At 65.2% G+C, this 56964-nt stretch carries 52 protein-coding genes and 2 pseudogenes (2 of these 54 only partly in view); 17 read left to right on the top strand and 37 right to left on the bottom strand.

The window, feature by feature from the left end:
* The 4 genes from Q5H91_RS06890 to Q5H91_RS06875 all read right to left on the bottom strand — a co-directional run.
* Window positions 1-134 carry the 5' portion of an ABC transporter ATP-binding protein gene (locus Q5H91_RS06890; RefSeq protein WP_305172562.1) on the bottom strand. 964 nt of this gene lie to the left of the window's left edge, so only the first 134 of its 1098 coding nucleotides appear in the window; its start codon is at window positions 132-134; its stop codon lies beyond the left edge, outside the window.
* Window positions 135-251: 117 nt separating this feature from the next.
* Window positions 252-518, bottom strand: coding sequence for a hypothetical protein (locus Q5H91_RS06885; protein ID WP_305172561.1), 267 nt, complete (start codon window positions 516-518; stop codon window positions 252-254).
* 50 nt (window positions 519-568) lie between these two features.
* Complete coding sequence (locus Q5H91_RS06880; protein WP_305172560.1) at window positions 569-1981, bottom strand: DEAD/DEAH box helicase; 1413 nt, start codon at window positions 1979-1981, stop codon at window positions 569-571.
* Window positions 1982-2768: 787 nt separating this feature from the next.
* Window positions 2769-3014 carry a hypothetical protein gene (locus tag Q5H91_RS06875; RefSeq protein ID WP_305172559.1) on the bottom strand — a complete coding sequence of 82 codons (246 nt, stop codon included), beginning with the start codon at window positions 3012-3014 and terminating at the stop codon, window positions 2769-2771.
* A 229-nt stretch (window positions 3015-3243) separates the two neighbouring features.
* Here Q5H91_RS06875 and Q5H91_RS06870 point away from each other — a divergent pair, with 229 nt between their 5' ends.
* The 5 genes from Q5H91_RS06870 to Q5H91_RS06850 all read left to right on the top strand — a co-directional run bounded on the left by Q5H91_RS06870 (window position 3244) and on the right by Q5H91_RS06850 (window position 8614).
* Entirely contained in the window at window positions 3244-4503 is a 1260-nt protein-coding gene (locus Q5H91_RS06870) for a 3-methyl-2-oxobutanoate dehydrogenase (2-methylpropanoyl-transferring) subunit alpha (RefSeq protein WP_305172843.1), read from the top strand.
* A 187-nt stretch (window positions 4504-4690) separates the two neighbouring features.
* Window positions 4691-5698 carry an alpha-ketoacid dehydrogenase subunit beta gene (locus Q5H91_RS06865; protein ID WP_305172842.1) on the top strand — a complete coding sequence of 336 codons (1008 nt, stop codon included), beginning with the start codon at window positions 4691-4693 and terminating at the stop codon, window positions 5696-5698.
* A gap of 2 nt (window positions 5699-5700) precedes the next feature.
* Window positions 5701-7017: a dihydrolipoamide acetyltransferase family protein gene (locus Q5H91_RS06860; protein ID WP_305172557.1), complete on the top strand. Its 1317-nt coding sequence runs from the start codon at window positions 5701-5703 to the stop codon at window positions 7015-7017.
* A 344-nt stretch (window positions 7018-7361) separates the two neighbouring features.
* On the top strand, window positions 7362-8261 hold the full coding sequence (rarD, locus tag Q5H91_RS06855; RefSeq protein ID WP_305172556.1) for an EamA family transporter RarD: 900 nt from the start codon (window positions 7362-7364) through the stop codon (window positions 8259-8261).
* Between the two features lie 32 nt (window positions 8262-8293).
* On the top strand, window positions 8294-8614 hold the full coding sequence (locus Q5H91_RS06850) for a hypothetical protein (RefSeq protein WP_305172555.1): 321 nt from the start codon (window positions 8294-8296) through the stop codon (window positions 8612-8614).
* A gap of 245 nt (window positions 8615-8859) precedes the next feature.
* Here the strand turns inward: Q5H91_RS06850 and Q5H91_RS06845 are convergent, their stop codons facing one another.
* Entirely contained in the window at window positions 8860-9591 is a 732-nt protein-coding gene (locus tag Q5H91_RS06845) for a carboxylesterase family protein (RefSeq protein WP_305172554.1), read from the bottom strand.
* A gap of 43 nt (window positions 9592-9634) precedes the next feature.
* Between Q5H91_RS06845 and Q5H91_RS06840 the strand changes: the two genes are divergently transcribed.
* On the top strand, window positions 9635-10402 hold the full coding sequence (locus Q5H91_RS06840) for an enoyl-CoA hydratase/isomerase family protein (protein WP_305172553.1): 768 nt from the start codon (window positions 9635-9637) through the stop codon (window positions 10400-10402).
* Window positions 10403-10772: 370 nt separating this feature from the next.
* On the opposite strand, the gene gorA is transcribed toward Q5H91_RS06840, so the two are convergent.
* From gorA to pgi, 4 genes are read right to left on the bottom strand one after another with little or no spacing between them, the layout of a single operon-like run.
* Window positions 10773-12122: a glutathione-disulfide reductase gene (gorA, locus tag Q5H91_RS06835; RefSeq protein ID WP_305172552.1), complete on the bottom strand. Its 1350-nt coding sequence runs from the start codon at window positions 12120-12122 to the stop codon at window positions 10773-10775.
* The gene (gene vapC, locus Q5H91_RS06830; protein ID WP_305172551.1) at window positions 12122-12532 is read right to left on the bottom strand and encodes a type II toxin-antitoxin system VapC family toxin; all 411 of its coding nucleotides are present in this window, start codon (window positions 12530-12532) and stop codon (window positions 12122-12124) included. The genes gorA and vapC overlap by 1 nt, the downstream gene beginning before the upstream one ends.
* Entirely contained in the window at window positions 12529-12738 is a 210-nt protein-coding gene (locus tag Q5H91_RS06825; RefSeq protein WP_305172550.1) for a type II toxin-antitoxin system VapB family antitoxin, read from the bottom strand. The genes vapC and Q5H91_RS06825 overlap by 4 nt, the downstream gene beginning before the upstream one ends.
* Window positions 12739-12778: 40 nt before the next feature.
* Window positions 12779-14272 (bottom strand): glucose-6-phosphate isomerase, encoded by a 1494-nt coding sequence (pgi, locus tag Q5H91_RS06820; protein ID WP_305172549.1) that lies wholly within the window; start codon window positions 14270-14272, stop codon window positions 12779-12781.
* Between the two features lie 117 nt (window positions 14273-14389).
* Between pgi and lepB the strand changes: the two genes are divergently transcribed.
* Genes lepB through era form a run of 3 tightly spaced genes read left to right on the top strand, consistent with a single transcriptional unit; the run spans window position 14390 to window position 16790 of the window.
* Window positions 14390-15229: a signal peptidase I gene (gene lepB / locus Q5H91_RS06815; RefSeq protein ID WP_305172548.1), complete on the top strand. Its 840-nt coding sequence runs from the start codon at window positions 14390-14392 to the stop codon at window positions 15227-15229.
* A complete protein-coding gene (rnc, locus tag Q5H91_RS06810) occupies window positions 15226-15897 on the top strand; it encodes a ribonuclease III (protein WP_305172841.1) in 672 nt (223 codons plus the stop codon). The genes lepB and rnc overlap by 4 nt, the downstream gene beginning before the upstream one ends.
* Window positions 15894-16790 carry a GTPase Era gene (gene era, locus Q5H91_RS06805; protein WP_305172547.1) on the top strand — a complete coding sequence of 299 codons (897 nt, stop codon included), beginning with the start codon at window positions 15894-15896 and terminating at the stop codon, window positions 16788-16790. The genes rnc and era overlap by 4 nt, the downstream gene beginning before the upstream one ends.
* Window positions 16791-16827: 37 nt before the next feature.
* Here era and Q5H91_RS06800 read toward each other — a convergent pair whose 3' ends face one another.
* On the bottom strand, window positions 16828-17205 hold the full coding sequence (locus Q5H91_RS06800; RefSeq protein WP_305172546.1) for a glycine zipper 2TM domain-containing protein: 378 nt from the start codon (window positions 17203-17205) through the stop codon (window positions 16828-16830).
* Window positions 17206-17254: 49 nt separating this feature from the next.
* Entirely contained in the window at window positions 17255-17950 is a 696-nt protein-coding gene (locus Q5H91_RS06795; RefSeq protein WP_305172545.1) for an NAD-dependent deacylase, read from the bottom strand.
* Window positions 17951-18120: 170 nt separating this feature from the next.
* On the opposite strand from Q5H91_RS06795, the gene Q5H91_RS06790 reads away from it, so the two are divergent.
* Together Q5H91_RS06790 and Q5H91_RS06785 are read left to right on the top strand one after the other, a co-directional pair.
* The gene (locus tag Q5H91_RS06790) at window positions 18121-19026 is read left to right on the top strand and encodes a tyrosine-type recombinase/integrase (protein WP_305172544.1); all 906 of its coding nucleotides are present in this window, start codon (window positions 18121-18123) and stop codon (window positions 19024-19026) included.
* Between the two features lie 6 nt (window positions 19027-19032).
* Window positions 19033-20226, top strand: coding sequence for an IS91 family transposase (locus tag Q5H91_RS06785; RefSeq protein WP_305172543.1), 1194 nt, complete (start codon window positions 19033-19035; stop codon window positions 20224-20226).
* Window positions 20227-20878: 652 nt separating this feature from the next.
* On the opposite strand, the pseudogene Q5H91_RS16540 reads toward Q5H91_RS06785, so the two are convergent.
* From Q5H91_RS16540 to Q5H91_RS06720, 14 genes and pseudogenes are all read right to left on the bottom strand, one after another.
* Window positions 20879-21130, bottom strand: a pseudogene (locus Q5H91_RS16540) (transposase); the annotation flags it as partial.
* Window positions 21131-21175: 45 nt separating this feature from the next.
* Window positions 21176-21649: a hypothetical protein gene (locus Q5H91_RS06780; RefSeq protein WP_305172542.1), complete on the bottom strand. Its 474-nt coding sequence runs from the start codon at window positions 21647-21649 to the stop codon at window positions 21176-21178.
* A gap of 182 nt (window positions 21650-21831) precedes the next feature.
* Window positions 21832-22239, bottom strand: coding sequence for a T6SS phospholipase effector Tle1-like catalytic domain-containing protein (locus Q5H91_RS06775; RefSeq protein ID WP_305172541.1), 408 nt, complete (start codon window positions 22237-22239; stop codon window positions 21832-21834).
* A gap of 624 nt (window positions 22240-22863) precedes the next feature.
* Window positions 22864-24642, bottom strand: a complete 1779-nt coding sequence (locus tag Q5H91_RS06770; RefSeq protein ID WP_305172540.1) for an SLC13 family permease — start codon at window positions 24640-24642, stop codon at window positions 22864-22866.
* Between the two features lie 251 nt (window positions 24643-24893).
* Window positions 24894-25229 (bottom strand): TfoX/Sxy family protein, encoded by a 336-nt coding sequence (locus tag Q5H91_RS06765; RefSeq protein WP_305172539.1) that lies wholly within the window; start codon window positions 25227-25229, stop codon window positions 24894-24896.
* Between the two features lie 130 nt (window positions 25230-25359).
* Window positions 25360-25990: pseudogene (locus tag Q5H91_RS06760) on the bottom strand (tyrosine-type recombinase/integrase).
* 151 nt (window positions 25991-26141) lie between these two features.
* Complete coding sequence (locus Q5H91_RS06755) at window positions 26142-28013, bottom strand: thiamine pyrophosphate-requiring protein (protein WP_305172538.1); 1872 nt, start codon at window positions 28011-28013, stop codon at window positions 26142-26144.
* Between the two features lie 51 nt (window positions 28014-28064).
* Window positions 28065-28703 (bottom strand): glutathione S-transferase family protein, encoded by a 639-nt coding sequence (locus Q5H91_RS06750; protein WP_305172537.1) that lies wholly within the window; start codon window positions 28701-28703, stop codon window positions 28065-28067.
* A 128-nt stretch (window positions 28704-28831) separates the two neighbouring features.
* Window positions 28832-31096, bottom strand: a complete 2265-nt coding sequence (locus Q5H91_RS06745) for a xanthine dehydrogenase family protein molybdopterin-binding subunit (RefSeq protein WP_305172535.1) — start codon at window positions 31094-31096, stop codon at window positions 28832-28834.
* A gap of 11 nt (window positions 31097-31107) precedes the next feature.
* Complete coding sequence (locus tag Q5H91_RS06740) at window positions 31108-32121, bottom strand: FAD binding domain-containing protein (protein ID WP_305172533.1); 1014 nt, start codon at window positions 32119-32121, stop codon at window positions 31108-31110.
* Window positions 32118-32645 carry a (2Fe-2S)-binding protein gene (locus Q5H91_RS06735; RefSeq protein WP_305172532.1) on the bottom strand — a complete coding sequence of 176 codons (528 nt, stop codon included), beginning with the start codon at window positions 32643-32645 and terminating at the stop codon, window positions 32118-32120. The genes Q5H91_RS06740 and Q5H91_RS06735 overlap by 4 nt, the downstream gene beginning before the upstream one ends.
* Complete coding sequence (locus Q5H91_RS06730) at window positions 32642-33727, bottom strand: catalase family protein (RefSeq protein ID WP_305172531.1); 1086 nt, start codon at window positions 33725-33727, stop codon at window positions 32642-32644. Before Q5H91_RS06730 ends, Q5H91_RS06735 begins: the two co-directional genes overlap by 4 nt.
* A gap of 8 nt (window positions 33728-33735) precedes the next feature.
* Window positions 33736-34722 carry an L-dopachrome tautomerase-related protein gene (locus tag Q5H91_RS06725; protein ID WP_305172530.1) on the bottom strand — a complete coding sequence of 329 codons (987 nt, stop codon included), beginning with the start codon at window positions 34720-34722 and terminating at the stop codon, window positions 33736-33738.
* A gap of 651 nt (window positions 34723-35373) precedes the next feature.
* On the bottom strand, window positions 35374-36249 hold the full coding sequence (locus Q5H91_RS06720; protein WP_305172529.1) for an SDR family oxidoreductase: 876 nt from the start codon (window positions 36247-36249) through the stop codon (window positions 35374-35376).
* 464 nt (window positions 36250-36713) lie between these two features.
* On the opposite strand from Q5H91_RS06720, the gene Q5H91_RS16535 reads away from it, so the two are divergent.
* Both Q5H91_RS16535 and Q5H91_RS06715 read left to right on the top strand, forming a co-directional pair.
* Window positions 36714-36992, top strand: coding sequence for a DUF6440 family protein (locus Q5H91_RS16535; protein ID WP_370655243.1), 279 nt, complete (start codon window positions 36714-36716; stop codon window positions 36990-36992).
* Between the two features lie 431 nt (window positions 36993-37423).
* Entirely contained in the window at window positions 37424-38203 is a 780-nt protein-coding gene (locus tag Q5H91_RS06715) for an EAL domain-containing protein (protein ID WP_441347523.1), read from the top strand.
* Between the two features lie 61 nt (window positions 38204-38264).
* On the opposite strand, the gene Q5H91_RS06710 is transcribed toward Q5H91_RS06715, so the two are convergent.
* Window positions 38265-38498, bottom strand: coding sequence for a DUF6894 family protein (locus Q5H91_RS06710; RefSeq protein ID WP_305172528.1), 234 nt, complete (start codon window positions 38496-38498; stop codon window positions 38265-38267).
* A 971-nt stretch (window positions 38499-39469) separates the two neighbouring features.
* On the opposite strand from Q5H91_RS06710, the gene Q5H91_RS06705 reads away from it, so the two are divergent.
* Together Q5H91_RS06705 and Q5H91_RS06700 are read left to right on the top strand one after the other, a co-directional pair.
* Entirely contained in the window at window positions 39470-40051 is a 582-nt protein-coding gene (locus Q5H91_RS06705; RefSeq protein ID WP_305172527.1) for a hypothetical protein, read from the top strand.
* Window positions 40048-41616 carry a methyl-accepting chemotaxis protein gene (locus Q5H91_RS06700; protein ID WP_305172526.1) on the top strand — a complete coding sequence of 523 codons (1569 nt, stop codon included), beginning with the start codon at window positions 40048-40050 and terminating at the stop codon, window positions 41614-41616. The genes Q5H91_RS06705 and Q5H91_RS06700 overlap by 4 nt, the downstream gene beginning before the upstream one ends.
* A 541-nt stretch (window positions 41617-42157) precedes the next feature.
* Here Q5H91_RS06700 and Q5H91_RS06695 read toward each other — a convergent pair.
* The 4 genes from Q5H91_RS06695 to Q5H91_RS06680 form a co-directional block, all read right to left on the bottom strand.
* The gene (locus Q5H91_RS06695) at window positions 42158-42937 is read right to left on the bottom strand and encodes an SDR family oxidoreductase (protein WP_305172525.1); all 780 of its coding nucleotides are present in this window, start codon (window positions 42935-42937) and stop codon (window positions 42158-42160) included.
* Window positions 42938-43126: 189 nt separating this feature from the next.
* Window positions 43127-43327, bottom strand: a complete 201-nt coding sequence (locus Q5H91_RS06690; RefSeq protein ID WP_305172524.1) for a ComEA family DNA-binding protein — start codon at window positions 43325-43327, stop codon at window positions 43127-43129.
* Window positions 43324-43830: a nucleoside deaminase gene (locus Q5H91_RS06685; RefSeq protein WP_305172523.1), complete on the bottom strand. Its 507-nt coding sequence runs from the start codon at window positions 43828-43830 to the stop codon at window positions 43324-43326. Before Q5H91_RS06685 ends, Q5H91_RS06690 begins: the two co-directional genes overlap by 4 nt.
* Window position 43831: 1 nt before the next feature.
* Window positions 43832-44140, bottom strand: coding sequence for a hypothetical protein (locus Q5H91_RS06680; RefSeq protein ID WP_305172522.1), 309 nt, complete (start codon window positions 44138-44140; stop codon window positions 43832-43834).
* A gap of 90 nt (window positions 44141-44230) precedes the next feature.
* On the opposite strand from Q5H91_RS06680, the gene Q5H91_RS06675 reads away from it, so the two are divergent.
* Window positions 44231-45061 (top strand): aldo/keto reductase, encoded by an 831-nt coding sequence (locus tag Q5H91_RS06675; RefSeq protein ID WP_305172521.1) that lies wholly within the window; start codon window positions 44231-44233, stop codon window positions 45059-45061.
* Window positions 45062-45285: 224 nt separating this feature from the next.
* Here the strand turns inward: Q5H91_RS06675 and Q5H91_RS06670 are convergent, their stop codons facing one another.
* Window positions 45286-46452 (bottom strand): cation:proton antiporter, encoded by a 1167-nt coding sequence (locus Q5H91_RS06670; RefSeq protein WP_305172520.1) that lies wholly within the window; start codon window positions 46450-46452, stop codon window positions 45286-45288.
* A 123-nt stretch (window positions 46453-46575) separates the two neighbouring features.
* On the opposite strand from Q5H91_RS06670, the gene Q5H91_RS06665 reads away from it, so the two are divergent.
* Window positions 46576-47655, top strand: a complete 1080-nt coding sequence (locus Q5H91_RS06665) for a sodium:calcium antiporter (RefSeq protein ID WP_305172519.1) — start codon at window positions 46576-46578, stop codon at window positions 47653-47655.
* A 209-nt stretch (window positions 47656-47864) separates the two neighbouring features.
* On the opposite strand, the gene Q5H91_RS06660 is transcribed toward Q5H91_RS06665, so the two are convergent.
* The 6 genes from Q5H91_RS06660 to Q5H91_RS06635 all read right to left on the bottom strand — a co-directional run.
* Window positions 47865-51107 carry a PAS domain S-box protein gene (locus Q5H91_RS06660; protein ID WP_305172518.1) on the bottom strand — a complete coding sequence of 1081 codons (3243 nt, stop codon included), beginning with the start codon at window positions 51105-51107 and terminating at the stop codon, window positions 47865-47867.
* A 124-nt stretch (window positions 51108-51231) separates the two neighbouring features.
* On the bottom strand, window positions 51232-53316 hold the full coding sequence (locus tag Q5H91_RS06655) for a hybrid sensor histidine kinase/response regulator (RefSeq protein WP_305172517.1): 2085 nt from the start codon (window positions 53314-53316) through the stop codon (window positions 51232-51234).
* 333 nt (window positions 53317-53649) lie between these two features.
* Window positions 53650-54243 (bottom strand): serine hydrolase domain-containing protein, encoded by a 594-nt coding sequence (locus tag Q5H91_RS06650; RefSeq protein ID WP_305172516.1) that lies wholly within the window; start codon window positions 54241-54243, stop codon window positions 53650-53652.
* A 50-nt stretch (window positions 54244-54293) separates the two neighbouring features.
* Entirely contained in the window at window positions 54294-54605 is a 312-nt protein-coding gene (locus Q5H91_RS06645; protein WP_305172515.1) for a hypothetical protein, read from the bottom strand.
* A 92-nt stretch (window positions 54606-54697) separates the two neighbouring features.
* Window positions 54698-55714, bottom strand: a complete 1017-nt coding sequence (locus tag Q5H91_RS06640; protein WP_305172514.1) for an alpha/beta fold hydrolase — start codon at window positions 55712-55714, stop codon at window positions 54698-54700.
* Window positions 55715-55917: 203 nt separating this feature from the next.
* Window positions 55918-56964, bottom strand: the 3' portion of a protein-coding gene (locus Q5H91_RS06635) for an aldehyde dehydrogenase family protein (protein WP_305172513.1). The gene runs 369 nt beyond the window's last position; only the last 1047 of its 1416 coding nucleotides appear in the window; its start codon lies beyond the right edge, outside the window; the stop codon is at window positions 55918-55920.

Below are 56964 nucleotides of genomic sequence, written 5' to 3'. Positions count from 1 at the left end.
GGGCCGACGATCACGACGAATTCGCCGTCCTCTACCGAAAGATCGGTGGGCGCCAGCACCTCGTCCGGGCCGAAACGCTTGGCCAGTCCTGTTATCTCGACACTCGCCACGTCGTTCCCCCGTCCCAGGGTCATCGCCCGCGGCGCAGCAATACGCAAGCCGGTCAATGGCTTGTCGGATGGAGGAGGTAGGCTGGCGCACCCGGCGGCCAGCGCATCTTCATCAGATCCCTGGCACCATCCGGCGGCGCCTCACATCACCACCTTCGGCGGCAGCGAAGCCTCGATCGCCGCACGCACCATCCGCTCCCACACCGCGACGTCACCCACCGCGGCCATCCGCTCGTCCGGCTCACGCAGGGTGCGTAGCACGGCGATCGCCTCTGGCAGGTGGTCCTTCCAGGCGCCATCGACCTGGGCAGAGGCCGATTCCGCATCCCCGCCGCCATTGGCGCTGATCCGTTCGGCGGCGAGCACGCGGGCGATGCGCTCAGCGATCGGGGTGCGCGATATGTCCATGGCTGCTCTCCTTCGCGGCAGGTAACCCGCGAGGGAGAGCATGGTATCCGTCAGCGCGAAGCGGACGAGCCCGCGCCGCGGCCCTGACCACCACCGGAGCCGCCGCGACCCCGGCCGCCGCCGCCGCCACTGCGGCCCTGACCCTGACCACCGCCGCGCCCGCCGCGGCTGGCATTCGCATAGTTGCGGCCACCGCCGGTGCCGGTCGGCGTCGGCGCGTGGGTCGCGCGCGGGCGGGCGGGCGGACGGGCGCCACGCGGGCGATCCTCGCGCGGGGCGGGATCGTTGCCGATCGCCTTCACCCGCTGCGACTTGATCTGGTTCGCCTTGTTGGCGAAATCCTCGGGCAGCGGCTGGACCGGGATCTTCTGGCGCGTGGTGCGCTCGATATCCTTGAGGTACGGCCGCTCGTCATCGGCGCAGAACGACACCGCGATACCGCTCGCCCCCGCGCGCGCCGTCCGCCCGATGCGGTGGACGTACTGCTCGGGCACGTTGGGCAGCTCGAAGTTGACGACATGGCTGACGCCCGACACGTCGATCCCGCGCGCGGCGATGTCGGTCGCCACCAGGATGCGGACGCTCCCCGACTTGAACTCGCCCAGCGCCCGCTCGCGCTGGCCTTGGCTCTTGTTGCCGTGGATCGCGTTCGACGCGATGCCGTTGCCCGCCAGCAGCTTCACGACGCGGTCGGCACCGTGCTTGGTGCGGGTGAAGACCAGCGCGCGATCGATCGTCTCGTCCTGCAGCACCAGCGTGAGGAGCGCCTGCTTCTCGGTCTGGTTGACGAAGGTGACGAGCTGGTCGACCCGCTCGGCGGTGGTGGCGGCAGGCTTGACCGACACGGTGGCCGGCTCGTGCAGGAACTGATTGGCCAGCTCGCGGATCGAGGCGGGCATCGTCGCCGAGAAGAACAGCGTCTGGCGCTTCCTCGGCACCATCCGCACGATCTTCTTCAGCGCGTGAATGAAGCCCAGGTCGAGCATCTGGTCCGCCTCGTCGAGAACGAGGATCTCGATCATCGACAGGTTGACGAAACCCTGCTCGACCAGGTCGATCAGCCTGCCCGGCGTGGCGACGAGGATGTCGACCCCGCGGCTCATGTCCTGGCGGTTCTTGTTGATGCTGGTGCCGCCGAACACGGTGGTCACCGACATCTTCGAGAACTTGCCGTACTCGCGCGCCGAATCGGCGATCTGGCTGGCCAGCTCGCGGGTCGGGGCCAGCACCAGCATGCGGCAATGGGTCGGCAGCACGCGCTTCTGCGCCGCGACCATGCGCTGGATCGACGGCAGCACGAATGCCGCGGTCTTGCCGGTGCCGGTCTGCGCGATGCCGAGCAGGTCGCCGCCTTCCAGCACGGTCGGGATCGCCTGCGCCTGGATCGGGGTGGGGTTGGTATAGCCCTTCGCCTCGAGCGCGCGGACGAGCGGCTCGGACAAGCCGAGAGTTTGGAAAGTCATGGGAGTCCTATAAGATAACAGGCCCTGGCCGCGCAGCCATGATGGATGCACGGAAGGCGGGGGGAAGATGACACCCCGCGTGAATAGGGAAGCCTGACGATTATGGCCGAGGCGGAGCTTCGAACCTTGCGGGTCCGATCACGCTGCATGACGCCTCGATGGTGGTGCACTTAGCCGCAGTGCAGCGAAAAGTCAATGTGGGTCCTTGGCTGTCTTGCCAATCCCGAATGGCGCCGACAGACTTCCGTCGGCGCGGTTTTTGACATGAGACGGAGGTTTTATGAAGGTGGTCGTTGCTATTGCCGTCATTGCGGCATGCACTTCTCAGGTTAGCCTGAGCAAGGAGACTGACACGACTTGGAGTAAGTCTGGCGTAAATTACGAGCAGTACCGAGCCGATTCGGTAGATTGCGCTTACGTCGGATACTATAGGGACGTCTCGAAAGATGAGCCTGCCGTAAAATTTCTGACCGGGTGGCGAGCGGCGGATACTGCTCTGAATATGCCTGGAGGTAACGGCGATGGATGGGGAGCGGCCATCGCCAGAACGCAGCCCGACCGCAGGCGAGCCGAACTTCACGCCATACAGACCTCGGACGTGGAGAATTGCCTTATCCGCAGAGGATATCGGGAAATCCACCTGACCCGGTCAGAGGTAAAAAGACTGGCAAAATACAAGAGGGGGTCTGAAACCAGGCGCCATTACCTGTATTCCATAGCAGCGCGATAACGTCGCGTGCTGACGAGCGCTCGCTAGGCGACTCGAACGGCGGAACGGCTCAGGCGCTTACCGCCCCAGCACGACCGTACCGGCATAGTCGATCGCCTGCACGACCGCCTTCGGTGCCGCAGCGATGCCCCGCGCGCCCAGCACCACGCCGGCGACTGCGGCGTTCAGCGCCATCCACGGCAGCATCGCCGCCGCGGCGACCAGCAACACGGGGACACCCACCGCGCGGCGGACGAGCGGCGACGACGGCCGGCTGACGACGACGTCGAGTTCCAGCGGTGCGGCGGCGGTGATCGGGCCCATGTACATCGTCTCGAACCTCTTCGATGATCTGCCCCGCACTCTGCCGCCGATGCGGTTAACAGTGCGTTACGGCGCACGGATGGTGCCGCCGGGCATATCGTGACGCTTGAAATTTAATTACAACCGCGCGACAGAGTTGTTGACCCAAAGGCGGAGTGCGACTCCGCGCGAACGAGGTGGAGAGACAGTGGCCGAGCCCGATGGCGCCGACGCGCGCCTGCGCCCCAATATGCCGCAGCTGTCGCTGCACGTGCCGGAGCCGCGCTTCCGGCCGGGCGACCCGGTCGACTTCGCCGAGGTCGACATCCCGGCTGCGGGCGCCGCGCGCCGCCCCGACACCGCCGACGCGCCCGGCGGCTTTACCGAGCTGGCCTATACGCTGGTCCGCGTCCTCGACGATGCGGGCAACGCGGTCGGCCCGTGGGACCCGAAGCTGTCGCCCGACCGGCTGCGCGCGATCCTGCGCCACATGGTGCTGCTGCGCGCCTTCGACGAGCGGATGTTCCGCGCCCAGCGCCAGGGCAAGACCAGCTTCTACATGAAGGCGCTGGGCGAGGAGGCGGTGGCGGTCGCTGCGGCCCACGCGCTCGACTATGAGGATATGTGCTTCCCCTCGTACCGGCAGCAGGGGCTGCTGATCGCGCGCGACTGGTCGCTGGTCGACATGATGAACCAGATCTACTCCAACACTGCCGACCGGCTGCAGGGCAAGCAGCTGCCGATCATGTATTCGGCGAAGGCGGCGGGGTTCTTCTCGATCTCCGGCAACCTCACCACGCAATATCCGCAGGCGGTCGGCTGGGCGATGGCCTCGGCGGCGCGGGGCGACACCCGGATCGCGGCGGTATGGTGTGGCGAGGGATCGACCGCGGAAGGCGATTTCCACTCCGCCTGTACCTTTGCCGCTGTCTATCGTGCGCCGGTCATCATGAACATCGTCAACAACCAGTGGGCGATATCGAGCTTTTCCGGGTTCGCCGGCGCCGAGTCGACCACCTTCGCCGCGCGCGGCGTCGGCTATGGCATCGCGGCCCTGCGCGTCGATGGCAACGACGCGCTCGCCGTCTATGCCGCGACCGAGTGGGCGGCGGAGCGGGCGCGGACCAATGCCGGCCCAACGCTGATCGAGCACTTCACCTACCGCGCCGAGGGGCACTCGACCTCCGACGACCCCGGCCAGTACCGCTCGGCGGGCGAGCCGACCGCGTGGCCGCTGGGCGATCCGGTCGCGCGGCTGAAGCAGCACCTGATCGCGATCGGCGAGTGGGACCAGGAGCGCCACGCCGCGCAGGACCGCGAACTGGCCGAGCAGGTCAAGGCCGCGCAGAAGGAAGCGGAGAAGAACGGCATCCTCGGCCACGGCCTCCACCAGCCGCTCGACTCGCTGTTCGACGGGGTGTTCGAGGAGATGCCCTGGCACCTGCGCGAACAACAGGCCCAGATGATGGCCGAGGAAGAGGCGAGTGGCCGGCCATGGGCGCGCAAGTGAGCACGGTTGAAATCCTCCCCGGCACGGGGCGGGGGACGAGCCGCAGGCTGGTGGAGGGGGTTCTCCACCAGCGGCAACCTTCGTGGAGAGCCCCCTCCACCACTCGCTGCGCGAGCGGTCCCCCTCCCCGTGTCGGGGAGGATTTGCAGGCATGACGATGACCGAATCCGCAGAACCCACCACGCGCATGAACATGATCCAGGCGATCAACTCCGCGCTGGACGTGATGATGGACCGCGATCCCGATGTCGTCGTGATGGGCGAGGACGTCGGCTATTTCGGCGGCGTGTTCCGCGCGACGGCGGGGTTGCAGGCGAAGTTCGGCAAGACCCGCGTGTTCGACACGCCGATCACCGAGATCGGCATCATGGGCGTCGCGATCGGTATGGGGGCATACGGGCTGCGTCCCGTGCCAGAGATCCAGTTCGCCGATTACATCTATCCCGCGCTCGACCAGCTCGTGTCGGAGGCGGCGCGGCTCCGCTATCGCTCGGCGGGCGAGTTCACCGCGCCGATCACGATCCGCTCGCCTTATGGCGGCGGTATCTTCGGCGGGCAGACGCACAGCCAGAGCCCGGAGGGGATCTTCACCCATGTCTCGGGCATGAAGACGGTGATCCCGTCGACGCCCTACGACGCCAAGGGGCTGCTGATCGCCGCGATCGAGGACAACGACCCCGTCCTCTTCCTGGAACCCAAGCGTATCTACAACGGTCCGTTCGACGGCCATTGGGACCGGCCCGCGCAGAACTGGTCGAAACATCCCGCCGGCGAAGTGCCGACCGGTCACTACCGCGTCGAGCTGGGCAAGGCGGCGATCGTGCGGCCGGGCGAGGCGCTGACCATCCTCGCCTATGGCACGATGGTGCATGTCTGCCGCGCCGTGGTGGAGGAAAGCGGCGTCGATGCCGAGATCATCGACCTGCGCACGCTGGTCCCGCTCGACATCCAGACGATCGAGGCCTCGGTAAAGAAGACCGGCCGCTGCATGATCGTGCACGAGGCGACGCGGACCAGCGGCTTCGGCGCCGAGCTGTCGGCGCTGGTGCAGGAGCGCTGCTTCTACCATCTCGAGGCGCCGATCGAGCGCGTCACCGGGTTCGACACGCCCTATCCGCACAGCCTGGAATGGGCCTATTTCCCGGGCCCGGTCCGCATCGGCCAGGCTCTCAAGAAGATCATGAAGGACGCTTGAAGATGGCGCGTTTCACCTTCCGCCTGCCCGACATCGGCGAAGGCATCGCCGAGGCCGAGATCGTCGCCTGGCACGTCGCCGTGGGCGACCGGGTCGAGGAAGACCAGAACATCGCCGACATGATGACCGACAAGGCAACCGTGGAGATGGAATCGCCGGTGTCGGGTACCGTGGTCGAACTGGCCGGCGAGGTCGGCGACCAGGTCGCGATCGGCGCCGCGCTGGTGGTGATCGAGACGGAGGGCGAGAGCGAAGCGTCGCCCGCCACCGAAGAGGCCGTGCTGGAAGCGGAGAACCCCGGCGTGGAGGAGGTCACCACTTCCGCTCCTGCCCAAAATCCTGCCCCGGCAAATGCCGGGAGCCAGTCGGGAGACGCGGGTGACGCTGCGCCGTCTTCCAATACGCCGGACGCTCCAGCCGGGTCCCGGCCTTCGCCGGGGAACGATCAGGCGCCCGCCTCCTCTGTCCAAGCCTCCCCCGCCGTTCGTGCCCGCGCACGCGACCTCGGCATCGACCTCGCCGCGGTCAAGACCGATGGCGAGCGCGTTCGCCATGCCGATCTCGACGCCTATCTCCGCTACGGCGCCGCGCAGGGCTATGCCGCCCCCGGTGCCAGCCGCGCGCGCGCCGACGAGCAGGTCCGCGTGATCGGCATGCGCCGCCGCATCGCCGAGAACATGGCCGCCGCCAAGCGCAACATTCCCCACTTCACCTATGTCGACGAGGTGGATGTGACGCAGCTGGAGGCGATGCGCGCCGATCTGAATGCGAACCGCGGCCAGCGGCCCAAGCTGACCATGTTGCCGCTGATGATCGTCGCGATCTGCCGCACCTTGCCCGAATTCCCGATGCTCAACGCCCGTTACGACGACGAAGCGGGGGTGGTCACCCGCCGTGGCCGTGTTCATCTGGGCATGGCGGCGCAGACCGATGCCGGCCTGACCGTCCCCGTCATCCGCGACGCGCAGGACCTGAACGTCTGGCAGCTGGCGACCGAGATCGCCCGGCTGGCCGAGGCCGCGCGCGCCAGCAAGCTGAAGCCCGAGGAACTGGGCGGCGGCACCATCACCCTGACCTCGCTCGGGCCCCTCGGCGGCATCGCGACCACGCCGGTCATCAACCGCCCCGAAGTCGCGATCATCGGCCCCAACAAGATCGTCGAGCGCCCAATCTTCCAGGGCGACGATATCGTCCGTGCCAAGCTGATGAACGTCTCGATCAGCTGCGACCACCGCGTCGTCGACGGCTGGGATGCGGCGAGCTACGTTCAGGCGCTGAAGAAGGTACTGGAAACTCCGGTCCTGCTGTTCGCCGACTGAATCCGTCCGACCCCTGACCACCCCGTCATGCCGGGCCTGTCCCGGCATCCACGGCACCGCAAACGCACGGACCGAGGCGCCTGCGGACGGGTGGATGCCGGGACAGGCCCGGCATGACGGAGAGGGGGTAGGTGCACCCCCAGACCACCGTCACCCCTGCGCAGGCCGGGGTCTTCTGCTTGGCGGGCGCCACGCCTTCCTCCGGGAGACCCCAGCCTGCGCTGGGGTGACGAGATGTGGCTTCACCGAACGCAACACCTTCGCGCCTTCGTGCGAACTTCATCACATCTCGCGTAAATTCCAAACTCGCTTGCGCCCACTCGCCCCAGCGGCAAGGGCGGGCCATGACCGCGACCGATCAAAACCCCCGCACCGGCCTGGCCCTGGGCGTCGTCGCCTATGTCCTGTGGGGTGTGCTGCCGATCTATTTCAAGCTGCTCCACGGCGTGCCGGCGCCCCAGATCCTCGCCCACCGGGTGATCTGGTCGCTGCTCCTCCTGGCGCTGGTCGTCGTCGTCCTGCGTCGGGTCGGTGCGATCCGCGCCGCCGCGCGCGGCCGCACGCTGGCGATGCTGGCGGGCAGCGCCGCGCTGATCGCGACCAACTGGCTGGTCTATATCTGGGCGGTCGGCCACGCGCATGTGCTGGAGGCGAGCCTGGGCTATTTCATCAACCCGCTGGTCAATGTCGCGCTCGGCGTCGCGGTGCTCGGCGAGCGGGTCGGGCGCATCCAGTGGGTCGCGGTCGGTATCGCTGCGCTCGGCGTGCTGGCGATGGCGCTGGGCGGCGGCGGATCGGTGTGGATCTCGCTGACCCTCGCGCTCAGCTTCGGCTGCTACGGGCTGATCCGCAAGGTGGTCGCGATCGACGCGCTCGGCGGCCTGACGATCGAGACATTGCTCCTCGCCGGCCCTGCCATTGCCGTGATCGGCTGGGCGCAGGGACACGGGCAGGGGGCGATGGGCCACGACACCCGGCTCGACCTGCTGCTGGTCGCCGCCGGCGCGATAACCGCCGCACCGCTGTTGCTGTTCGCGGCGGCGGCGCGGCGGATGCGCTACACGACGCTGGGGCTCCTTCAGTATATAGCGCCGACGCTCCAGCTCGCGCAGGCCGTCCTCCTCTTCGGCGAGCCGCTGCGCGATTTCCACATCGTCGCCTTCGCGCTGATCTGGAGCGGCTGCGCGCTCTACGCCGCCGCGAGCCTCCATGCCGCCCGCCGGCCGGCGTCGCTCGCCGGATGAGCGTCCTCCGCGCCGCTATGCCGCATCTTGTCGTGATCGTCGCGGTGGCGATCGGCTATCTGATCGTGCGGATCGGCATCGCGCCGCGCACCGGCCTGCTCCGCTACCACGCCACCGACCTGCTCGCCGGCGTGGCGCTTCCCTCCATCATCGCGCTGGCCATACCCGCCATCACCCCGCTCGGCCTCTGGGCGCGCACGCTGCCCGGCAAGCTCGCCCTGATCGCGGGCGCCATCGCCGTCTGGGAAGTCGCCGTCCCGCTCATCACGACACGCTCGACGCCCGATCCGATCGATGCGCTCTGCTACGTCGCCGGCACCCTCCTGCAGCATGCGGCGGTGGGCCGGAAGTAAGAGTATTCACGCGGAGCCGCGGAGACGCAGAGGTGTCACCCCCAGCCGCACGGCAGCTCTTCACAACCGACCGTCGGTGACACGGACGTGCTGCCCTGCGCGCAATTCCTCCGCGTCTCCGCGTGAACCGATTTTCTCGCGCAAAGACGCGAAGACGCAAAGATGTCCTGTGCGCGGCAGCGCAGCGCGCTCCGCCGGCTGAAGAGGGAAAGCTGCCGCGCGCCCGGGCGCAACCGCTTGGCATCTTAGCGCGAAACGCCCTGACGCCGCTGCTCCCCGATCCAGCGCCAGAACGCCGGATCGTCATACGCCGGCACCCACGAGAAATGATCCGTTGCGGGATACACGGTCAGCCGCGGCTTGACGCTGCCCTTGCAGGCGCGGATCGCCTCGATCATCTCGAAGTCGCCGCGCACCGGCACCGCGCCGTCGTCATCGCCGTGGAACGCCCAGATCGGCACGTCCTTCAACACGCAGGCCCGTCTGGTCGGCGTCTCGGCGGCGACCGGGGCGACTGCGGCGAACAGGTCGGGATGCGCGATCGCCCAGCGCCAGCTCGCGATCCCGCCCAGCGACAGTCCGGTCAGGTAGATGCGCGACGGGTCCACCCGGTACCGCTTGCGGATATCGGCGAGCAGCCGGTCGAGCGTTGCCACGTCCCAGTCCGCATCCGCGGGCAGCTGCGGCGAGACGATCAGCATCGGCGTGCCGGGATGCTGCGCCAGCACCTTGGGCGGCCCCCAGGCGGCCACCTGCGTCACGTCGCTGCCCCGCTCGCCCGATCCATGCAGGAAGATCATCAGCGGCCATGTCTGCGTCTTGTCCGTCTCGTACCCGCGCGGCACGAACAGCAGGAACGGATAGTCGCCCGCCCGATATGCCGCCTGAGCGGTCTGCCCCGCGCCCAGCGGCAGCGGATCGGCGGTGGCAGCGCTGGCGGTCAGGGCGAGCAGGGCGGCGGCGAGCAGGCGTCTCATCGCCCGAGCTTGGCATGGCCGCCTGGCTGCGTACAAGAGGCCGATGACCGTGGAAACCCGCCGCGACGCGCATGTCGCGATCGTCACCTTCGCCCGCCCGCCGCACAATTTCGCCGACCTGACGCTGATCGAGGGGATCGGCGCCGCGTTCGACGCCGCCGACGCCGATCCGGAGGTGCGTGCGATCGTGCTCCGTTCGGAGGGCCGGGTGTTCTGCGCCGGCGCAGATCTGGTCAATGCCAATCCGGTGGCGGACGGCGTGCCGGCGGACGGCCGCAACCCCTTCTACGTCGCCGCAGCCCGCCTGTTCGCGGTCGCCACACCGGTCGTCGCGGCGGTGCAGGGCAGCGCGGTTGGTGCCGGCCTCGGCCTCAGCCTGGTCGCCGATTTCCGCGTCGCGGCGCCCGAGGCGCGCTTCGTGGCCAATTTCGTCCAGATCGGATTTCACCCCGGCTTCGGCATCTCCGCGGTGCTGGAGCGGGTCGTCGGCCGCCAGCGCGCGCTCCTGATGAACCTCACTGCCCGCCGCATCCGTGGCGAGGAGGCGGCGGAGTGGGGGCTGGTCGACCGGCTGGTGCCCCTCGCCGAACTTGACGCGGCGGCGCTGGCGCTGGCGCACGAGATTGCGGCCGGCGCCCCGCTCGCCGTGCAGGCGACCCGCGCGACGATGCGCGGCGACCTAGCCGCGCTGGTTGCCGCACAGACCGATCATGAACTGGCGCAGCAGGCGTGGCTCCAGCGGACCGAGGATTTCACCGAGGGCGTCCGCGCCGTGGCGGAGCGGCGGCCGGGCCGGTTCCTGGGGCGCTAGAGGCAAAAGCGATCAGGACTGCGAGCCCCTCCCCTTCAGGGGAGGGGTTGGGGTGGGGCGCTTCCCCGTGGGCGCGCCTGCGGATACGCCCCACCCCCGGCCCCTCCCCTGAAGGGAAAGGGAGCGCAGTCCTGATCGCAAATGGCTCTAGATCCTCCCCCGGAGGGAGAGGGGGACCGCCGCGAAGCGGTGGTGGAGGGGTCACCGGTTGCGAGAATGTGCTGCCGCCGCCACCTGCGACCTCTTCATGGGAAGAAGCGACGGCAAAGCCGCCGCTTGCGTCGGACGGGGTCGGCATGCGCCGACCCGCCGGCCGTGCCGGGCCATGCGCTTGCGCGCATCGGCGCGGACGTGGCCGCGCCTTGGCCCGTCAGCGCATCAGCACCAGTTCCTCCGCCATCGACGGGTGCAGCGCCACCGTCGCGTCGAAGTCCGCCTTGGTCAGCCCCGCCTTCACCGCCACCGCGCAGACCTGCACGATCTCGGGCACGTCCGGGCCGATCATGTGGATGCCGAGCACCCGGTCGGTTTCCCCGTCGCATACCATCTTGTAGAGCGCCCGCTCGTTCCGCCCGGCCAGCACGTTCTTCATCGGCCGGAAGTCCGACGAATAGACCCGGACCGAGCCATAGCGGTTCTTCGCCTCCGCCTCGGTCAGGCCGACGCCGGCGATCGGCGGGTGGCTGAACACCGCGGCCGGCACGCAGCCATAATCGACCTTCGTCGGCTTGCCGCCATAGACACTGTCCGCGAACGCCTGACCCTCGCGGATCGCGACCGGGGTCAGCTGGATGCGGTTGGTCACGTCGCCGATCGCGTAGATCGAGGCACAGGTCGAACGATTGTCCTCATCGACCCGGATCGCACCGACGTCGTCCAACGCGACGCCCGCACTCTCCAGCCCCAGGCCTGTTGTATTGGGCCGCCGCCCGGTCGCGAACAGCACCTGGTCGACCACCACCGGCTCGTGATTGGCAAGATGGACGGTCAGGCACCCGTCCTCGCCCTTGTCGATCCCGTGGAAGGCGGCGTCGAAGCGGAACTCGATCCCCTTCATCGTCGAGATCTGGAGCAGCCGGTCGCGGATCTGCGCGTCGTATCCGCGTAGCAGCTCCTGGCTGCGATTGGCCAGGATCACATGGCTGCCGAACTGGTGGAAGATGCCGGCGAACTCGTTGGCGATATAGCCGCCGCCCGCGATCAGGATGCGCCTGGGCAGCTCGGGCAGGTGGAACACCTCGTTCGAGGTGATGCCGTGCTCGTGCCCCGGACATTCGGGGATCGCCGGATGCGCGCCGACCGCGACCAGGATGCGCTCCGCCGTCTTCTCGGTCCCGTCGGCCAGCCGCACGCTGTTCGGCCCGGTGACGACGGCGCGCTGGGAAATGATCTCGACACCGTTATTGTTCAGCGTCTGGGTATAGGCGCCGTTGATCCGGTCGACCTCGGCCATCACATTGTCGCGCAGCGTCGCCCACGAGAAGCTGCACGGGGAGGGCACGTCCCAGCCGAAATGCTTCGCGTCGCGCAGGTCCTCGGCAAAGTGCGCGCCATAGACGAGCAGCTTCTTGGGCACGCATCCGCGGATCACGCAGGTGCCGCCGACGCGATACTCCTCCGCCACCGCCACCCGCGCCCCATGCGCCGCCGCCACCCGCGACGCCCGCGTGCCGCCCGATCCGGCACCCAGGACGAATAGGTCGTAGTCATATTGGGGCATCAACTCGCTCCGGGAATGTCCAGCGCCGACCGCAGGCCGAGATGCTGGACGAAAGGTTCGAAATCGCGGTCGCTATAGAGCAGCGGCAGCCCGTCCACGATGCACCGCGTCGCGATCAGCGTGTCGATCGTCTTGCGCGGGGTTATGCCACGCCCGCGCAGAAAGCGATAATGACGGGCGGCGAGCGCGGCGACCTCCAGGTCGCCAACGGTCAGCGGTATCGCCAGCATCAGCCGCGCATGGGCCCTGCGCGCCGTCGCTTCGTTGGCGAATCCCTGCAGAACCTCGACCATGATGAGGTCACCGATCATCACGCGATCGGCGCCCAGCGCCTCGTCCAGCAGCTCGGTCTGTGGCGATCGGACGGCCCGGAAGAAATCGATCCAGACGCTGGAATCGACGACGATCAATCGATCGTCCGACGCGGTGTGTCGAGCCTCATCTCTTCGAGGTCGCCCTCCCAGCCGATCCCGCGAAGCTCGCGGATGGCGCTTTGGCGGCGGACATGCATCGCCGCCTTCAACGCCGATTCCACGGCCTCCTGTTCGCTATCGCCGCCGAAGATCCGCACGGCTCCGGCAACCAAGTCAGTGTCCAGCATGATGGTCGTCTGCATGATCTGCACCTCTCTCACGAAGATAGCGACCCCACCGCCCTCAATCCAGACCGGCCCGCCGGATCAGGTCGGTCGTCGACGGGTCGAACACCTGCCCGCCCGCATCCGCCGCCTTGGCCATCTCCTTGCCCAGCTCGACGCCGAACTGGTCGAAGCTGTTGATGCCCAGCAGCACCCCGTTCACGAAGGTCCGGTGCTCGTAGAAGGCGATCAGCGCCCCCAGCGTCCGCGCGTCGAGCACGTCGAGCAGCAGCGTCGAGGACGGCCGGTCGCCCGGATAGCTGCGCGCCGGGTCGTCGGCCGCCTTGCCCTTCATCAGCGCCGCCCCTTGGGCGAAGGCGTTGAGCAGCAGCTGGCGGTGGTGGTCCGGCGCCAGCGTGTCGCCCGCCTCGATCACCGCGATGAACTCGACCGGCACCAGGTGCGTGCCCTGATGGAGCAATTGGAACACCGCGTGCTGCGCGTCGGTGCCGACCCCGCCCCAGGTGATCGGCGCGGTCGGCCGTCCGACGGGCTGGCCGTCCACCGTCACCGACTTGCCGTTCGACTCCATCTCCAGCTGCTGGAGATAGCTCGGCAGCAGCCGCAGCCGCTCGTCATAGGCGAAGGGCGCGCGCGTCTCGGCCTTGCGTACCTGGGTGTAATAGAGGTCGGCGAACGCCGCGAGCGCCGGCGCATTCTCGCTCAGCTCGGCCAGGCGGAAATGCCGGTCCATCTCGGCCGCTCCCTCCAGCAGCTCCTCGAACGCCGACCAGCCGAGCCCGATCGCCGCCGGAAACCCGATCGACGACCAGAGCGAGTAACGGCCACCGACCCCTTCGGAGAAGGGCAGGATGCGCGTCTCGTCGACGCCCCACTCCATCGCCTTGTCGGGCGCCGCGGTCAGCGCGACGACGCGGCCATAGGGGTCCTCGACCCCGTGCTCGGTCATCCAGCTGATGACGCTGCCCGCGTTCAGCATCGTCTCGGTCGTCGTGAAGGTCTTGCTGGCGACCAGCAGCAATGTCGTCGCCGGATCGAACCGCTCGAAGACCTCCTCCAGCGCGACGCCGTCGACGTTCGATACGATCGCCACGTCGTAGCGCCGGTCCTCGCGGCCCAGTGCATCGACCAGCAGGTGGGGGCCCAGCGCCGATCCGCCGATGCCGACCTGCAGGACGTGGCGCACCTCGCCCAGCGCCCCCGCCTCGATCGCGTCGACCAGCATCCGCATCCGCTCGTGGAACCGGCGTGCCCGCGCGACGCTCTCGGGATTGCCCTCGCCGCGCTCGGCGGTGTGCTCGACCGGGCGGTCCTCGGTCACGTTGACATGCTCGCCGCCGAACATCGCATCGCGCTTGCCCGCCAGGTCCTGCGCCTCGGCAAGCGCCGCAAACGCCTCGATCGCGTCCGGCGTCAGGTGCGTCTTCGACCAGTCGAAATGGATGCCCGCCACGTCCAGGCTCAGCCGTGCCAGCCGGTCGGGGTCGCCGTCGAACAGCTCGGTCAGCCGGGGCGAGGGCAGGGCTTCGATCGCGGACCAGTCGGCCATCATGTCGTCTCCGATTGCGGCGCCCGGACGGGCGGAGTCACGGTGGAAACGTCCCATTGCCACACCCGGTGCCGTCCGCAAGCTTGACGTAATCCGCCGGCCACGCCACGCCGCCCGGCCATGGCAAAGGTCAAGACCGCGAACACGCCCTCCACCCGCTCCGAGGCGAACGAGACGCTGCGCTTCCTCCTGAAGCTGGCGCTGTTCGTGCTGATCCTGCGCAGCTTCATCGTCGCGCCCTTCTCGATTCCGTCCGAATCGATGCTGCCCCGGCTGCTGATCGGCGATTACCTATTCGTGTCGAAGTGGAACTATGGCTATTCGCGCTGGTCGCTGCCCGGCGGCGTCGTGCCGTTCCCCAGCATGCACTGGTCCGATCCGAAGCCCGGCGACGTGGTCGTCTTCCGCAGCCCCGATCCGGCTCCGGGCGATGCCAATCCGGAGCATGACGACCATGACGTCATCAAGCGGGTGATCGGCCTGCCCGGCGACACGGTGCAGATGCGCGGCGGGCAGCTGTTCCTGAACGGCAAGGCGATCCCCAAGCAGCGGATCGCCGACTTCATCCTGCCGCTCACCCCCAATTTCGACACCCGGCACTGCGACGCCGCGTTCCAGGACACGGTCGAGGGCCAGCCCGTCTGCCGCTATCGCCGCTATCGCGAGACGCTGCCGAACGGCAAGAGTTACGACGTGCTCGACCAGCGCGACATTCCCGCGGCGGACGATACCGGCGTCTACACCGTCGCGCCGGGCACCGTGTTCCTGATGGGCGACAATCGCGACGACAGCGCCGACAGCCGCTTCGCGCCACCGATGGGCATGGGCATGATCCCGATGGAGCGGGTCGAGGGGCGGGCGATGGTGTCGTTCTTCTCGACCGACGGCTCGGCCGAGTGGATCAAGCCCTGGACCTGGGTCTCGGCGGCACGCTGGAACCGGATCGGAGAGGGGTTCTGACGGTCGAGCCGCTCGACGACTGGCTGGCGCGCACGCTCGGCCGCGTACCCGCCGATCCGGCGCCGTTCGCGCGTGCGCTGACCCATGGCAGCCACGCGGCCGAGGATTATCAGCGGCTCGAATTTCTGGGTGACCGGGTGCTCGGGTTGGTCATGGCCGAGTGGCTGTGGGAATCGTTTCCGAGGGAGGCGGAGGGGCAATTGTCCAAGCGTCTCAACGCGCTGGTCACCGGCAGCGTCTGTGCGGAGGTCGCCCGCGAACTGGGCGTGCGCCCGCATCTGAAGCTCGGCAAGCAGGCGCTGGGCGACGGCGCCGGCGACAGCGACAATGTGCTGGGCGACGTGATGGAGGCACTGATCGGTGCGCTCTACCGCGACGCGGGGCTCGACGCGGCGCGCACCTTCGTCCGCCGTGTCTGGGGCGAGCGGGTGCAGCGCCATGCCAAGGCGCCGCAGCATCCCAAATCGGCGTTGCAGGAATGGGCGGCGGCGGCGGGGCGGCGCGCACCGGAATATAGGCTGCTCGACCGCTCCGGGCCGGGCCATGCGCCGCGCTTCACCGTCTCGGTCGCGATCGGCAGCTTCGCGAGCGCGGAGGCGACCGCGGGCAACAAGCAGGAGGCGGAGACCGCCGCGGCGCGCGCGCTCCTCGAAAAGGTGAAGTCATGAACGAACAACGCTGCGGCCTGGTCGCGGTGGTCGGCGCGCCCAATGCGGGCAAGTCGACCCTGGTCAACGCGCTGGTCGGCCAGAAAGTCGCGATCGTCAGTCCCAAGGCGCAGACGACGCGCACCCGCCTGCTCGGCGTCGCGATCGAGGGTGAGGCGCAGCTGCTGCTGGTCGACACGCCCGGCATCTTCGAACCCAAGCGCCGGCTCGACCGTGCGATGGTGTCGGCGGCGTGGAGCGGGACCGAGGGCGCCGACGTGCTCGCGCTGGTCGTCGATGCCAAAGGCGGGCTCGGCAGCAAGGTCACCGACATCGCCGAGGCGCTGAAGGATCGGCCCGAGCCGCGCCACCTGATCCTCAACAAGGTCGACCTGGCCGACAAGGCCAAGCTGCTGCTGCATGCCGAGCGGCTGAACGCGCTGCTGCCCTTCACCGAGACCTGGTTCGTGTCGGCGCAGACCGGCGACGGACTACCCGAGCTGAAATCGGCGCTGGCCAGGGCGATGCCGCCCGGCCCATGGCATTATCCCGAGGATCAGGTCTCCGACGCGACCGAGCGCGCGCTGGCGGCGGAAGTGACGCGCGAGCAGCTCTATCTCCAGCTCCACGCCGAGCTGCCCTATGCCAGCGCGATCGAGACGGAGAGATTCTCGGAACGCGAGGACGGATCGGTCGAGATCCACCAGCAGATACTGGTGGAGCGTCCGACCCAGCGCGCAATCGTGCTGGGGAAGGGCGGCGCCCGCATCCGCGAGATCGGCGCGCGCGCCCGCACCGAACTGGCCGCGATCATGGACCGGCCGGTGCATCTCTACCTGCACGTCAAGGTCAAGCCGGGCTGGGACGAGGATCGCCAGCTCTACCGCGATATCGGCCTGGATTGGGTCGAGTGACCGTCAACCTCCGCTGACGGTCACGATCGGCTGATATTCAGCGGCAGCGCACCTTGCCCTTGTCGATCGACCGGCCGAGCAGCGCACCGCCCGCACCCCCGGCCAGCGTGCCGAGCAGCCCGCCGCCGATCAGGTTGCCGACCACCGCACCGCCGACGCCGCCCACGACCAGGCCGGTTGTGCCGTCGTTGCGCCGGCAATAGGAGCGCCCGTCGCGGCCGCGATAGATGCGGTCCTCACGGCTCAGCCGCCGCTCGCGCGCATTGCTGCGGCGATAGTCGCGGCTGGCATCCCAGTTATCGTCGTCGCCATGCCACTGATAGTCCGGTCGATCCCGCCGTTGTGCCTCGACGGGCAGCGCGACGGAACTGGCGGTGGTGACCACCATCAGGGCGGCGAGCAGGGTGTTCTTCATGGGAAGGCTCCTTTCCTAGCCGCCTGAACGATCACCGACGCGATAGGGTTCACAGCAGCGAGGCGACCCATTCCGGCACCAGCGCCCCCGCCGTCCCGAGCCGTGTTTCGTCGAACGACCCACTGCCCGCCGACCGTTCGAGATTGAGTTCCAACGTCGTTGCCCCGGCCCTGGCAGCCACCCGCACGAAGCCCGCCGCAGGATAGACCGCTCCCGACGTCCCGATCGAGACGAACAGGTCGCACGTCGCCAAGGCTGCCTCGATGGCCTCCATTCGGTACGGCATCTCCCCGAAAAAGACGATGTCCGGCCGCAACCTGGCCGCACCGCAATGGGGACACGATGATCCCGGCGGCAGCGCACCGTCATGCGCGCGCCGCGCTCCGCAGGCGGCACATAGGGCCGACTTCAGCTCCCCATGCATGTGGACCAGCCGCCGCGACCCGGCGCGGTCGTGCAGATCGTCGACATTCTGCGTGGCGAGCAGGAAGTCGCCTGGCCACGCCGCCTCAAGCCGCGCCAAAGCACGATGCGCCGCATTCGGCGCCACCGCCCCCAGCGCGCCGCGCCGCAGGTCGTAGAAGCGGTGGACCAGCGCGGGATCGTGCGCCAGCGCCTCGGGCGTGCAGACATCCTCGACCCGGTGCCCCTCCCACAGCCCGCCGGGCCCACGAAAGGTCGCGATGCCGCTCTCGGCGGAGATGCCGGCCCCGGTCAGGACGACGATGCTGGGAGAGCCGGTCATCGGTACAGGATAGGACGGGATGCGCATGTCCGGAAGTGGTGGTAGCACGAACCCGCTGCGCGGGAGGGGCGTATGCGTCGCGGTTGAGGTAACGGAACGAGCGTTGCGCCTGGATTGAGCGCGGCAGGAGGCAGGCAGAGCATCGGGGCTCCACCAGAAGGAGCTCTGCCGTGACCACCCTCGTTCCTGTTGCCGTCAGCCCGCTACGCCAGCGCCTCATCGATGAGATGGATATACGGCGCTTCGGACACGGGACGCAGCGCAACTACCTCCGCGATGTCGGCCGGTTCGCGACCTTCCTGGGGCGCTCACCCGATACCGCGACGGCGGAAGACGTCCGGCGCTTCCAGATCGAGCAAGGCGAGATGGACGTGCCGGCGCCGACCATGAACGCCATCGTGTCGGCGCTGCGGTTCTTCTTCACGCAGACGCTCGACCGGCCCGACCTGGCGCGCAAGCTGGTCCGGATGCGGCATGAGCGCAAGCTGCCGGTGGTGCTGAGCCGGGACGAGGTGGCGCGCCTGCTCGATGCGACCACGTGCCTCAAGCATCAGGCGGCGCTGTCCGTTGCTTATGGTGCGGGACTCCGCGCCTCAGAGGTCGCCTCCCTCAAGGTGCGCGACATCGACAGCGAGCGCATGCTGCTCAGGGTCGAGCGCGGCAAAGGTGGGCGGTATCGCAACGCCATGCTCCCGACCGGGCTTTTGGCGTTGCTGCGGGAGTGGTGGCGCGTCGGTCGGCGGGAGCGCGTGTTGCACGTCGACGGCTGGCTGTTCCCCGGCCAGCACTACCTCAAGCCGCTCAGCACCCGGCAGCTGCACCGGATCGTCGTGGAGGCGAGCGTCGCGGCGGGCATCGGCAAGCGCGTCGGGCCGCACACGTTGCGGCACTGCTTCGCGACCCACCTACTCGAGGACGGGATCGACGTCCGGATTATCCAGACGCTACTGGGACACGCCAAGCTGGATACCACCGCCTATTACACCCAGGTCGCCACGCGGGTCCTGCGCAACGTGACCAGCCCGTTTGAACGGCTCGCGACCACCGCTGCGGAAGGGAAGGCGCCCAAGGGCTGAGCGGCGTTGCGCGCCTCACTCGAGGTTGCCGACATCTTCCGCGCTGCCGGTCCTGCGTACCGGGCCGCCCGCGCCGGCCACCTGAGCCTAGACCAGTTGAAGGTGATGTCGGCGGTCGAACACTGCCGCACCGCCGTCATGGGTGGTCACGTCGAGGCCTGCACCGAATGCGGGCACTGGCGGGTCGCCTACAACTCCTGCCGCAACCGGCATTGCCCGCGATGTCAGGGCGCGGCCGCGCGCATCTGGCTCGCCGAGCGCGAGGCCGACCTGCTGCCGGTCGGCTACTTCCATGTCGTTTTCACGTTGCCGGCCGAGGTCGCCGACATCGCTCTCCAGAACAAGGCGGCGGTCTACGGCCTGCTGTTCCAGGCGGCGTCCGAGACAATGACGACCATCGCCGCCGACCCGAAGCACCTTGGCGCCCGCATCGGCATCACCGCGGTGCTGCACACCTGGGGCTCGGCGATGACCCACCACCCGCACATCCACATGATCGTGCCCGGCGGCGGGCTCTCGCCCGACGACAGCCGCTGGATCTCGTCGCGCCCCGCGTTCCTCCTGCCCGTCAGGGTGCTGGGCAAGCTGTTCCGCCGCCTGTTCCTCACCCGGCTGATGGCGCTGCACGAAACCGGGCGGCTCGCCTTCCATAGCAGCCTCTCCCACCTCGGCGACCGGGGCGCGTTCCTGCGTCATCTCGCGCCGGTCAGGAAGAAGCGCTGGGTCGTCTACGCCAAGCCGCCGTTTGCCGGACCCGAGACGGTGCTCGCCTACCTGTCGCGCTATACCCACCGCGTCGCCATCTCGAACAGCCGGCTCCTGCGCTTCGACGAGGCCGGAGTGACGTTTCGCTACAAGGACTATCGCCGGGGCGGCGCCGACCGGCAGCAAGTCATGACGCTCGCCGCCGACGAATTCATTCGCCGCTTCCTGCTCCACGTCCTGCCGAAGGGCTTCCATCGCATCCGTCACTATGGCCTGCTCGCGGGCGCCACCCGCAAGGCGCATCTCGACCACGTCCGCCAGCTGCTCGGGGTCGCTCCGCCGGTCGAGGCCGATGTGCGGGTCGAGCCGGACGACACCCGCCCGCCATGCCCATGCTGCGGAGGGCACATGGTCGTCATCGAGACATTCGAACGTCAGCGCCAGCCTCGCGCGCCGCCAGCTCCTGCACCGTCACCCGGGACACAGGCGTCGTGATCCGGCACGGCCTGACAGCACCATACCCCGCAGCATCCATGCCTGCGGAGCCGATGTCACCTGCGCCGATCGCCGTCAGCGAGGTTGCTACCTTGAGCCAAGCTGAGCTGCCCACGCGGGTGAGCCCGTCATGGCCACCTGGATCCAGACCGTCCGCATCCAGGGTCGCGCCTGCACCCGCCGTGCCGCTCGTCATCCCCGTGGGACGAAAACCGAAAACCCCATAGCACGCCGCCCGTGGCCCGCGGGTTCGGGCCTCCAAGAGTTTCGTACGCCTGCCGGCATCCGAAACTCTTCAGGCAAACGGAGTAACTGCTTTCTGTGACCTTACGGCTGCAGTGTACGTTCGTTCACGTCGCCTCCACGGAGACCCTGCCCTCGGTGTGGCATCCCAACGTTCCGCTGGATTGAAAGCTGATAATCGGTCGAGAACGTGCATTGTTAATGCCAGTCTTGGCTTTCGAACGATGTACAAAAATGTACGCGGCTTAGTAACCGCGTGGCGGTACCTACAATGCGGTAGAGTCGCGGCAAAAAAGGTAGACGCGTAGCGAATGCCGTAAACGCTCGAATTCTGTATGATCGTGAGGGCAATTTCAATGCCGGACTGCGTGCCATAAAGCGCGAAGCGGCAGATACACTCGTCCGCAGCGTCGCCGGGCGAGAGGTCGGGCACGAGCACCTGGCGTACATAGGCGACGAAAGGGTCGCGTTTGATGCGGTCTTCGAGCACTATCGGCGCAACTACGCCGGCGCCGCGCAGACCGGCGACGAGGGTGGTGGTCGTCCGGTGTCCGTGGGACACGCCCGAGCGTAGCCGCTCACCGCGCCGGCCGCGGACATGGCGCTTTGCCATGTTGGTGGATGCCTAGGCCTCGTCGATGAACACCAGTCGCTCGGGGTTGGAGTTGAGTCGCTTGTCTCGACAACAGACGCTCTTCCATGCCGTTTACCCCGTCTCGCTCAGCTGCAACAGATCCTCATGTTTCGTGGAGCGATAAGCTATAACGAGCAAAGTACAAATCGCAGCAATGTTCAACGCTGCAAATGCCAAGCAGAAAGTATCCTCTTCTTGCTGCCAGACTACAAGATAGCTATTAAGTATTGAAGCTAACAAGTTAAAGCAAAAGTGAAATCCGCTCACCATCAAGAATGCAGCAGCCTTCTTGGCTCTATAGAGGCCAATCTGCAGCTTGGCCATTAGAACGTGAATGGTGGGGCGAAAAACTATGCCGACAAAGCTAAATAAGGGGAACAGTTGTGCAGTGGGGTGCTTGGATGCTGCTATGTTTTCTACTAATCCAAATAGGACACCTACTGAACTGGCGAGAATAGCGTTGACTTTATGCTTCGAAGCAAGCCTCCCTATCAGCGCAATTTTTACAACATCTTCTAATCCGGCTAAGGCAGCGACGACTGTCACTAAAAAACCACCTGATAGGTCAAATTGCTGAAAGAACGATTTTGTGCAGGATAACACAAGCCAACACAAAATTGTAACTAGCAGCGTCTTACATAAGACATTAAAATCAGATCTGGCGATTCCCAGTAAGTACGGAAGCGCTAAGCTTATTGTTATAGCTAACAGCATAGCGCCTCTCGCAGTTACTGAGCCGGTGTATATGGCGGCTGAGGTTGATCGATTTCACGAAACTTATGATATGGGCTGTGGTTCTCGTGCCTGCCTTCCAGTTCACCAGTGTTAGCCCAGTCTCCTACGTATCCAGCTCCCAACCAGAAAGCTGTAGCGCCACAGTCGATTACATTTTCATCGATGCCGGTGCCTACGGCGGCGGCCAAGACGTTGCGGACCCGCTTGAACGTGAGGCCTCCGGTCTCGCCAGCACCGAGCCCGGCGTCGTAGAAGGCGACCTGTTCGCTGGGCTTGATCGCTGGGTCCGGGCCAAGCCGCATCGCGCGATACATCTTGTAGACGTTAGACAGGCGCTGGTCCGGACGCAGGCCGCCCAGCTGGCCGGTACCATCAGAGAATATGAGGATGGTCTTCGACATCGTTTACGCGCCCGCCTGAGATCGGCCTCATATAGCGCTCAAGCCGACATCCGGAAAAGCGGCGACGTGACAAGCGGCGCCAGCACTCACCTCGGCGACAGCCCACTCAATTTTGTCCCCATGCAACGCGTCAGCCGGTAGCTGATCACCTGGAAGCCACTGAGCGCGCCAGTTGGCGTTGTCTGCGTCGCAGCCGGCTGAAACCGGCCACTTCGTCAACATGAACGGACTGGGGAAGTTGGGACGGGCGCGCACGCTTAAATGACCGCATTTGGGTCCTTTGAGCCGATGTAGATCATCAATTGATCCTAACGTTCGCCTCTGCTCCGTCCCACTTGCCGGTGAGGCCGGGCACCTCTTCAAGTTACTGGGCGTCATCGAAGCGACGTCATTCATCCCTGTAACGCACGATGTCGAAGCCGTGTCCGGTCAACTGAGGTACTTAGTCCAGTTCCGCCGCGGTAGATGTGTTCAGATCGATCATGAGAAACTCCAGCCAATTTGCCTGAACCAACGTCTGCTCGTTCTTTGCCGCAGCTTCTTTCGCGCGTTTGCGACTGGCTGGTCCCTGAGCAACGATGTATTGACCGAGGCGCTCAAGCGCAATCTGGCGTGCAGGCTTGCTTACTGCAGTGGCCAGAACAGCAGGATCAGCGGCGTTCCAACCGTTAGCACGAGAACGGAAAGCGGTGCGCCGAGCCGAGCATAATCGCCAAAGCGGTAACCCCCTGGACCGAGTACCAACGTGTTACATTGGTGACCGATCGGCGTCAGGAAGTCGCATCCTGCACCGACGGCGGTCGCCATCAGGAATGCTTCGGGGCGGTAACCCAGGTCGCCGGCGAACTGCGCGGCAATGGGCGCCATCACCAGCACGGTCGCAGCGTTGTTGAGGAACGGTGTGACTGCCATTGCTGCTGCGAGGATCAGCGCCACTGCACCCCAAACAGGGAGGGCGGTCGCGACCTGCGCCAGCGTTGTTGCAATCAGGTCTGATGCACCGGTCGTTCGGAGAGAATCGGACACCGGGATCAGGGCGCCAAGCATGATCAGAATTGGCCATTCGACATTGTCGTACGCTTCGCGCGGACTGATCGAGCCTGTCACCATGACCAGCCCCGCCGCGGCGAAGAAGGCAACCGCAACGGGTACCCATCCCAGTGCCGTCAACAGCATCGCACCGCCAAGGATCGAGATCGGCAACCAGGTCGCCCGCTTCGACCCCAACCGCAAATCGCGCTCTGCAAGCGGAAGGCAGCCAAGCTCCCGCAGCTTCTCAGGCATCGTGTCCAAGACACCTTGCAGCACGACAACATCACCCGCCCCGAGAGTGGTGTTCGCCAAACGCCGCGAAAGCCGCTCGCCGCGTCGAGAAATCGCGATGAGGTTGACGCCGAACCGGTGCTGAAGCCGCAGACGGCCAGCGGATTGACCTTCGAGCCGCGAACCGACGTTGATGACCGCCTCGATCACACCGATCTCGCTGGTCAGGTTGCCATTCTCCTTTTCGCGGCGCTCCTCCCCCTCGTACGCCAGGCGATCGCCGGCGATGACGCGTTCCAGCGCATCGGGATCGCCGCCCAGGATCAGCGTGTCGTCTTCGCGCAGGACAGTCTCCGCAACCGGTGGGCTGCGCAGGCCGGCACGCAACATCTGCGTTATGGTGACCTCATTCTCGTGTCGATCGAGGAAGGCCTGTATCGTCTCCCCGATCGCGGGAGAACCGGTCGGCAGGACCACCTCCGTCACATACCCCCGGATGTCCAGCGCTTCGCCCATCGTTGGTGCGGCGCGGCGATCGCGCGGAAGCAGACGGTAGCCGAAACGCAGGTAGACCAGCCCCATCACGAACAGCCCGAGGCCGACGGGCGTGTAGTCGAACATCCCGAACGCTTCGCCCGTCATCTCCTCGCGCACGCGGCTGACGATGATGTTCGGAGATGTGCCCACCAGCGTCATGAGGCCGCCGAGAAGCGCGGCGAACGACATCGGCATCAGAAAGACGGACGGACTGGCGTCGTTCTTCTTGGCCATCTGGAACGACGCCGGCATTAGCATGGCGAGCGCCCCGATGTTCTTCACGAGTGCGCTGGCGATGCCGACCGATGCCGTGAGCACGATGAGCTGGGACCGTACACGCGTGACCCGTCGCCCGATGACCCGAAGGCCGCGCTCGATTACACCCGATCGCTGTACTGCCGCCGAGATGACCAGTGCCGAGCCGACAATCACGACGATGTCGTCGGAGAAGCCTTTGAAGGCGTCTTCCGGACTCACGATGCCGAGGGCCAACGCTGCCAGCAGCGCCAGGATCGCCGTCACATCGTAGCGGAAGCGACCCCACAGGAAGAGCGCCATCATGCCGATAAGCGTCGCGATGGAAAGGATTTGGGGAGTGGTCATGCTGGAGCCAGAATGCGTGAAAGGTCCGTCGATCTCCGGCGGTGAACCGATTGCTCGGATTATATGATCGGGCGCAGCGTAGAACCGAAGACCCGGATCGGCGCGGGCTCACGCTCCTACGATGCGCCGGCATTTTCGAAGCACTGCCCCGAAGAATGTTCGTCTAGTTCAAGGGTGAACGAGTGGCGGAAAGCAAGTGGCGAGCCGGTCATGACGGATGACCGTTTTTGGGTTTTTTCCGCCGCAGGTCCTTACGTGCCTTGCTTTGCCTTCCGCGGCTTTAGTGTCGGCAGCTCGGCCGCCGTGATGCGCAGCAGCTCGCCGAGCCAGTCGGCATCGTCCCAACGAGTGGGCGCATTAAGCATCTGTGGTTTGGCGCCTGAATACGGCGCCGCTTCAGACACGGGTTCGGCATGGGCGCGTCCAGATACCGTCGGCTTAACGAAGAGCTGATCGTCGCAGACCGAGCCGATCATCTTGCCGTCGACGTAGACGCCGTACTCACCGAACGTTGGCTTAGCCGTCACCGCGCCGGCGCCGGTCGCCTGTTCAAGCAGGAAACCGATTGTGCGCTGCTGCGTGGCCATACACTGATCCTAACAGGCGACCATCACCGAAGGCAACGGAGTGGCCAAAAGCAGCATCGCCGAGCATCGTGAACGAGCGGCCGCATTCGGGGTAGATCGATACGCCGCTGGATGGCCGATTGTGGGTCCTTCAGATCTCGGTTCGCTCTGACAGTTCCAGGGCATCCCCGATGTCCACGCCCAGATAACGGACCGTGCTGTCTATCTTGGCGTGACCGGGAAGGATCTGAACGGCACGAAGATTGCCGGTCGCCTTATAGATGATTGATACCTTCGTCGGACGCAGTGAGTGCGTCCCGTAATCCTGAGGGGAAGGCCGATGCCGACCACCCACTCATGCACGAGGCGGGCATATTGCCGCGTGCTCACGTGGGTCATGTAGTTGTTTCGGATCGGAAAGACGAAGTCGTTCAGTGTCCCGCCGCGACGCTCCAACTACGCCGCATCGTCTTTCGTGCCGTGTCCATCAGTTCGAACTGGACCGGTCGCTTGGTCTTCTGCTTAATCACAACGCCGCGGTCACGGACGCGTCCGCCGGAAACTACATCGCCGATCCGCACCCGGAGCACATCACAGCCGCGCAGCTTGCTGTCGATGGCGAAGTCGAACAGCGCTCGATCGCGCAGTCGTCGATGCTGGTCGAGAAAGAAGCGAATGGCCCAGACCTGTTGCTGTTTCAGCGCCCGCTTCGCACCGATTAGCCAACCCTCGTTCCAAGGTCGAAAATCGTGAAAGGCGGGGTCCATCGACGAGCGCCCCATCGCTCATCTCCATTGGGACGGACCGGCCAATCGAGTTTACGCAAGCGCGGTGAACAAACGGTTTGGAATGTGGTTGATCCGACATTGGTTGTACTGGACGAGCGGCCGATTCCGGGCGGCGCTTCGTAGTCGCTGAGCCGCCAAAAATGGGTCATAGCCGTCCGCGGATACCGCCGATGATCTGGCGCGCGGTGTCGGCCACGACCTGCGCTGCACCACGATCGCCTTTCGCCATCGACGTCATGAACGCCTTGGCCTGCTCGATCGTGACATGCGGCGGCAGCGGAGCGACGTTGGGATCGGTCTTCACCTCCAGCACCACCGGCCGATCGGCGGTGAGCGCCCGGTCCCAGGCTGCGCTGAGCTGCTCGGGATCGTCGACGAAGATGCCGGTCAGGCCCAGCATCTCGGCAAAGCGCGCGTAAGGAACGTCGGGCAGCGACTGTGTCGTCGGGAAACGGGGATTGCCCTCCATGACCCGCTGTTCCCAAGTCACCTCGTTCAGGTCTTCGTTGTTGAAGACGCAGACGATCAGCCGCGGGTCGGCCCAGCGCTGCCAGTATTTCTGGATGGTGATGAGCTCGGCCATGTTGTTCATCTGCATCGCGCCGTCGCCGACCAGCGCGACGACCGGCCGGATCGGATGCGCGAACTTGGCCGCGATCGCGTAGGGGACGGCGGCGCCCATCGAGGCGAGCCCGCCCGACAGCGAGCCGCGCTGACCGCGCTTCACCTGCCAGTCGCGCGCGTACCAGTTGGCGCACGACCCAGAGTCCGAGGTGACGATCGCGTCGGCGGGGAGGCGCGGCGACATCTCGTAGATGACGCGCTGCGGATTGACCGGCGATGCGTCGGCCATGGCGCGGCCCTTCAGAGTCTCGCGCCAGTCATCCATGCCGGCGATGATGCCGTCCTGCCAGCCGCGATCCTGCTGCTGGGTCAGGAGCGGGAGCAGCCCGCGCAACGTCTCGCCGGCATCGCCGTGGAGGTTGACCTCGACCGGGTAGCGCAGCCCCAGCATTTCGGGCGCGATGTCGATCTGGACGGCGCGTGCTTGCCCGTCGGCAGGCAGGAACTCTGCCCAGGGAAAGCCGGTGCCAATCATCAGCAGCGTGTCGCAGCCCTCCATCATGTCGGACGACGGCTTGGTGCCGAGCAGCCCGATAGCGCCGGTGACGAAGGGCAGTTCGTCGGGCAGCACGTCCTTGCCGAGCAGCGCCTTGGCGACGCCCGCGCCCAGCCGCTCGGCGACCGCGACGACCTCGTCGGCGGCGTCGCGTGCGCCCGCACCGACCACGATCGCGACCTTGCGTCCCGCATTCAGCACCTCGGCCGCGCGGCGGAGATCGGCGTCGTGCGGAACGATGCGGGGAGGGGAGTAGCCCGGCCCTGAGCGGGTGAAGCCGTGTGCACGCTTCGGCTCCTCCCAGGCCATGTCCTGCAAGTCCTTCGGCAGGATCAGCACGGTCACGCCGTTACGTGACTTGGCGACGCGCAGACCGCGGTCGACCAGATGGCGCAATTGCGCGGGGGCGGCCGCCTCCTGCACGAAGTCGGCGACGTCGGCGAACATCCGGTCGAGGTTCAGCTCCTGCTGGTAGCTCGCGCCGCGCACCGTCGTCTCCGCCTGCCCGGCGATGGCGAGGACGGGCATGTGGTCGCTCTTGGCGTCGTAGAGCCCGGTGATAAGGTGGGTCGCCCCCGGACCGCCCGTCGAGAGGCAGACGCCCAGCTCGCCGGTGAACTTCGCGTGCGCGGTCGCCATGAAGGCAGCCATTTCTTCGTGGCGCACCTGGATGAACTCGATCTCACCGTCGGTGCCCTCCGCCCGCTGGAGCGCACCCAGCACGCCGTTGATGCCGTCGCCCGAGTAGCCGTAGATGCGGGTCACGCCCCACGCCTTGAGCCGTTCGACGAAGAAGTCGCTGGTGAGCTGGGTCGTGCGGAAATCCTGTGATCGATGCTGCCGAAGCTGAACGCCCCGGCGACAGTTATGTCCGCCGCTGGTCGTGGACGGACGCAATTGCGACGTCCGGCTGAAGAGGTTCTATTAAGAAGCGCCGCCCTCGTCGCCTCACTGCTCTCCCCAGATCGCCATCACGCGGGCGACTACCGGACGTTTCTTGATCTGCCTGAGGTGGGCATCGAGCGCGGGCGGCAGTGGCACGTTCGTCTCGGAAGCCCAGCGCTCGACGTAGAACAGCGCAGCATCCGCCACGCCGAACCGATCGCCTGCCGCCCAGTCGCGCCCGGCAAGCTGATCGGCGATGATCGCGAACGCCTCCGCGAGCATCGTCTCGCCCTGCTTCTTTACCGATGCCTGACCGAGCCCGATCGTCTGGTGGACCGGATCCTGCGGCTCGAAGCGTGCCGGCATGAAGATCCGTCCATACGCCTGTCCGTGGATCGTGCCCGTCACATAGTCGGTGAGCGACAGTGCCCGCTGCTCCTCGTCGGGGTCGGTTGGCATGAGCCCTAGATCGGGAGCCTGTCGGGCAAGCCACACGGCGATCGCACCGAACTCGGTCAGCACGCGCCCGTCATCGGCGATCAGCGTCGGGACCTTGCCCTTCGGATTGATCGCCTTGAACCACGTTTCTTCAGTAGCACCGCCCTGAACGTCGATCTTCTCGGTCTCGTAGGCCCTGCCGATCTCTTCCAGCAGGATGTGAATACCAATCGCGCAGGTGTGCGGACCCCAATACAGCTTCATGATCGTGTTCTCTCATCTATCTAGGTCGACGGATGTGCGTCGACGCCGTAGGTGAACGTACGGTCCGCGGGTCGGCTGCGAGCACTTCGGATGGATTGACACCGAGCCGTCACTCGACGTGGGCCGGCTCACCGGTCCATAGCTAACAGCTTGTCGACGGTAATCGGTAGTGAGCGCACGCGCTTTCCCGTCGCGTGAAAGATCGCATTGGCGACAGCCGCGGCGGTGCCGACGATGCCGATCTCGCCCAGCCCCTTGACGCCTAGCGGTGTGACCTCGGGATCGGGTTCGTCGACGAAAATCACGTCGACGTCCTCGATGTCGGCATGGGCTGGGACGTGATACTCGGCGTAATTGTGGTTCATCCAGCGGCCGAGCGTCGCATCGATGAACGTCTCCTCGTGCAGGGCCATGCCGATCCCCATCACGACGCCGCCGAGAATTTGGCTGCGCGCGGTGCGGGGATTGATGATGCGTCCCGCGGCCACCGCGTTGACGACGCGGGTGACGCGAACCTGGTCGAGCTCCTCGTCGACGCGCACCTCGACGAACACCGCGCTGTGCGTGTTTCGCGCCTTTTTCGCCATGGAGACCATGTCGGAGAGGCCGGGCTTGGCGGTCTCCTCCACCTCGATCACGTCGAGTCCGCCGGCGCGCATCGCGTCGGTCAGGCTGACGCGCTTGGTGGGATCGCTCTTCAAAACCATCTCGCCATCGACGAAGTCGAGGTCGTCGATCGACTGGGCGCCCCACAGCGGCCGGTTCTCGACCTTGTCCGCCGCCTTGAACAGCTTCTCGGCGACGCTGCGGCAGGCGAGCTGCACCGCCGCGCCGGTCGACGCCGCCGCCCACGATCCGCCTTCGACCGGTGCCGCCGGCAGGTCACTGTCGCCGAGCCGCGCGGTGATGCGGTCGGGCGACAGGCCCAGCGTGTCGGCGGCGACCTGCGTCATCACCGTGTAGGTGCCGGTGCCGATGTCGGATGTCGCGCTCGCCACTTCGAGGTCGCCGTTGGCGGACAGCCTAGCGCGTGCCGAGGTCTTGGAGAACTGCGCGTCCCACATGCCGGTGGCGACGCCCCAGCCGATCAACTCGCGATCCTCCTTCATCGACCGCGGCTCCGGCGAGCGCTCCGCCCAGCCAAACCGCTCCGCGCCTTCGCGATAGGCCTCACGCAGCGCCTTGGAGGTAAACGGCACCTGGTTCATCGCCTCGGTCTCGGAATAGTTTATCATCCGAAATTCGAGCGGGTCGACCTTCGCCTCGTACGCCATCTCATCGATCGCGATCTCGAACAGCCCCATACCCGTGACCGCGCCCGGCGCGCGCATATCGGCCGAGGTGTAGGTATCGCGCGGCGCGATCGTGTAGTGCCCCTCGGCGTTGGGGCAGTCGTAATTCATCATGCCCCAGGTGACGATATCCTCCATGTTGTTCTCGAACCGCGAGGTCGAGGTGGTGGCATCGCCGTAGATCGAGGTGAGCTTGCCGGTATGCTCCGCACCTAGCCGGATCTCGTATGTGCACTCGGGCCGGTGCGCGTGATAGAACATCTGCTGTCGGGTCATGACGACGCGAACCGAGCGTTCGAGCAGGATCGCGCCCATCGTCGCGAGCTGGACCTGCCATTGCGGCCGCAACCCCGAGCCGAAGCCGCCGCCAACATAGGCGTTCACGACGCGAACGTCCTTCTTGGACAGCTTGAACGCGCCGGCGAGATAGCTTTGCGTGTTCTGCGATCCCTGGACCTTGTCGTAGACCGTGATCTTGCCGTCGCCGTGCCACTCGACGGTGGAGGCGTGCATCTCCATCGGATTGTGGTGCTCGGTGGCCAGACGGTACTCGCCCGACACCTTGAGGGCCGCGGCGTCGAAGGCGGCACCCGCGTCGCCGCGTGCCTTGGGCGGGTGGAAGGTGTTGCGGCGCATACCTTTGGGCGGCAGGAACTTCTCGGCGAGCGACGTGTCGAAGTCGACGTTGTGCGCTTCGGCATCATAGTCGATCTGGACAAGACCGGCAGCGAAGCGGGCCGCCTCGAACGTCTCGGCGATAACCAGCGCGACCGGTTGGCCGGCAAAGAGAACACGGTCGTCGTGGAGTGCCTTGAACGGGTCGCCCGGAATGCTGAGCTCGTCCTTCCAGCTATGGTCGAGCCAAGCCTGCTTGGGCCGGTTCTCGTGCGTCATCACCTCGACCACGCCCGGCACCGCGCGGGCGGCGGCATCGTCGATCGACACGATGCGACCCTTGGCGATGCGGGCGGGAACAGCGACGCCGTAGAGGAGATCGGGCACCGCATACTCCGCGGCGTATTTCGCGCGGCCGGTCACCTTGTCGGCGCCGTCGACGCGGGCGAGGGGAGTGCCGATGCCGACCTTGTGGGGAGCGTTCATGGTGATGATCCTCAGCGAATGCGCTTGTCGGTCTGAGACTGCGGCGTACCCGCGGCGGCTTGGCCCAACGCACGGATGATGGCCTTGCGCGCGAGCTCGATCTTGAAGCTGTTATCGCCCTGGCCGATCGCACCAGCTAGGAGCGCACGGGCGGCGGTGTCGAACACCGTGTCGGACGGACGCTCGTTCTTGATCGCCTCTTCAGCCTCGATTCGGCGCCATGGCTTGTGGGCTACACCACCGAGCGCGATCCGGACGTCGGCGATCCGATCGCCTTCCAGCCGCATCGCCACCGCCGCCGAGACGAGTGCGAAGGCGTAGGACAGTCGGTCGCGCAGCTTGAGGTAGGTGTAGTTGGTCGAGAAATCCTCCGCCGGCAGGTCGATGGCGGTGACCAGCTCGCCGCGCTTAAGCGTGTTGTCGCGCCACGGCTCGTCGCCGGGCAGCCGGTGGTAGTCGGCGAAGGCGATCGTGCGATCCCCCTCCGGCCCCGTCACCTGCACCTGCGCCTTCAGCGCGGCGAGCGCGACGCACATGTCCGATGGGTGCGTCGCGATGCATTGGTCGCTCGCGCCCAGGATGGCGTGGATGCGATTGACCCCGCCGATCGCGCCGCAGCCCTGGCCAGGCACGCGCTTGTTGCAAGGCGTGTCGACGTCGTAAAAGTAATAGCAGCGGGTGCGCTGGTTGAGGTTGCCGCCGTTGGTCGCGGCGTTACGCAGCTGCGGCGACGCGCCCGCCAGGATCGCGGAGGCAAGCAGCGGATAGCGTGCCTGGACCCGCTCGTCATAGGCAGTGTCGGCGTTGGTCGCGAGCGCACCAAGTCGGAGGCTACCATCGTCCAGGTCGGTGATCTGCGCCAACGGCAACCGGTTGATGTCGACGACCTCGAGTGGTCGCGCGACATTCTCCTTCATCAGGTCGATGAGGTTGGTGCCGCCTGCCAGATAGGCAACGTGGTCGCCTGCGCCGTCGCGGACGGCCTCGGCGACGTCGCCAGGCCGGGCATAGTCGAAGCGGATCATGACTGCTTCTCCATGACCTCGAGCACCGCATCGGCGATGTTGGTGTAGGCGCCGCAGCGGCAAAGATTGCCGCTCATCTGCTCGCGCACGTCCTGCCGGTCCTTCGCGTGTCCCTCGTTGATGAGCCCCTGCGCAGAGCAGATCTGGCCCGGCGTACAATAGCCGCACTGGAAGGCGTCGTGCTCGATGAACGCGGCCTGGAGCGGGTGGAGTTCTCCAGGCTGGCCAAGCCCCTCGATGGTGGTGATCTCCGCTCCGTCCAGCGTCACCGCCAGCTTCAGGCAAGAATTAATTCGCTTGCCGTCGACCAGCACGGTGCAGGCACCACACTGGCCATGGTCGCAGCCCTTCTTGGTCCCGGTCAGGTCGAGCTTGTCGCGCAACAGGTCGAGGAGCGTCGTCCACGGCTCGACCTGCAACTCTCGCGCCTCGCCGTTGATCGCCAACGACAGCGGCAGCGTTTCAATCCGGCGCGACGCGACGCGTGACGCCGTCGCGCGGTCGATGGTCACGGCGTCGTTCATGCCGGTATCTCCTCGATGGAAGCGGTGTTGGCCGCGGCGACGCCGTTCTCGCGGTGGCGGAAGTCGCTGAGCGCCTGGTAGACCTGGAGCCGCGCGCGCATCACGCCGCCGAGCGGACGATGCGCCGCCAGGCTGTGCGCGGGGCGGAACGTCATCACCTCGTCGAAGTAGCGGACGCGTTCCGCGCTATAGGCCGCCTGGCGCGGCAGGCGGATGGTCGCGACGGTCCGGTACTGGCTGTCCTGCGCGGGCCACTCGACCGAGGCATCCTCGATCGGCTGGGTCTCCGCGTTGGCCCAGAGCTGCACGCGCAGGTCGAAGACGGCGTCGTGCTCGCTGAAATAGTCGATCGCGGCATGGCGGAAGCCGTCCTCGTCCTGGTGCGGATCGAGCTGCCAGTCGTTTAGCGCGTCCTGGTAGGTCGAGGCGGGGAAGGTGCCGAGCTTCGCCACATGGCCGCCGTAGCGTATCGGGCACTGGCTGAAATAATAATCGTCGATCGGATGACTGTCCGGGTGGCCGTAGAAGTCGAGCGTCGGACTGGGTCCGCCCGCAACTGCGTTCAGCAATTTGTTGATGTTGCGCGCGATCGAGGAGGCGGCGCTCTTGACGCCCTCGGGCATCGGCGTGGTCGCGCCGATCTTCTTGGCCTGGCGCAGAAACCCCGCGGCGGTGCCGGCGGGAAAGGTCGGGCCGCTGGCAAGCACGAAGTCCTGGGTGTCGGCATCGTGGCCGGGCAATTTCTCGCCCTCGACCCCGAACACCTTGATCGCCATGCCGCGGTGGGTGGACACGCGGTCGCCGAGCGTCTCGCCCGGTCCCTGCGCGAAGCGGACCGCGACCGGATAGGTGCCACCCTTGGCGAACAGTCCTTGTGCCAGTTCGGGCGGCAGGTCGTCCGCGACCGTCATCTCGCCGACGACGCAGGCCGTGCTCTTGGCGTGGCTGGCACGGGCGGCATGTCCCTCGCGCTTCTCGACGATCTCGCTCTCCTGGGTCATGCCCTTGATGATGCCGTCGATCGACTCCTGCTCCCCGTCCTCGAGGGTCTCGATGTCGTCGCTGTAGCGCAGGTAGGGCATGGCGTTCCTTATTGGACGGGCGGGAAGGAGAAGAGCTGGGTCTTGATCGACGGCGGCGCGCCGGGTGTGAACCACGGCGTGTCCTGGATATGACTTGCCGTGAGGTACATTGTCCCGTCCGGCCCCTCGGAGAAGGTGTCCGGCCAGCGGAGCCGGCGGTCGGTCAGCACCGTCTCCACCCCCCTTTCGGTCAGCCGCTTGACCGAATAGTCGGTGGGCGAGGTCAGATAGAGCACGCCCGCCTTGCTCATCCACAACCCGTCGGCGACGTGGGTCCGCGCCACGGTCTTCACGCCCGCGCCGCGACGATCCTCATCTACATTCTGCTCCAGCAGCGACGTGTCGATCGAGTAGAGCGTCTCGCCGGTCAGCGCCTGATAGTAGAGCGTCCGGCCATCATTCGAGATCGCGATGCCGTCAGAGGCGAAGTCGGGCTGGCGGCCGTCGGGACGGCGCAGCGGTTCGCCCTCGATCGCTACGGTGACGGACTTGTCGATCTGGGTCGACGGATGCCCGTCGAGCGCCCGCCAACCGTCACCGCTCTCCAGGTCCACGACGATGATCGCCCCGCGCGTGCCGCTGTCAGTAATATAACCTGTCTTGCCATCGGGCGAGAAGCGGATGTCGTTGAGGTAGGTCCCCTGCAACGCCACGTCTTCGGCGACAGGAATGACCTTGGTCACCGCGTTGTCGGCGAGGTCGATGCGCACCAGCTTGGGCGCGCCGGGGAGGATTTTCTCGTTGCCGGGTGCACCCGGGTCGAGCACCCAGAGATTGCCGTGACCATCGGGCACGATCGACTGGACACAAACGAAATAGTCGGCGACCGGCATCTCGTTTGCCTTGGCGTTGCGCCAGCTGTTCCACTTGTCGTCAGGATAGGGCCGGAGCGTCCCGTCCTCCATCACCTCCGCCACCGAGATCGGCGCGTCGTCTGTCCAGCGCGGGAAGTTGACGAAACGCCGCCCGTTTCCGGCGACTGCTACGCCAGTCACCTGATGATCGAAAGAAGCTACTTCCGTTAGCGGCCCGGCAAGGCCGATGGCTTCCTTGGCGCGGGACAGGAATGTAGGGCTAGCGTCTTCCATTTAGATGCTCCGCTCTCAAGTAGAGCTAAGAACACCTGCCAAGCGCGCCTCGTTCCCACGCTCCACATCGCTGATCTAGATTAATCAGCCACTTAGCGGCGTTTTGATATCGGAGCTTCCGAGCAGGTAAACCATCGCCAGGCAAAAGCGCTCCGTTAGCCCCCGAAAACCGCGTCTGTAGTCGTGATGAACGAATGGCAGAAGTTGGTGGGTTGAAAACCAATCTTGAATGACCGGCTTTGGGTCCCTACGTTCAGTGGGTCCCTACGTTCAGTAGGGTGGGGCGACCCACAAGCGCTGCTCACGCGCGGCCTCGGTCTACCATGCGAGATCGTCGGCAAACCTCGGGAAACTACGAGCGAGCGCTGCACCGCCGTCATCGATCGGCTCTCCCGCCTGGCCAAGCGCGTGGCCGATCCCGCCGACGGTAGACTGACAGCACCCCGGATGATCGTCGTCGGCGACCTCATGAGTTTCGCCGCCGTGGCCAGCGTCGAGGGCGGTAAACGCTGTCATGGTGTTCCTGTCGAGATCGAAGAAGATGGGAAGCGGGCCGGGTCAGTACATCGGCATTCCGCCGGTCACCGGGATCACCGTTCCGGTCATGTAGCTGCCCTCCGCCGAGGCGAGGAGGACGTAGGCGCCGGCGAGCTCGCCCGGCTGGCCAGCGCGACCGAGCGGCGTGTTCTGGCCGAGCGTCTCGAGCTCGTCCGACTCCTTGGCGATCGGCTGGATCGGCGTCCACACGGGGCCGGGCGCTACCGCGTTGACGCGGATGCCCTTGGGCGCGAGCAGGTTGGACAAACCGATAGTGAGGCTCGAAATCGCGCCCTTGGTGGTCGCGTAGACGATCATGTTCTCGGTCGCGACCTTGGCCTGGATGCTGGTCGTGTTGATGATCGCGGCGCCCGGCTTCATGTGCGGGACGGCAGCCTTAGCAAGGCGGATCATCGCGAAGACGTTGGCGGCGAAGGCGCCCTGCATCTCGTCGTCGTCGATGTCGCCCAGGTCCTCGTTGATCGTCTGCGCGGCGGCGTTGTTGACGAGGACATCGATCCGTCCGAACTCGGCCACGGTGCGCGCGACGAGTTCGGCGCAATGGTCGCGGTCGCGGATGTCGCCGGGCAGCAGCAGGCAGCGGCGGCCCGCATTCTCGACCCAGGCACGGGTATCCTCGGCATCGGCCTGCTCGTCGGTGAGATAGGAGATGGCGATGTCGGAGCCTTCGCGCGCGAAGGCGATGGCGACCGCCTTTCCGATTCCCGAGTCGCCGCCGGTGATCAAAGCAGCGCGGCCCTCGAGCGCGCCCTTTCCCACATAGTCTCTCTCGCCGTGATCCGGCTTGGTGCGCATAGACTGCTCCAGACCCGGTCGGGGCTGGGTCGACTCGTCGGGAAAACTGGTCGGTTCGCTGCTGCGGGGATCGTCGATCATGGCCGTCCTGTCTGATGCACCCAAGCCCAACGATGCAGGACGGGGGAACGCTCCGGCGAAGCGGGGTACCTGTGCAGAGATCGCCTTGGGACGTCCGCTGTTCGCGGCAAGACTCGAGCGCTTACGCGCAACAGAGTGGACGACCGATTGACCCTGAATTATCGTGCTACTTCTCTGCCATTCGGCTGATTCTAGCTGTGATGATCGAGATGAACAAGAGGTAGAAGTCGGGAACCGCTTAACGGGCTTCTGATGACCGCAACTGGATATTCTCCGCCGCGTCTTGAGCGGCTGCTCACGCCGGACTTCGGCGCTGAGCGGAGCAGTTGCGGCAACACACCTTGAGTAGCACGTGCGGACGGCGCTGCCCCAAGGCGTCGCAAGATGATGTTTTCGCGCATGGTGCCTACCAAGGGACGTTGAGCTTGCGTGATCGTCGACGAGCCGTAACGTTCAGAAAATTCGTGCCAAAGGAGGGCTTTAACGTGCAACGATCAGCACTAGCGTTCAGTGGTTTCATCGCCGTCGCTTTGACCGCCTGTGACAAATTCGACGCAGCGCCGATTAATGCGACGACAGTCGAGGGCAAGGTTCGCAGCGCACGAGCAGGCGGCGAAGAAGTTCGCGTATGGCGCGACCCAGAGACTGGCTGCCAGTATTTGCTATGGGAACGCCGCCAGCGTGGCGCAATGACACCGCGTCTTGCACCCGATGGGAGGCCTATCTGTAAGTCGCAGCTCTGAAGGAGCACGGTGGCATAAACGGCTTCGCCGTCGTTCGATGGTCAGGTGTCGGCATCATGGACATCGAGGGTGCGACCGACAAGCAGTGTCCACCGCGTTGGATCATTCGGGCAGGTGCTGTCAAACGTAACGCACCGACTATGTTGGGTTGGCCGCTAACGAGTACTTCATAGAACGTCGAGCATGCCGCATAGGCTGTCAGTGCTGCGGAATCGCTCGGCTTGGCCAAGGGGCCGGTACCGATTGCCTGCTAGAAAGCAGGCAATCTAGGTAGGGCCGCACCAGGAGTCCGGCCTGTGCAGTTGCTTTGCTAGCACCCTGAAGTAAGGTGATTGCACCGTTCAAGCTGATGCTCGCAGCGGAGCCATAATCCAGTGGGGTCGGTTGCTTCATTCATAAAGGCTTAGGATCAATCGCTTAGCCTTGCAGACATGCAAGTTGATGCGAAATTGGGATGCCAAGGCTGCCGCTCAGGGAAGCACGCGTTTAACATCGCGATGGCCTTCCAGCCAATTCTCGACATCGTAACACAGCGTCCCTTTGCGTTTGAAGCGCTCGTCCGCGGTAGCAATGGAGAGAGCGCCGCGACAGTGCTGTCGAGCGTCACTTCCGAGAACCGGTATGCCTTCGACCAGCAGTGCCGGGTAGCTGCGATCGAGGGGGCAGTGGCTGCAGGAATTCTCGAGACGGACGCAAAGCTATCGATCAACTTTCTTCCAAATGCCGTCTACTCGCCGCTCGCCTGCATCCAGCTTACCCTCAAAACAGCCCGTGCTACCAAGTTTCCTACTGAGCGGCTCATCTTCGAGTTCACCGAGAATGAGGAGATGACGGACACGGAACACGTAAAGACCATCATCGAGAGCTATACCAAAATGGGCTTTGGCACCGCCATTGACGATTTCGGTGCTGGTCACGCTGGTTTGGGCCTTCTCGCCAAATTCCAGACAGATTACATCAAGCTCGACATGGAGCTTATCCGAGGCATCGAGCAGAGCATGCCAAGACGCATGATCGTCGAGGGGGTCGTCCGCATCGCTAGGTCGCTCGGCATCACGGTCATTGCGGAAGGTGTAGAGACGACAGCGGAGTACACCGTCCTCAAGGAACTCGGCATACGCTACATCCAAGGCTATCTGCTCGCTAGGCCAGGCTTCATGTCCCTGCCGGCGTCATCATTTTTTGATGATCGGAACACCAGGGCTGCCTAGCGCCCCTTCGCATTCGGCCTGGCCCTGGAGGTTTTCAGCTCCATATTAGAAAGAGAGATGGCTACTTAGAAGCGCTACGAGGGATCACCGTTGCAACGATGACGTGAACCAGCGATTGGCCGGTCTCGTTCTCGATGTTGAGCTGCCAGTGGCCCTCATCGGCGAAGTCGGGATGCTCGGACAGATACCGGCCAAGATACCTTACGGCTTCGTTCCGCGCCTGTGCGACATCTTCGGCTTCAATCGGGGTGCGCTCCCGGGCAGGGCCGGCCAAGCGCAGATAGAATGTCGTCATGGCACCTCGAGTAAATTGTGACCTTACGCGCGAACGCCTCGTTACTCGCTAAAGTGCCGCTTGGCTCGCGCTGCGCCAGCTCGGAAGCGCATCCCGAAACGGGACGCAGAAGCGGATTTTTGCTGTGCTTCCAACAGCTTCACTCTGACGTTGTGCACGCTATCCGAGCAACGACAGCGAGATTGTTTTCGATGCCGCACACCAGGTGGTGGGATCATGCCTGCCTTTGTCTAGCCTCCGAACGCAATGCGATCTTCCCTACCAAAATCGCTGACGGAACCCTCGCCGAACTGGTCGCAACCGCGTTGCAGATGCCAGAAGACCAACATCCGCGTTTGTACATCAAGCTGGATGGAACAAGCAGACGCTTGTGGTGGGCGAGCATCGTCTCGCTCTCTCAACGCTCTGACTTACCAGTGGTTATCTGATCCGCCGCTCGTAGGGGACGCTAATCGATTAGGTGCCTGCGGTCACGAATGCGTCCACCTCTCCGATCGTCGGTGACAGCTCGCTAACGGAGACGCTTCTCGGGAAGAGGCATACTGATCCATGTCACTGTAAAAGCTGGCATCCTGCTTCGGGTCTGCGCCGTATCTGTTGCTGCCCTTTCAGGGCTTCGAGACGTCTCCGGCAGCAACCACCACCCGCTCGCCGGAGACGTTGCCCTACTCTACCGCACTGATGAAAGCGTCGATGCAAAACTGGCAACCCATCGCAACCTGTCCTGAGCACATCATTGTCCGAACACGCACACGCGGCATCGGTCGGTCCCGCCCCGAGCAGCGTTTGAGGCGCCTGGGAACGCTGTGGTTTACGGTCGCAGCCATCCCGCAACTCGTACATCACACCCCAACGGAGTGGCGTCACGATTGATGTAGCGATTGTCTCGATCCTGTACCGCATGCACGCGGTGCGTTCGAGTGCCTCTAACCCATGCGCGTAATGCGCGGTCCAAATACCGCAGACGCCAGATGAACAAACGACTGAAGCTGGAACTGGCGTTACCGAGCCGAATAACCGCACTTGGGTCATCGTTGCCTTTCCAACGTCTCTGCGATCTTGTTGCCAACCTCAGATGTCTTCCGCCCACGGCGGCGTGGCTGGGACGAGCGCCGCGGGGAAACATCGAGGGCCAGGGGGAAGAGTTCGCTGTTGCGCATTTGCGAGAAGCCCATCGCGCGATTGCCAGGTGCCGTGATTATAGCTTGTTTACCATCAAGCAGTACGCGTGTTCGATGCGAAACCGCCGCGGCTCGATCATGATCGTAGTGCAAGTGTCGTTAGCGATCCTTGGATTGCTGATGCTGGCGTTGTGGCCGCCTGCGTCAGGTCGGATTCTTCTTGTCCCGGTCGATGGATCTGACGCGAATAGCGTGCTGATCGGAGCATCAGCTGGCGATGCACGCATTCTCGGCCCTGGCGCATTGCCACGCTCGCTTGTCGTGATAGGCAACCGCGCGCAGATCGCCGCGCATTTTCATCCCTGGAGCGTGCTCATGCTTGCGCCGACGCCGTCGGGCTGCGGCGAGCCGTCACCTAAGGCTGCGGCATGATGAAAGTGGTGGGTGCCGCAACGTCAGCCAACACCCTCGATCGGTTGCGCCGCCATGGCATTCAGGCATGGGCGGTGATCGGCTGGATTTCGCTTGCGCTCATGTTGCTAGTCGACCTGGTATTGCAAGGCGGCGTCGGTACGCCCCTCCTGATTGTCGGTTCACTGGCGAATGCGGGGCCGACGTACATGGCGCTGCGCGGACGCTTCGATGCGGAGGCGAGGCTGGGGCTTGGTGTTCCGGCCGCCGTCATGCCAGCGCTGCTTGTGTTCCTTCTGCAAGGCCATCCCTGGCAAATGGACGCGCACATGTTCTTCTTCGTCGCCACAGCGGCCCTCATTGTCGTAGCCGACTGGAGGCCAATTCTGCTGGCGACCGTGCTCACGGCGATCCACCATCTCGGGCTCGAATGGCTCGAACCGGAATGGGTTTTCACGGGCAGTGGCAATCTGGGCCGTGTGCTGTTCCACGCCGTTGCGGTCAGCCTGCAATTCGGCGCCTTGTCGCTGTTCACCATCCAGCTCGTGCGCCTGTTCCGATCGCAAGAGGAAGCCTTTGCACTGGCGAGCGCCTCTGCGATCAAGGCCGAGCAGGAATGCCGGCGCAGCGAAGAGGCGATGGAACAGGCTCGGGTCGCCGAGCAGGCCGCCACGCGCGAGCGACAAGCGCGAGAAGCGCAGGCCGCCCGGATCGCGGTCGAGCGACGCGGAGAATTGCTTCTCCTGGCTAACGAGTTCGACCGATCGGTGACATCGGTGGTGAAGGTGATCGGTCAGGCGATCGGCCAACTCGAAGGGACGGCGGTCCGTCTAGAGGATGTCAGTGCCGATGCATCGCGCGATGCGGTGAATGTTGCCGCCGGCGCGTCGCAAGCCGCGATCGATATCGCAGCCGTGGCCGGGTCTATTCGAACGCTGTCCGGATCGATCCGATCGGTGGCGGGTACGGTCGACGAGCAGACGAGAGTCACGGCCGTGGCAAGCCTCGAGGCGGAACAGACGGTTTTGACTGTGCACACACTGGAAGAGCGCGCGATCAAGATCGAAGGCTTTCTCGACGACATTCAGCAGATCGCGACCAGGACAACGCTGCTTTCCCTGAACGCAACGATCGAAGCCGCTCGCGCAGGAGAAGCCGGCCGGGGCTTTGCGGTCGTAGCGAACGAGGTCAAGGCGCTGTCTGCCGAGACCGGCCGAGCCAGCGAACGCATTCGCAACCTTATTGCCGGCATCAGGGAGGGTGTGGCGGAGACCGCAGAAAAGCTAGGCGGCGTCAACCAAGCTATCGTCGAGGTATCGACTGCCGCGTCATCGATTTCAAATGCGATCGTCGAACATCGGCTGCGCACCGACGAAGTCAACAACGGGGCAGAGCGGATTGCCCGCCAGACGTCACAGATCGAAACGGAGGTCGGCAGAGCGGCATTGGCGATCAGCGCCGCATCCAGCCTTTCCACCAAGGTCCGCGGCAGCGCGAGCGAACTCGCAAACAGCGCCCGCGAGCTTCGAAGCTCGACTGATCTGTTCGTCTCATTTTTACAGGCTGAAGAGGCACTTGCGGCTTAACTGTAGCCACGTGAGATCCGGCAATCGCAAGCGCTATGACAGCCGGTGCATGTAAAACATATCTTATGGACCCACTTCTGTCCTGCTAGGCACATGTCTACGAAATGCGGGGCCGCTACTGCCATGAGCCGGGTTAGCATCGGCGCGGGCGGTAGCTGCGCAATTGGCAGCGATACGGCGCCGCGGCTCCCGCTAAGCCAAAATTCAAGGGGGCTCTCAGACGTATGTCGTCCCAAAACAGCGGACGCAGAAATCGAATGGCACCGGCACCGTGTGTCATGTTCAACCGCGCGACAACGCATAGATTAAACCGATGTCCGGAACTGGCCTGCCGGGGGGCGGATTGAACGACGTCTCCTGGGTTAAGACAATCACGATACCGCAAGCAGTATAATGGCTGGGCGCGATCCGCGTGCCGCTCTACTATGCTTCGACCATGATGCTTCGGAAAAGGCGTTCAATTTCGTTCTGAGGCCCGTACGGCGGCAAAGCCTCACGCATCTCGGAAGGCGTGTGGCACGCCGCCTGACGGGCAGCACGATCAGCTTCGTCGGTTACCCTCTTCGCGCTGCTTGGCGGCGCGCTCTGTAAGCGTCTTCAACGTCTCGTCGAAACGACCATCACGTTCGGCCTGACGCAGGAACTGGACCTCGTCGACGAGGATTTCGGCTGGCGTTGGCTGCTGGGCGAATTGCATGGCGACAGCGTCGGCGAACGCGTCGAGCGGCATGTAGCCTGGTCGGTTCGCCTGTCCTGGTGTGAGGTCGGTCTGCACGCCTGGCGGCGCCAGCTCGATCACCTCGACTTTGCCCGCTAGCTGGGTCCGAAGCGAGACGGTGTAGGAGTGAATCGCTGCCTTGCTCGCCGAGTAAGTTGGCGCCGCAACCAGCGGCACATAGGCGAGGCCCGAGGTGACCGTGACGATCGCAGCATCGGGCTGACCCGCAAGATGGTCGATCAGCGCGTTCGTCAGTCGGATCGTGCCGAGTATATTGATCGCCAGCGTCGCTTCGGCGTCGGCCAGGTCGCGCCGGCCCGTCAAATCCTCGAACTTCATGATGCCGGCGTTGTTGAACAGCACGTTCAGCGCCGGAAAGTCGGCGACGACCCGCTTGGCGAAATCGTCGACCGCCGCAGCGTCTTCGACATCTAACGTCATGGTATGGATGCGATCACGCCCATTCGCTGCCCTCTGGAGCGCCTCTTGGCGCCGCCCGGCAATTATCACCGTGTCACCGCGATCATGAAAGCGGTGCGCCAGCGCTTCACCGATACCGCTTCCTCCACCCGTCATCAGGATCGTGTTGCCGCTAATCTTCATGGTTGATCGCTCCGGATCGGGGAAGGGTCTTCGGCTCAGAATGATCGCCGCACCAGATCGTTCATTGATGTGTGGGCCGGCGCGGCGACATACCTGAACCAGCGACCGAGTTTGGTAGAGCCTCAACCTGTCCTGAATGACTGCAACTGGGTCGTAACAACTATTGGCGGTCACCGGGCGGGCCTGATGTCAGCCGAAGCGCACTATTCCATCCAGCCCTGCAACCTTGCCTGTCAGGCCGGGCACCTCCTCCAGCTGTCGCAGCGCATCGTAACGGCCACGCTCTTCGCGGTAGCGGACGATCTCAAAGCCGTGCCCCTTGAGCGCGGGATGAGCGTCGATTTCCTCTGCGGTGGCTACATTAATGTCGATGCAGTCGGGCCCGCTCACAGGTTTGCCTGCTCGTCGCGTGGTAGATCGGCGTCCGGCGGGTAGTAGAGCTTCGCGCATTCCGCTCGCAGGCAGCTGCCCTCGATCGTGATGTCGTCGCGGTAGGCGTCAGTGATGAACGACAGCGTGTCGACGTGCCGTGCCTCAAAATACATTGGATGCACGTCGTCGCGTCCCGCGCCGTAGACCACGCGCCCGACCTTGGACCAGATCGAGGCCATGGTGCACATGCCGCACGGCTGGAGCGTCGAGTAGAGCGTCGCGCCGCGCAGTTCCATCTCGCCGATGCCCTCGCACGCCCGGCGGATCGCCATCATCTCCGCGTGTGCGGTGGCGTCCGGCAAATCTTGGGTCTGGTTACGCTCTGCCGCGATCTCGCGCCCGTCGAGCACGATCACGCAGCCAAGCGGGGAGGTCGAAGGATCGGAGCCCCTGGATCGCGCGACCTCGATCGCGCGGCGCATCCAGTGCTCATCCATCGGCGCAAGGGCAGTGCCTGCCATCTCAGGCCTCGCTCACGTCGTCGGCGTGGAACTCGGCGAAGCCTTCGCGGACTTTGGCGGCCTTCTCGTCGTCCTCGATGTCGACCGATACGCTGACGGCTCCGTGCAGCGGTGCGTCTCCGCGCGGCTCTGGACTGGGCTCGCCCGCTTCCCCGTCGGAACCTGCCTGTTCTTCGCCTGCGCTGTTTTCGTTGCCGTCCGCTGCGATGAAAACGTCCGTTCGCTCGACACCGTGCTCCTGCACCAGGCGCTCAACCGTCATCTCAGCCTCCCGCCGCGTCTCGAAGGTGGCGGTCAGAGTCGTGCCCATGATCGTTCTCCCGTGCCGCCGACAGGGGCCGGGGTCGGGGGCATAACGCCTGGGGAGGCACCGGGTCCGCGTATCGCGCGTTAGCCGTCGATGAAAACCGTTCGCATGCCTGATGGCACCGATGTGCCTGCCTTGGGTCAAGGTACCTGGATGATGGCTGAAGACCCGCAGCGCCGGAGCGATGAGATCGCGGCGCTGCGTGCCGGCATCGACCTCGGCATGACGCTGATCGACACCGCGGAGATGTATGCGGATGGCGAATCCGAGCGGCTGGTCGGCGAGGCGCTGGCGGGCCGTCGGGATGACGTCTTTCTGGTCAGCAAGGCCTATCCGCAGAACGCCTCCCGCAGCGGACTGCCCCCTGCATGCGAGGCGAGCCTGGAACGGCTCGGCACCGATCGGCTTGATCTGTACCTCCTGCATTGGCGCGGCAGGGTGCCACTCGGCGAGACGGTGGAGGCGATGGAGCGGCTGGTAGACGCCGGCAAGATCCTGCGCTGGGGAGTCAGCAATCTCGATACCGACGACATGGAAGAACTCGTAGCGGCGGGCGGAAAGGCGTGCGCGACTGACCAGATCCTTTACAACCTGACACGCCGCGGTCCCGAGCATGACCTGCTGCCGTGGCTGGCGGTGCGGCGGATGCCGATGATGGCGTATAGCCCGGTCGAACAGGGCCGGCTCGTCGCGGATCAAGGGCTGCGTACACTGGCGAGCGAGCTTGGCGTTACGCCGGCGCAAGTCGCGCTCGCGTGGCTGCTGGCGCGCGACGACGTGATCGCGATCCCTAAAGCCGGTACTGTCGAGCATGTACGAGAGAATCGCACTGCCGCCGACCTCGCGCTGTCGCCCGAGACTGTGGCTCGGCTCGACGCCATGTTTCCACTGCCGAGCGTTCCCGTGCCGCTTGCTATGCTTTAGGGCCGCCGGCTGCTGAACGAATGTCTGGTTCTGGATAGCGAAGTGGTGAGGCTGAATGGCGGGAACTGGGTCAGTACAGCAGCGAGCGGCAGATCAGCAGATACCCCGACCGTCCGAGACCGTTGAAAAAGGCCTGAGCGGGATTGGCGCAGCGCATGGCTGTTGACGTTCCCCTTCGAACAACGAAGGAACGGTGAGCTGCGCCGGTCCCGGATAAGGCCGTCTCAATGCCCTGCCTCGGCCGATCCCGTCAGACACCAGCGGCGCAGCAGCGACGGTATGGTCAACCCTTGCGCGAAGATCGAGAAGGCCACCACGCCGAAGGTGATAACGACGATCTCGCCCCGTTCGGCGACACTGGCTGGCACCGCCAGGGCAAGCGCCAGCCCGACAGCGCCGCGCAGGCCGCCCCATACCAGAACATGTTGATAAGTCGCTGGAAGCCGCAGCCCGGATCGAGCGAACGGCAGGGCAAGGGGATAAACTGCTGCTGCGCGACCGATCAGCGTCAGGATAATCGCAACGACCAAAGGCAGCGATACCAATGTGATCGGTTGGTGCGCTTCGTGGCTGCCGATCAGCAGGAACAGGCAGGAGTTGGCAAGGAAGGCGGCATAGGCCCAAAAGTCTAGCACGTGTTGGCGGCCGGCAACCGAGATCGTCCCGCGTGGTCCGACATTGCCGATAATCAGGCCGGCCGCCAGAGCGGCGAAGACGCCTGATGCATGAACATGCTCTGCCAGAAGGAACGATCCCCAGGCGACGACGGTCGTCAGCGTGACCTCGACCAGGTGATCCGTCGTTCGCCCCGCGACGGCCAGCACGGCCATGCCGACCACGGCGCCGATAGCGACGCCGCCTGCGACCGTCCACAACAGTGCGAGCGACGCCCCAGACGCGGTCAGCGCCCCACCATTGGCGATGCCGACGAGGATCGCGAAGCCGACTGCGGCGACGCCGTCGTTAAGCAGGCTCTCGGACTCGACTACCATACTGAGCCTAAGTTCCGCCTTCATCTCCTTGAAAGCGGCGATCACTGACACCGGGTCGGTCGCGGCAATCAGCACACCGAAGAACGCCGCGCCGAGCAAACTCCAGCCTAGCAGCAGGTGCATGCCCGCCGTCACCACCGCCGCACTGATCGCCACACCGGCAAAGGCTAGCACGATCGTGAGCGGCATCTCCGTTCGGAACCGTGACCAACGAAGCTGCATCGCCGCTTCGAAGATCAGCGGCGGCAAAAAGACGTTGAATATCAGCTCGCGCGACAGCGGCAGGTCGGCGCCAACCGGCACATAAGCGAGGCCTATGCCCGCGAGGACGAGACCTGCAGTGTAGGGAAGACCGATGCGCCGGGACAGCATCGCCACCAGCGAGGCCACGACTAACATTGTGCCGAGCTCCGTCAGTCCTATCTCTGCCATTGGTCCTCTCTCAGATGCGAAGCGTCATGGAACGCCTGATGAGCTGAACCGCTCAGATTTGCCTGCTCACTGACCATCTGAAGGTTGCGCATGTTCAACGGACTTGGTCTGCCGGCGTTACTCGCGATTTTCGCCACCTGCGCGGGCGTCATCTGGATCGCGGGCGTGAAGCTCGCCGACACGACGGACATTCTCTCCTCGCGCCTCCATCTCGGCAAGGCGCTTGGCGGCATCATCGTGCTCGCAGTGGCCACCAACCTGCCTGAGGTCGCGATCACGATCAGCGCCGCGCTTGCGGGCAATCTGGGCGTGGCGGTCGGCAACATCCTCGGCGGCATCGCGATCCAGACGGTTGCGCTGGTGGCAATGGACATTGCTATGAAGGAGAAGGTGCCTCTTACCTATCGCGCTGCCAGCCTCACGCTGGTCGTGGAAGCGGTACTGGTCATGGTGGTGCTGATCGTGTCGATCATGGCGACGCAATTGCCCGGCACGTTGATCGCCGCCCGCCTGACGCCTGGGGCTGTGTTGATCGCCGTCTTGTGGGTGATCGGCGTGTGGCTTTCCAGCCAAGCCAGCAAGGGGCTGCCGTGGCACGATACGAGCGGCACTGCGCCTGATGGCCAGGAAGAACCCAAGGGCCACTCGCAGGCAAAGAAGGATGACGCGTCCGAGCAGCAGGGCGAGAGCACGGTCCGCGTTGCACTGGTGTTCGGCGCGGCTGCGTTGGCGACCTTGGCAGCCGGCGTGCTGCTGGAGCGGAGCGGCGATGCCATCGCCCAGCAGATCGGTCTCAGCGGCGTCCTGTTCGGCGCAACGGTGCTTGCGGCCGCCACCTCGCTGCCCGAACTGTCGACCGGCATCACCTCAGTACGGATGAAGGACTATCAGCTCGCCGTCAGTGACATCTTCGGCGGCAACGCCTTTCTTCCGGTCCTTTTCCTCGTTGCCGTCGTCATATCCGGCAAGGCGGTGCTGCCTGATGCGCAGGCGAGTGACATATATCTGGCGGGTCTCGGCGTGCTTCTGACCTGCGTCTACGCCGCTGGCCTGATTTTCCGTCCCAAGTGGCAAGTCTGGCGGATGGGAGTCGACTCCTTCGCCGTGCTCACCCTCTATGCTCTCGGCGTGGGTGGCCTGTTCGCTATATCAACCGGTCACGGCGGCTGAACGAGACTTTCTGACGCTTTATTCGCGGGTGAAAAGACTAGCGTCGTAAAGAAGATTATGGAAGGTGAATGGATGTCCGGAAGCGGGTGGCGAGAAAGGCCACAGATGTCCACACATAGGTCATTGATGTAGGTGGGCCTGAAGCCAAGTGCATGAGCAAGGGCAACAGTTACGACACGGTGCCACTTGCAACAACATGGTCGCGTTAATCAGCTAATTGCACGGGCGAGCACTTGGGCGAGTTCATCTAGCGAATAGGGCTTGCGCAACAGGGTTAATCCTCTCGTTCCCTCTTGAGCTAGCACATGGCTGTAACCGCTCGTGAGGACCACGGGCAAATCCGGATACCTGTCGGCGATGTCGGCAGCGAGATCGATGCCCGAACGTCCGGGCATCACCACGTCGGTGAAAACGATATCGTATCGACCCGGTGATCGCTTCAGTTCAGCCAAGGCAGCCTCGGCGTCCTGCACCCAGTACGATCCATGACCCAGTTCAGTAAGCGCCCGGGTCGCGAACTCGCCCACATCCTTGTTATCCTCGACCACCAGAATGCAGGCGTCCGCCTCAAGCGGCTGGACGACAGGCCGACTTGCCTCGGCTTGCGCATCGGCCCCTGCCGCAAGCGGCAGGTAGAGGATGAAGGTGGTACCGCGGCCGACAACGCTCTCCACAGCCACGTCGCCTGAGGACTGCTTTGCAAACCCGAAGACCTGACTGAGGCCCAGCCCGGTGCCATGGCCTACTTCCTTCGTCGTGAAAAAAGGTTCGAAAACGCGGTCGAGCTGGTCTGCGGGAATACCCATACCCGTGTCCGAAATTGAGATCGCAACGTGCGGTGCCCACAGCGCTGCATGACTGCGCAGCGCCGGCAGTTCGGGCACGATGCTGACTGCTATCGTGAGCTGTCCTTCGCCGTTCATCGCGTCACGGGCATTGACAGCCATGTTGACGATCGCGGTGTCAAATTGGCTCGGATCGGCCATGACCGGCGTCGACTTGTCCTCCAGCTCGTATCGAGCCTCGATCCTTGATCCCGTGAGCGTCTGGAGCATGTCAGCGAGCGAACCGACATTCACCGCGGCATCGAACACCTGCGGCTGCAGCGTCTGCCTGCGCGCGAAGGCGAGAAGTTGACTCGTCAGCTTGGTCGCGCGGTCCGCCGTATCCGCGATCGCGTCGACGTAGCGGATCCGCTTCTCGTCGCTGAGACCAGGGCGACGCAGAAGGTCGACGGAGCCCCGGATCACCGTCAGCAGGTTGTTGAAGTCGTGCGCGACGCCGCCAGTGAGCTGGCCGACAGCCTCCACCTTCTGCGACTGACGTAGCGCATCCTCAGTTTGACGCAGCACCTCTTCTGCCTCGCGCGTAGCGGTAACGTCGCGCCCGATCGCGAAGATGTCGCCCTCGCTGGGCGCCGCGGCCCATGAGAGCCATCGATAGGTGCCGTCCTTGTGGCGGAAGCGGCAGAGATACGCCGGCAACTCGCCCACCTGGGCGATCCCGAGCGCTTGCCGCGTTGCGGGCAGATCATCGGGATGCACGAACGCGGTGTGATCGCGTCCGACCACCTCCTCCGGGGAATAGCCCAGCATCGTCGTCCACGCGGGGCTCACCCGGCGATAGATGCCATTCGGATCGGCCAGCACGAGGAGGTCCGGAGATGCGTTCCAGAGGCGTTCAACTTCCGCGGCGCTCGCCTCGACCCGCTCGGCCAAGTCGGTAGCCCTGCGCCGGAGCTCGCGTTCCACGCGCATCTGCTCGGTCAGATCCAACATGGCGCCGACCATACGCAACGGGTGCCCGGCTTCGTCGCGTATTACATAGCCCCGGTCGCGTATGTCGGCATAGCTGCCGTCAGCTCGCAGGAAACGGTAATTGTCGCTCCAGTCGGTGGCGCCGCTGTCGATCACTGCGTGAATGCTGGCGTCGATCCGGGCGCGATCCTCCGGGTGAATGTGCTCGATCCACCAGGCACCGGTCGGCTCGACTCGATCAAGGCGATGACCGTGCGCCTGCTCGATCGCCTCGTTCCACGTGACGTGGTCGCGCACCAGATCCCAGTCCCAGATGGCGTCGTTGGTGGCGCGATTGGCAAAGCGAAGCCGCTGCTCGGTCTCCCGCAATCGCGTCTCGGCGATCCGTGCTTCGGTGACGTCCTGCACGGTGCCGAGCAACCGAACGGCGCGACCGTGCTCAAACAAAGTCTGTCCGCGTGCCGCGACATGCCGGAGCACGCCGTCTTCGATGCCGACCGTCCGATAATCGGTCTCGAACCTGCCCGTACCGGACGGGTCCAAGGCTGTCGCCACAGCAGTGTCGGCACCGGCGCGATCGTCGGGATGCACGCCAAGGAGGAACGCCTCCTGGTAGGTGACCGGTGCGCCTGGCGGCAGCCCGAACAGCGCGCGACAGCCATCGTCCCAGCTCAGCGTGTCCCGGACGAGATCGTAGTCGAACGTGCCGAGCCGCGCGGCCGCGGTCATCAACTCGGCCGATCGGCGGGCGTCCTCGAGCGCCGCCTTCGTCTCGTGCTCGGCGGTGATGTCGCGCACCGCCTTCACATATCCAGGCCGACCCGAGCCCTTCAGTGGCGTCATCGCCCCGTGCGCGAAGAAGCGGCTTCCGTCCTTGCGCAGGTGCCATCGCTCGTCTGAAGCGCGGCCGTCCCTGCGAGCAATGGCGAACTCGCGATCGGGTATGCCCGCCTCGCGGTCTTCCGGCGTGAAGAAGCGGTCGGCACGGCTACCGCACATGTCCGCCTCGCTCCACCCGAAGATGCGCTCGGCACCCGAGCTCCAGCTCGTGACGATCCCGTCAGCGTCCATGGCGATGATGGCGTTGTCGATCGCCGAGTTCACGATGGCGTGATAGCGGTCCTCATCCTCGCGGGCGCGACGCTCGGCCTGGTCGAGCGCCATCGCGTGCGTTCGGCTCTCGATCGCGTCGCTGTTCTCGATCAGCTCGACGACCTGTTGTGCCAGCAGGACGAGCGCGTCGGCCTGATCCCCATCGAGACCGCCAGCCCTGGGCTTCGTGTCGATCGCGCACAGGCTGCCGAGGGCCAGTCCATCCCGTGTGATCAGCGGCGCGCCGGCGTAGAAGCGGAGGTGTGGCTCGCCAGTGACCAGCGACATCCCGAACGTGCGGGGGTCGGCGGCCAGATCCTCGATCTGGAACAGGTCTCGTTGGCGGATGGCGAGCGCGCAGACCGAGGTGTCGAGCGGCGGCTGGTCGATCTCGACACCGTTCCTCGCCTTGAACCACTGGCGATCGGCATCGACGAGGCTGACCAGCGCGACCGGCACGCGACAGACGTTCCGGACCAGCGCGACGATACGGTCGAAACGACCGTCGGCCGATGTGTCGAGAATGTCGTGACGCTGGAGTGCGGCGAGGCGGTCCGCCTCGGCGATCATCGGGTCTTCGGCAAGGCGGTCGTCGTTGGCCACAAGTTCAGGGTTCGCTGTCGAGCGGGAGGTTGCGATGGGCGAGATCGCCACCGCCCCCCGGCTGGCCGCGATTATCGCACGATAGCAGCAACATGCGGCGAGGACAAAGCGGGATCAGGCCGCATCAGCCCCTCTTCATCATGTCGCCAACCTTGCCGGTCAGGGCATCAATGGAGAAGGGCTTGGTCAGCAGCTCCATGCCGTGCTCGAGATGACCGTTGCCGACCGCCGCGTTCTCGGCGTAGCCTGTGATGAACAGCACTTTCAGGCCGGGACGCAGATGACGCGCAGCGTCTGCAACCTGTCGGCCGTTGATACCGCCGGGTAGCCCGACGTCGGTGATCAGCAGGTCGATCCGCGCGCCCGACTGAAGGACCTTGAGCCCTGCCGCTCCATCCGCTGCGTTAATGACGGTGTAGCCGGCATCGTCGAGCACCTCATCGATCAGGTGGCGGATCGTCGCCTCGTCGTCGACGACCAAGACGGTGCCGCTGCCGGAACTGACGACGCTGATACCCTTGTCGTCGCCCGCCTCTTCAGGCGGCGCTCCGACGTGCCGGGGCAGGTATACGCATACGGTCGTGCCCATGCGCGGCTCGGAATAGATGCGAACCTGCCCGCCTGACTGGCGGGCGAAGCCGTAGATCATGGACAGGCCCAGGCCTGTGCCTTGGCCAATCGGCTTAGTGGTGAAGAAGGGCTCGAACGCGCGTTGCGCGGTTTCGGCGTCCATTCCGGTGCCGGTGTCGGTGACGCACACGGACAGATACTGGCCTGGATCGAGGTCGCGGCTGCGGGCGGTCCGCTCGTCCAACCATTTATTCGCGGTTTCGATGGTGATGCGACCACCATCGGGCATCGCGTCGCGAGCGTTGATGCACAGGTTCAGGATCGCGTTCTCCAGCTGGCCCGCGTCGATGTTCGCCGTCCACAGCCCGCCTGCACCTACCACCTCCAGCTCATTGGCCGGACCGACCGTACGGCGGATGAGATCCTCCATGCCCGCAATCAGCCGGTTCACGTCGGCAGGCCTAGGATCAAGCGTCTGACGGCGGGAGAAGGCGAGCAGCCGCTGGGTAAGGGCCGCTGCCCGGCGGCCAGCCCCCTGTGCCGCCAGCACGAAGCGGTCGAGATCGTCCAGCCGTCCGCCCGCAAGGCGGAGCTGCAGAAGCTCTAGGTTGCCCATCATGCCGGTCAGCAGGTTGTTGAAGTCGTGCGCCAGCCCCCCGGTCAGCTGGCCGACCGCCTGCATCTTCTGAGCTTGGCGAAGCGCCTCTTCGACGTTGTGCTGCTCGGTCAGATCGCGGCCGATGATGTAGAAGAGGTCCGACCCGGCCTCCGGAACGGCGGTCCACATAATCGTCCGTGCGCCGCCGTCCTTGGTCAGTACGTGATCGACGAAGCCGGAGACGACCTCGCCCGCGGACAGGCGGGCGACTACGTCCGCGGTCTCGGCATGGTCATCGGCCGCGACGATCTCGATGAAGGGACGGGTCAGCAACTCCTCCTCCGTCCAGCCGAGGAGGCGCTCCCACGCCGGATTCACCTGGACGAGGTGACCGTCGAGTCGTGCGGTCGCCATCAGGTCGTTAGTCAGCTGCCACACCCGGTCGCGCTCGACGGTGCGCTGCTCCACCCTAACCTCGAGCATCCGGTTGGCCTCGCGCAGTTCGTCCTGGCTGCGGGCGAGCGCCGCATCGGCGAGGACACGCGCCGTTGTCTCGTTGGTGAGGATGAATAGGCCCGCCACCTCGCCGCGCGGATCGAGCACGCGTGAGTAGGAGAAGGTGAACCAAGTATCGGCGGGACCGCGATCAGTATCGAGCTTCCAAGGCAGGTCGTTGAAGCGCTGGCTCCGTCCCGCAAAGGCATCGTCGATAATCGGCTTGGCCTGCGCCCAGGCATCGGCCCATACTTCGTCGAACGGCGATCCCATCGCCCACGAGAGCCGCGGCCCCAGCAGCGGGAAATATGTCTCGTTGAAGAAGAAGGTGAGGCGGTCCGTACCCCATGCCAGGATCATCGACTCTGGCGAGTTCAGGACGGTGCTTAGGTTCGACTTCAGGATGTCGGGCCAGCTCTCGGGCGGTCCCAAGGGGTGGCCGGACCAATCGCGCTCAAGAATGAGGCGCGTGGCCTCTCCACCGCCTGCTAGGAAGCGCAGTGGCCTGGGCAGGTCTGTGGAAACGCGATAGGGAGGGGAGGCCATTGGAACCCGTGTGACTGACGCAAGACGCGTTTAAACGATCATGAAGCCGGTTGGTCTCACGAGATTGTGGCAGCTGTTACCATGGCGCGCGACAGATCGCGCCGATCGGCCTTCTTCGTACAACCGCGTGGCTATGCCAACGGCTGATCAAGTAGCGTAGATGCGAGCTGAGCCGCTCGATAAACAAATGACCGGAAGTAAGAGCCGGTAACCGGCCTGCGAATGACTTTAAATGGGTCAAGCCCGCTCGGGCACGTTCCTTTCAATAGGTATTGCTTCTGCCGGACTACTGCATAGACCATTTGAACCGCAGCATCTTCACCACCGGGAGCATTACGGCGCATCACCTCGCTCAGCCGCGGGCACGATCCCGTCATCGAGGAGTCTGTGGAGCGCAGCGATATGACCATTGTCGCGCGCGCCGCCGGGATCGGAGGTCATGACGACCGTCAGCTTCAGGTCCGGCACGATAAACAGCATCTGCCCGCCATAGCCCCAGGCGAAGCGCAACGGATGGCCACGACTGGTGCCAACGAACCAGCCATAGCCATATTGTCCACCGCTCCACGGCGAGACGGTGCGCGGGGTCCAGCTTTCCTCGATCCAGCGCGCAGGCACAATCCGCCGTCCGTCGATCACGCCGCCCAGGCGATAGAGTTCGCCGAACCGCGCTAGACTGCGCGGCGACATCATCATGTCGTTGCCGCCAAAATAGATGCCCTGCGGATCTTGCGACCATGGCGGGATTGCGATGCCGAGCGGCTCCGCCAGCCAATCGCGCATCAAGGCATGGGTGTCGCGTCCCGACGCGCGGGTCAACATCGCCGACAGCAGATGCGTGTTGCCGGTCGAATAGAGCATCGCGCCGCCCGGCTTGTCGACAAGTGGGCGGGCAAGCGCGAAGCGGACCCAGTTGCGACTGGACACCCAGCGTCTGTAATTGTCGCCTGACGTCCGCCCCAACCCCGCACGCATCGTCAGCAGGTCCTCACGGTCAGACGGGTGAGGTGCGGATCGGGATCGGGCGGTGCCTCACTGCCGAGGACTGATAGGGCGCGCTGGTCGACGCCGGTCAGCACGCCTCGTGCGATTGCTATACCGACAAGTGCGGACAGCACCGACTTCGATGCGGACTTGATGTTGACCGGACGATCGAGCGGTGGCCCGCCATTGAAGCGCTGTTCGGCCAGCACCTGTCCGTCGCGCAGGATCAGCAGCGAACGAAGCCGGGGAAGACGTCGGGCCTGGGCGACGGTATCGGCGAGCATGGCGCTGTCCAGGCCGCGCATCTCAACCGGGCTGGATACGGCCGCTTGCCGTGGCGCAGGTGCAGCATCGCAACCGCTGGCGAGGAGGAGCGCCAGCGCGCAGGCATACCGCTTCACGGCGTCATCGCAGAGCGGAGCGATTGCAGGAACTCGGCGGGCGCTTCGACCTGCGGCGAGTGGCCGAGATCGTCCAGGCGGATGAGGCAGGCGCCGGGGATGCGCTTCACCGCCTCCTCTGCGGCCTGCGGCACCGTGCGGATGCGTGCGCGCCGATCCACGGGCGCGCTGTTGGCGCGAAAGGCGGTGAGGTCGCGCTGGCCGATGATGAGCGTGGTTGGCACCGCTAGGCGCGGCAGCTCGGCCGCGACCGGCTGCGTCTGGATCATGTCCGACAGGCGTGCCTGCGCGTCTCGCACCGTGTCGCCATCGGGGCCGGCATATTGACCGGCCAGCATCGCAACCCAGCGGTCATAGGCTAGACGCCAGACCCCGTGATAATAGTTGCGGAGCTGATAGGCCTTGATCGACGCGGCGTTCGTCTTCGCCTCCTCGGCGCGCAGCTTGCCAAGGTCGGAATAGGACACGCCCTCGGCCAGCGTATCGTTGAGCCCCAGCGGATTGACCAGCACCAGCTGCGACACGCGATCGGGGTGGAGGAGCGCAAAGCGTGCGGCGAGGATGCCGCCGGTCGAGTGGCCGACGAGGATGACCTTCTTCACGCCGGCCATGTCGAGTAACGCTCCGGTGAGCGTCGCCATGGTGTGGAAGCTGTACTGGTAGCCGGCGGGCTTAGATGACTTGCAGAAGCCGATCTGGTCTGGCGCGATCACGCGATAGCCTGCAGCGGCGAGCCCTTGAGCGGTATCGCCCCAGGTCGCCGCGCAGAAGTTCTTGCCGTGCAAGAGGACGACCGTCGCGCCGTTCGGGGTCGCCGTCGGTTGGATGTCGAGATAGGCCATGCGGACTGGCCGATCCTGCGAGCTCGTCTCGAACCAGTGAACGGGGGCAGGATAGTCGAAGCGCTGCAGATCGGCACCGAGGGGGGCGGTCTGAGCGCTGACCGGTGACGAGAGGGCGATCGAACAGGCGGCGGCGGTGATGATCCAGTGTGGCACAGAACCGATAACCATCGGCCCCGTCCGCCGTATCCGTGAGCGATAAGCTGCCGTTCCACTAAGATTAACGAGCGGCTTCTTCAGGGTGACGGCCAAGGCACGCTGAGCGTCCACATCTGGGTCATGACCGACAGTAGCTGAAAAGGACGTGATTAACCGCAACCGGGCCGCATCCCGGCTTTAGGATGTTGAGGCAAACTCTGTCTCCTATGCATCGATCATCGGCGACGCGTGATAGTCTGGGCGGTTGTATATTCCAACAAACCCTCGACCCCGTTCTCCACGCCGATCCCCGACTGCTTCATCCCGCCGAATGCGGCGAGCGGCGTCAGGTGCTGCGCCTCGTTGACCCAGACAGTGCCGCTCGCGATCCGTTCTGCGATCGCCCAGGCCGCGTTCTCGTCTTTGCCCCAAACCGACGCGCCGAGCCCATAGTCGCTGGCGTTGGCGCGGGCGACGACGTCGTCGATGTCGCTGAAGCGGATGAGCGGCAGGACCGGACCGAACTGCTCCTCCTGCACGATCCGGCTGTCCTCCGGCGGGTTGTCGATGATGGTGACGGGGACGAAGTACCCCGGAACGTCGCTGTCCTCGCCGCCGATGAGGAAGTCGTATCCGTTCTCTCGGGCGTCGCGTACGAGATCGAGCACGCGCTCGTACTGCGGCCTGTTGTTGATCGGCCCCAGGCGGTTGCCCTGCTCGGAACCGTCGCCCACCTTCACCGTCCGCGCGTAGGCGACCAGTGCCTCCTTCAGCGGCTCGTACACGTCCTCGTGCACGTACATGCGCTTGGTAGCGATGCAGACTTGGCCGTTGTTCGTGAACGCGGCCCAGAAGAGCTTCTCGGCGACCTGCTCCACGTCGACGTCCGCGAGCACGATGGCCGGATCGTTGCCGCCGAGTTCCAGCGTCACCCGCTTGAGCGTGGCAGACGCGCTCCGCATCACGCGGCGCCCGGTCTCGGTCGATCCGGTGAAGCTGACCTTGTCGATGCCCGGGTGCTCGGTCAGCCAGGGACCGAGCCGGTCCCCGCCGCTCACCACGTTCAGCACGCCCGGCGGCAGGATGGTGGCGGCGAGCTCGCCGAACTTCAGCGTGGATAACGGCGTGAAGGGCGAGGGTTTCAGCACCATCGTGTTCCCCGCGAGGAGGGCCGGGCCGACCTTGAACATCGCGAGCACGAGGGGGTAGTTCCACGGCGCGATCGCCCCGACGACGCCGAGCGGCACGTGACGCGTCTCGCTGTAGCGCTCCGCGGAGTCCTC

It is taken from the genome of Sphingomonas aurea (assembly GCF_030678875.1).
GTDB classification, from domain to species: Bacteria; Pseudomonadota; Alphaproteobacteria; order Sphingomonadales; family Sphingomonadaceae; genus Sphingomonas; species Sphingomonas aurea.
Note: the sequence above shows the minus strand (reverse complement) of the source record. Positions and strands in the feature narration are given on the sequence as shown.

What these genes read in the sequence shown, in the direction of transcription:
- Q5H91_RS06710 (WP_305172528.1), bottom strand. Translation starts at nt 38,498, where the DNA reads ATGACGACATTCTATCTGCGCTTGGCCGGCCCTGCCCGGGAGCGCACC.
- Q5H91_RS06770 (WP_305172540.1), bottom strand. Translation starts at nt 24,642, where the DNA reads ATGACCACTCCCCAAATCCTTTCCATCGCGACGCTTATCGGCATGATG.
- lepB (WP_305172548.1), top strand. Translation starts at nt 14,390, where the DNA reads ATGGCAAAGGTCAAGACCGCGAACACGCCCTCCACCCGCTCCGAGGCG.
- Q5H91_RS06775 (WP_305172541.1), bottom strand. Translation starts at nt 22,239, where the DNA reads ATGTCGAAGACCATCCTCATATTCTCTGATGGTACCGGCCAGCTGGGC.
- Q5H91_RS06695 (WP_305172525.1), bottom strand. Translation starts at nt 42,937, where the DNA reads ATGAAGATTAGCGGCAACACGATCCTGATGACGGGTGGAGGAAGCGGT.
- Q5H91_RS06715 (WP_441347523.1), top strand. Translation starts at nt 37,424, where the DNA reads ATGCAAGTTGATGCGAAATTGGGATGCCAAGGCTGCCGCTCAGGGAAG.
- Q5H91_RS06745 (WP_305172535.1), bottom strand. Translation starts at nt 31,096, where the DNA reads ATGAACGCTCCCCACAAGGTCGGCATCGGCACTCCCCTCGCCCGCGTC.
- Q5H91_RS06750 (WP_305172537.1), bottom strand. Translation starts at nt 28,703, where the DNA reads ATGAAGCTGTATTGGGGTCCGCACACCTGCGCGATTGGTATTCACATC.
- Q5H91_RS06880 (WP_305172560.1), bottom strand. Translation starts at nt 1,981, where the DNA reads ATGACTTTCCAAACTCTCGGCTTGTCCGAGCCGCTCGTCCGCGCGCTC.
- Q5H91_RS06705 (WP_305172527.1), top strand. Translation starts at nt 39,470, where the DNA reads ATGAACAAACGACTGAAGCTGGAACTGGCGTTACCGAGCCGAATAACC.
- Q5H91_RS06645 (WP_305172515.1), bottom strand. Translation starts at nt 54,605, where the DNA reads ATGCGCGGCCTGGACAGCGCCATGCTCGCCGATACCGTCGCCCAGGCC.
- Q5H91_RS06670 (WP_305172520.1), bottom strand. Translation starts at nt 46,452, where the DNA reads ATGTTAGTCGTGGCCTCGCTGGTGGCGATGCTGTCCCGGCGCATCGGT.
- Q5H91_RS06765 (WP_305172539.1), bottom strand. Translation starts at nt 25,229, where the DNA reads ATGGCCACGCAGCAGCGCACAATCGGTTTCCTGCTTGAACAGGCGACC.
- Q5H91_RS06800 (WP_305172546.1), bottom strand. Translation starts at nt 17,205, where the DNA reads ATGAAGAACACCCTGCTCGCCGCCCTGATGGTGGTCACCACCGCCAGT.
- Q5H91_RS06885 (WP_305172561.1), bottom strand. Translation starts at nt 518, where the DNA reads ATGGACATATCGCGCACCCCGATCGCTGAGCGCATCGCCCGCGTGCTC.
- Q5H91_RS06640 (WP_305172514.1), bottom strand. Translation starts at nt 55,714, where the DNA reads ATGGTTATCGGTTCTGTGCCACACTGGATCATCACCGCCGCCGCCTGT.
- Q5H91_RS06865 (WP_305172842.1), top strand. Translation starts at nt 4,691, where the DNA reads ATGAACATGATCCAGGCGATCAACTCCGCGCTGGACGTGATGATGGAC.
- Q5H91_RS06840 (WP_305172553.1), top strand. Translation starts at nt 9,635, where the DNA reads ATGACCGTGGAAACCCGCCGCGACGCGCATGTCGCGATCGTCACCTTC.
- era (WP_305172547.1), top strand. Translation starts at nt 15,894, where the DNA reads ATGAACGAACAACGCTGCGGCCTGGTCGCGGTGGTCGGCGCGCCCAAT.
- Q5H91_RS06685 (WP_305172523.1), bottom strand. Translation starts at nt 43,830, where the DNA reads ATGGCAGGCACTGCCCTTGCGCCGATGGATGAGCACTGGATGCGCCGC.
- Q5H91_RS06655 (WP_305172517.1), bottom strand. Translation starts at nt 53,316, where the DNA reads ATGGCCTCCCCTCCCTATCGCGTTTCCACAGACCTGCCCAGGCCACTG.
- Q5H91_RS06860 (WP_305172557.1), top strand. Translation starts at nt 5,701, where the DNA reads ATGGCGCGTTTCACCTTCCGCCTGCCCGACATCGGCGAAGGCATCGCC.
- Q5H91_RS06665 (WP_305172519.1), top strand. Translation starts at nt 46,576, where the DNA reads ATGTTCAACGGACTTGGTCTGCCGGCGTTACTCGCGATTTTCGCCACC.
- Q5H91_RS06730 (WP_305172531.1), bottom strand. Translation starts at nt 33,727, where the DNA reads ATGCCCTACCTGCGCTACAGCGACGACATCGAGACCCTCGAGGACGGG.
- Q5H91_RS06735 (WP_305172532.1), bottom strand. Translation starts at nt 32,645, where the DNA reads ATGAACGACGCCGTGACCATCGACCGCGCGACGGCGTCACGCGTCGCG.
- gorA (WP_305172552.1), bottom strand. Translation starts at nt 12,122, where the DNA reads ATGCCCCAATATGACTACGACCTATTCGTCCTGGGTGCCGGATCGGGC.
- Q5H91_RS06825 (WP_305172550.1), bottom strand. Translation starts at nt 12,738, where the DNA reads ATGCAGACGACCATCATGCTGGACACTGACTTGGTTGCCGGAGCCGTG.
- Q5H91_RS06795 (WP_305172545.1), bottom strand. Translation starts at nt 17,950, where the DNA reads ATGACCGGCTCTCCCAGCATCGTCGTCCTGACCGGGGCCGGCATCTCC.
- Q5H91_RS06700 (WP_305172526.1), top strand. Translation starts at nt 40,048, where the DNA reads ATGATGAAAGTGGTGGGTGCCGCAACGTCAGCCAACACCCTCGATCGG.
- Q5H91_RS06675 (WP_305172521.1), top strand. Translation starts at nt 44,231, where the DNA reads ATGAAAACCGTTCGCATGCCTGATGGCACCGATGTGCCTGCCTTGGGT.
- Q5H91_RS06870 (WP_305172843.1), top strand. Translation starts at nt 3,244, where the DNA reads ATGCCGCAGCTGTCGCTGCACGTGCCGGAGCCGCGCTTCCGGCCGGGC.
- rarD (WP_305172556.1), top strand. Translation starts at nt 7,362, where the DNA reads ATGACCGCGACCGATCAAAACCCCCGCACCGGCCTGGCCCTGGGCGTC.
- pgi (WP_305172549.1), bottom strand. Translation starts at nt 14,272, where the DNA reads ATGATGGCCGACTGGTCCGCGATCGAAGCCCTGCCCTCGCCCCGGCTG.
- Q5H91_RS06720 (WP_305172529.1), bottom strand. Translation starts at nt 36,249, where the DNA reads ATGATCGACGATCCCCGCAGCAGCGAACCGACCAGTTTTCCCGACGAG.
- Q5H91_RS06680 (WP_305172522.1), bottom strand. Translation starts at nt 44,140, where the DNA reads ATGGGCACGACTCTGACCGCCACCTTCGAGACGCGGCGGGAGGCTGAG.
- Q5H91_RS06845 (WP_305172554.1), bottom strand. Translation starts at nt 9,591, where the DNA reads ATGAGACGCCTGCTCGCCGCCGCCCTGCTCGCCCTGACCGCCAGCGCT.
- Q5H91_RS06875 (WP_305172559.1), bottom strand. Translation starts at nt 3,014, where the DNA reads ATGGGCCCGATCACCGCCGCCGCACCGCTGGAACTCGACGTCGTCGTC.
- Q5H91_RS06740 (WP_305172533.1), bottom strand. Translation starts at nt 32,121, where the DNA reads ATGATCCGCTTCGACTATGCCCGGCCTGGCGACGTCGCCGAGGCCGTC.